Genomic DNA, 50,133 nt, shown 5'->3' with positions numbered 1-50,133 from the left:
ACAGGCGAAGACAGGACCGCCGGGAGAGAGTGTCAGCCCGCTCCCGGCGGCGAGGGTCGGATCGGAAGATCGCGGACCGTTTGACGGGTCGAGCTTGAGTGTGATCGCCCTCGTCTTTCCCTTGAGGCCTGAATGGATACCCGCAGTTCGGCTGCGGACGACAAGCACAGGACAAGCGAAAGATGACCAACAATACCATCGGTGTCGATATCTCGAAAGACCATCTGGATGCCCACCGCATGAGCGACGGCGCAGCGCGACGCTTCGCCAATGACAGGCACGGCCACCAAGCCTTGCTGACATGGGTGGGTGAGAACACCGGCCCGCGCATCGTCTACGAACCGACGGGACCCTATCACCGGGCCTTCGAACGGAAGCTGGCAAAGACGGGTTGCGCCATGGTCAAGGTCAATCCACGCCAGGCAAGGCGGTTTGCGGAGGCCACCGGCACGTTCGCCAAGACCGACAGGCTGGATGCGGCCATGCTGGCGCGCATGGGCGCGCTGCTCGAACTCGAGCCGCGGCCGGCGCGCAGTCCGATGCTCAACGATCTCAAGGACCTGCACATGGCCCGCGAGGCGCTGGTGAAGAACCGAACGGCGGCCAGAAACAGGGCAAAGAACCTGAGCTTGTCCATCCTCAAGCGTCACAACACGGAGCAACTGCGGCAGATCGAGCGTCAGATGGCCGCGATCGAGAAAGAGATCATCACCTTGATCAAGGCCAACGCCGGCCTCTGCGAACGCTTCGACATCCTCGTGTCGATACCCGGTGTCTCGGCCATCACAGCCTTCGCGCTGATCATCGACATGCCCGAACTGGGCACCCTCGAAAACGGCCAGGCCGCATCGCTCGCTGGCCTGGCTCCCATCGCCCGGCAGTCCGGCCAGTGGACCGGCCGCGCTTTCATTCGCGGCGGCCGGGCCAATGTCCGTCAAGCGCTCTACATGCCCGCTCTCGTCGCCATGCGCTTCAATCCCGACCTAAAGGCAAAATACGAAAAACTCGTCGCGGTCGGAAAGCCACCCAAAAAGGCCATCACAGCCATCATGCGAAAGCTCATCGTCCTCGCAAACGCCCTGATCAGGGACAGCCGAAAATGGACGCCAAGGCTGGCTTGACCAAAACGGATACTCTAGGTGTCTGGTCCCACCATGTGATGGAATCAGTTTAGCTGATGCTGTTTGGAGGGATCAGGTATGGGCCAGGTACTTCACGGCAGCGCCACGACGACGCACGCCATCCGAGCTGCGATACAGCGATCGAAGGCTCCGCTCAAAGAGTTAGCGGTGCAGTATGGGCTCAACCAGAAGACCGTCGCCAAGTGGCGCAAGCGGGCCTTCGTCCACGATGCCCCGATGGGCCCGAAGGTCGTCCGCTCGACTGTGCTGACACCTGAGGAGGAAGCGGCGATTGTCGCCTTCCGGCGCCACACGCTGCTGCCGCTCGACGACTGTCTCTATGCCCTGCAAGCGACGATCCCGCATCTGACCCGCTCCTCGCTGCACCGGTGCCTGCAGCGCCACGGCATCAGTCGGCTGCCGGACGTGGAAGGCGACAAGCCCAAGAAGGCCTTCAGGCGCTATCCTATCGGCTACTTCCACATCGATATCGCCGAGGTCAGGACCGAGGAGGGCAAGCTCCACCTATTCGTGGCCATCGATAGAACCAGCAAGTTCGCCTTTGCCCAGCTGCATCGAGCCGCCAACGTCAAGACGGCCGCCGGCTTCCTACAAGCCTTGGCCGACGCCGTTCCCTACAAGATCCACACCGTACTCACCGACAACGGCATCCAGTTCGGCGACGCCACCCAGCATCGCTCAGGACCGACTGCCCGCTATCGCGTGCATATGTTCGACAGGGTCTGTCTGGAGCACGGCATCGAGCATCGCTTCACCAAGCCCAATCATCCTTGGACCAACGGCCAGGTTGAGAGGATGAACCGGACGCTCAAGGAGGCGACCGTCCGGCGTTATCACTACAGCACCCACCATCAATTGAGCGCTCACCTCGCCACGTTCCTCGACGCTTACAACTTCGCCAAACGGCTCAAGACCCTAAACGGCCTCACGCCCTACGAGGCCATTTGCAAGGCATGGGCATCAGAACCAGAGCGCTTTCTACGCGAGCCCACCCAGCTTATGTCGGGACTGAACACGCGACCAATTGGCCGATCGCGGTGTCTCGCTCGTTCATTCGACGCCGGAAGAGCTGAGCGCGTTCGTGAGCAACGAGATCGACCGGTGGATCGACGTGGCCGAACGGGCCGGCGTGTCGATCGAATAGGACAGGAGCGGAAAATGGAGAACCGGTCGGTCACGGTGATCGGCGGTGGCATCGTCGGACTTTGCACGGCTTTCCACCTCCAGAAGCGCGGCGCGCGGGTCACGGTGATCGACCGGTCCTTCTCGACGGACGGAGCATCATCCGGCAATGCGGGGTCGGTGAGCCCTGGCTCGGTGGTGCCCGTTGCGTACAAGGGAATGATCCGCGACATTCCGCGGATGCTCCTCGACCCGTCCGGGCCGCTGCGTGTGACCGTCGAGGGATTGCGCCATCACAGCCTCTGGCTTGCCCGCTTCCTCATGGAATCGTCGGAGCGCCGCATCAGGGCGAGCGCTGAAACGCTCTCGAAGCTGTTGGACGCGAGTCTGAGCGCGCATGTCGATCTGCTCGAGGCGATCGGCTCGCTCGACCTTCTGCAGCGGACCGGGCAACTGCATGTCTATCCGGATATCCGTGCCCGCGAACGGGACCGCTTCGGCTGGAACCTTCGCAGAGAGTATGGCGTGCAGGTCGAGGAACTGGACCGCGAGGGCATCCTCGAAATCGAACCGTCGATCGGGCCGCGCTACACGGCCGGCATGTTCCTTCCCGAACAGGGAATGATCGTCGACCCCGGCGCTTATGTCGGGCGTTTGTGCAGCGTGCTGCGGCAAGGCGGCGTGCGTCTTGTAACGGACGAGGTGAGGACGATCGAACTTGACGGGGATCGCGCCGTCCGCCTGGTGTGCAGCCAGCAGACCCGCGAATGCGAAGAGGTGGTTCTGTGCGGCGGGGCCTGGTCGCGGGACCTGCTCCGGAAGATCGGCGTCAAGCTTCCGCTTGCCAACCAGAGAGGCTTCCATGTCGAGTTCGAGGAATCGGGCATCGGCATCCGCAGGATCGTTGTTCTCGCCGACCGGAAGGTCTTCGTCACGCCGATGCGCCAGGGCGTCAGAGCTGCCGGGACGGTCGAGATCACGCCGCTTTCCAGTGCGGTGGACATGCGGCGGGCCGATGCTCTGGTCGGGCACGTCCGGCAGGCCTGGCCCGCACTGAAGGAGGAGCCGCACTCTCGGTGGTCCGGCGAAAGGCCCTGCCTTCCCGATTCTCTTCCCGTGATGGGCCAGACCCGAAGCAACCCGAACCTCTGGCTCAACTTCGGCCATGGCCACCTCGGCCTCACGCTGTCTGCGGTGGCGGGTGAAGAGATCGCGAAGTCGATGGCTGCACGACGACCGACGGAGCTCACCCGCCGGTTCGACTATAGCCGGTTCGGGTGAAGCCCCGGCCAACGGTTGTCGGCCGTCCGGTTGCGTCGGGCGGGGCAAAGATACGCGGCGGGCGCGGGGGGCCGCGCCCGCCGGTTTCGTGCGCCGGTCAGCGGTAGGGGTAGCCCGCCGCTTCCATCGTCGCGGCGTAGTCCTTGAACGCCTGCACCACCCGGCCGGCGCGTTCGGAGGAGGCGGCGATCTCGTCCCAGAACTCGGCCGCGTCGGCGACCACCTGCGCCCACTCCTCCGGCGGCAGCGAGGTGAGCTCCATCTTCTCGCCCTCGGTGCGCAGCTTGGCCTCGCCGCCCCAGTACCAGACCAGGCGGTAGTAGTGCGACTGGTCGATGGTGATCCTGAACAGCTCCTGCAGGTGCGGCGGCACCTTGTTCCAGCTCTCGGTGTTGGCGAAGTAGGAGCCGAACCAGGCGCCGGTGACGGAGTTGGTCAGCGCGTAGTTGCAGACATCGGCCCAGCCCACCTCGTAGGCCTCGGTGAAGCCGCACCAGGCGACGCCGTCGAGCTGGCCGGTCTGCAGCGCCACCTCGACGTCGTCCCACGGCACCGTCACCGGAATGAGCCCGTAGCGCGACAGGAAGCGGCCGGCCGTCGGCACGCCGAAGACGCGCTTGCCGCGCATGTCGGCGAGCGAGCGGATCGGCTCCTTGGTGAAGATGTGCAGCGGGTCCCAGGCGCCCGACGACAGCCAGGTGACGTTGTCGACCTCGTCATAGGCCTCCTGCCAGATCTCCTGCAGCCCGTAGTAGCGGAACAGCGAGGCGACATCGAGGCTGTAGCGGGTGGCGAAGGGGAAGTAGCCGCCGAACACCGAGATGTCGACGGGCGAGGCCATCGTCGCCTCGTCGGACTGCACGGCGTCGATCGTGCCGTTCTGCAGCGCGCGGAACAGCTCGCCGGTCGGCACGAGCTGGTCGGCGTAGTAGAGCTCGATCTCCATCTCGCCATTGGCCGCGGCGTTGAAGGCGTCGATCTGCGGCTTGATGACATGCGCGCCGAGCGGTGCCCCCGAATAGGTCTGCAGGCGCCACTTGATCGGCCCGTTCTGCGCGAGCACGGCCGGCGCGGCGAGCGACGAGGCCGCCGCCGCGGCGCCGCCGAGGCCCGCCTTCTTCAGGAAGCTGCGCCGGCTCGCCAGGATCGCCTGCGAGTGGGAGGGAGGCTTGATGCGGTCGGTCATGACTGGTCTCCTCTGCTGACCTGCCTGCGTCTGGCAACGCTCACCCGCGCACTGTTTCGGGCAGCCAGAGCGCGAGTTGCGGAAAGATCATCACCAGTGCGATCGTCGCGGCCATCATCGCCACGAAGGGCCAGATCGAGCGGTAGATGTCGATCAGGCTGATCTCACGCGGCGCGAGCGACCGCATGAGAAAGAGGTTGTAGCCGAAGGGCGGGGTTATGTAGGCGATCTGGCAGGTCATCGTGTACAGCACGCCGAACCAGACCAGGTCGAAGCCGAGGCTGTCGACGAGCGGAATGTAGAGCGGCGCGACGATGACCAGCATCGCGGTGTCGTCGAGGAACATGCCGAGCAGGATGAAGCTGACCTGCATCATCAGGATGACCTGCCAGGGCGTGAGCTCCCAGCGCGCCAGGAACAGCGATTCGATCGCGTTGACCGCGCCGATGCCGTCGAACACGGCGCCGAAGGCGAGCGCGGCCAGGATCAGCCACAGGAACATGCACGACACGGCGAGCGTCTTGCGCGCCGTCTCGTGGATGATGGCGAAGGTCAGCCGGCGCTTGACCAGCGCGGCGAGCGTCGCGGCCGAGGCGCCGACCGCCGAGCTCTCGACCAGGCTCGTGTAGCCGGTGACGAACAGGCCGGTCATGGCGAAGAAGATCAGGAACGGGATGATGCCGGCGCGCAGCAGCTTGAGCTTGTCGCGCAGGGGCATGGCCATCTCGTCGTCGGAGACGAGCGGCGCGAGCTCGGGATTGATGCGGCAGCGCACGACGATGTAGATGCCGAACATCGTCGCCATCAGCAGGCCGGGCACCACCCCGGCCAGCCACAGCGCGCTGACCGGCTCGCGCGCGATCATGCCGTAAAGCACCATGACGACGCTCGGCGGCACCAGGATGCCGAGCGACGAGCCGCCCTGGATCACCCCGGTGATCAGCACCTTGTCGTAGCCGCGCCGCAGCATCTCGGGCAGCGCGATCGTCGCGCCGATCGCCATGCCGGCGACCGACAGGCCGTTCATCGCCGAGATGATGACCATCAGCACGATCGTGCCGATCGCCAGCCCGCCGCGGAAGCGCCCGAACCACACGTGCAGCATCCGGTAGAGGTCTTCGGCGATGCCCGATTCGGCCAGCACGTAGCCCATGTAGATGAACAGGGGCAGCGTCAGCATCGGGAACCAGTTGAACAGCTTGAAAGCCTGGCTGAACGGCATCTCGACGCCGCCGGTGCCGTAGAGCAGCAGCGCCGCGCCGGCGGCCACGAAGCCGATCGCGGCGAACACGCGCTGGCCGGTCAGCAGCAGCACCATCATCGACGAGAACATCAAGATGGCGATCAGTTCGTAGCTCATGGCGCCTTGCTCTCGCGCAGCGTGGCGATGTGCTTGAAGACGAGCGACACGGTCTGCAGGATCATCAGCACGATGCAGGCCGCCATCAGCGCCTTGATCGGAATCATCGACGGATTCCACATCGAGAAGCGCCGCTCGTTGGTCTCGATGGCGTATTGCAGGCTCGAGATGGAGCCGAACAGCATCACCCCGAGATAGAACAGCAGGCAGACCATGGTGACCAGGTCGACCTTCGCCTTGCCGCGCACCGACAGCCGGTCGTAGAACAGGTCCATGCGCACATGGTCGTTGTTCTTCAGCGTCATCGCGCCGCCCATGAAGTAGTAGGCGGCGAGCGCGAACTGCGTCGCCTCGATGCCCCAGTGGATCGGGAAGCCGATGACGTTGTTCCAGATCGCGTCCAGAAGCAGGATGCCGATCATCAGGAAGATCAGGTACATGGCGACGATGCCGACATAGTCGGACAGCCGGTCGACCCACCGGACATAGGCCCTGGCCGCGCGGGTCACGGCCGCCGGCATCGGCTGCCCGCCGTCACGGCGGCCTCCCCCGACGGCTGTGCCGCAGCGCCGCTCATCTCACCTCCACGCGGGCCGCCGCCAGCGCCCTTGCGAAGGCGCCGCCAGGCGGCCTGTCGGACACGAAGACGTCGATCTCGTCGAGCCGGCAGACGCGGAACGCCGCCGTCCGCCCGGCCTTGCCCGCCGTCGCCACGACGATCGTGTTGCGCGCATGCCGGCGCATGCCGCGCGCGATCTGCGCCTCCTCGAAGCTGGCGTCCATCGCGCCGATCTCGGCGCTGATCGCCGACACGGTGAGGATCGCGTGGTCGGCCTGGAAGGCGCCGATCTGCTCGATCGCCATCGGTCCGACCGTCTGCGCGTTGCCGGTGCTGAACTGGCCGCCGAGCAGATAGGCGATCGTGCTCGTCCGGGCGGCCTCGAACGTCTCGGCGATGTGCACGGAATTGGTGATGACGGTGAACGGCCCGCGCGTCGCCAGCGCCTTGGCGCAGGCCAGCGTGGTCGAGCCGGTGTCGATCAAGAAGGTGTCGCCGGGCTCGAGCAGCGCGGCCAGCTTGCGGCCGATCACCAGCTTCGCCTCGGCGTCCTCGCCCATGCGGTCGGCGAAGGAGGCCTCGGTGGAAAGCCGCGCCCGCTTGGCGCCGCCATGCACCTTCTGCAGCCGGCCCTCCTCGCTGAGGAAGGTCAGATCGCGGCGGATCGTCTCGGCGGAAACCTGAAACCTGTGGGCGAGCTGCTCGACGCTCACCCGGCCGTGCCGGTTGACGGCGTCGACGATGTCTCCATGGCGCTGCTTCAGTTTCACCATGTGCCCTCCCGCAGCCGATTAAGCGGGAGTGCCATGCCCGTGTCAACACGGATAGTCCAGAAAAATGGCATTCCGGGCATGTTTCGGGAAGATTATTGACCGAACGGGCATCGCGTGCAAATCTTCGCTCGGGGGGAATGACCGATGCGCGCAGGCCCTGGGCGACATGTCCGCTGACCAAGCCGTTGCGAACGGAACGCTCGACGTCGCGGTGATCGGCGGCGGCGTCGTCGGTTGCGCCATCGTGCGGCGGCTGGCGCTGGCCGGCTGGCGTGCCTGCCTTCTGGAGAAGGCGCCCGACATCCTCGACGGCGCCTCCAAGGGCAACAGCGCCATCCTGCACACCGGGTTCGACGCGCCGCCGGGGTCGCTCGAGGCGCGCTGCATCGCCGAGGGCTACGCCGAGTTCCGCGCCATCCATGCCCGGCTCGGCCTGCCGCTGATCGAGACCGGCGCGCTGGTGCTCGCCTGGGACGACGCGCAGGAGGCGCGGCTCGACGACCTGATGGCCAAGGCCCGCCGGAACGGCGTCGACGACGTCGAGCCGCTGTCGGCGCGGGCGCTGCGCGCGCTCGAGCCGGAGCTCGCGCCGTCGGTGAAGGCCGGCTTCCGGGTGCCGGGCGAGCACGTCATCGACCCGTGGTCGACGCCCTATGCCTACCTGCTGCAGGCGGTCGAGAACGGCGCGCTGTTCCTGCCGCGCTGCGCGGTGACCGGCGGCGCGTTCGACGGCGCGCGCTGGACGCTGCGCACGAGCCGCGGGCAGATCCGCGCCCGGCTGGTCGTCAACGCCGCCGGGCTACACGGCGACCGGGTCGAGCGGCTGCTGACCGGCGAGAGCGGCTTCACGATCCGGCCGCGCAAGGGCCAGTTCGTCGTCTTCGACAAGCCGGCCGCCGGGCTCTGCCGCCACATCCTGCTGCCGGTGCCGAGCGAGACGACGAAGGGCATCGTCGTCTGCCGCACGGCCTACGGCAATCTTCTGGTCGGGCCGACGGCCGAGGAGCAGGACGACCGCGAACGCGCCGCGGTGGACCGGGCGACGCTCGAGCGGCTGCGCGCGGCGGGCGAGGCGATCCTGCCGGCGCTCGCCGGCCAGGAGGTCAACGCGGTCTATGCCGGCCTGCGGCCGGCCACCGAACGCAAGGACTACCGCATCGCGGCGCGCGACGGGCTCAACTACGTCGCCGTCGGCGGCATCCGCTCGACCGGGCTGAGCGCCGCGCTCGGCATCGCCCGCCACGTGCTCGGGCTGTGCGAGGGGCTGGCGGGCGGCGCCGCCACGCCGCCCGAGAGGCCGGTCTGGCCGGCGCTGCGCAACATCGCCGAGGGCCGGCCGCGCGACTGGCAGGCACCCGGCAACGGCGGCATCGTGTGCCACTGCGAGCTGGTCACCCGACGCGAGATCGAGGAGGCGCTTCGCGGCCCCTTGCGCGCGCAGAGCCTGGCCGGCCTCAAGCGCCGCACGCGCGTCACCATGGGGCGCTGCCAGGGCTTCTACTGCACGGCCGAACTGGCGGCGATCACCGCCGGCCGCTTCGCGCGGCCGATCGCCGGCGCGCCCGCCCGCGACGCGGCGGCCGGCGAACCGGCGGAGCGCGCGCATGCCGGCTGACCTGCCGGCCACGGCCGACGTGGCGATCATCGGCGCCGGTCCGGCCGGCCTCGCCGCGGCGGTCCGGCTGCGCGAGCGCGGGATCGGGCATGTCGTCGTGCTCGACCGCGAGGCCGAGCCGGGCGGCATCCCCCGCCATTGCGGGCACTATCCCTACGGCGTCCGCGAGTACGGCCGGCTGATGAAGGGGCCGGCCTATGCGCGGCGCAACGTCGAGGCGGCGCGCCGGGCCGGCGTCGCGATCTTCCCCCGCACGACGGTCGTCAGGCTCGACGCCGGGCCGCTGCTCACCGTCTCGCGCGACGACGGCGTGTCGCAGATCGCGGCCGGTCGCGTGCTCCTGTCGACCGGCGTGCGCGAGGCGACCCGGGCGCAGCGGCTGATCGGCGGCACCAAGCCGGGCGGCGTGCTGTCGACCGGCGCGCTGCAGGGGCTGGTCTACCTGGAGGGGCTCAGGCCGTTCGAACGGCCGGTGGTGCTCGGCACCGAGCTGGTGGCGTTCTCCGCGCTGATGACCTGCGGCCATCTCGGCATCCGCCCGGTGGCGATGATCGAGCCGGGCGCGGCGACGACGGCGCGCTGGCCGGCCGGTCTGTACCCGCGGCTGCGCGGCATCCCGCTGCTGCTCGGCACGCGGATCGAGGAGATCGTCGGCCGCGAGCGGGTCGAGGCCGTGGTCGTCCGCGGCCCCGACGGCGCGCGCCGGACGATCGGCACCGACGGCGTGATCGTGTCCGGCGGCTTCCGCCCCGAGGCCACCCTGCTCGATGCCAGCCACCTGGTGCGCGACCCGCGCACCGGCGGACCGGAGGTCGACCAGTTCGGCCGCTGCTCCGATCCGGCCTTTTTCGCGGCCGGCAACATGCTGCATCCGGTCGAGACAGCGGGCTGGTGCTGGCGCGAAGGGCGGGCGGTGGCCGACGCGATCGCCGACAGCCTGGCCGGCCTGCTGCCGGCCCGCGATGCGGTGGTGCGCCTCGAGACGTCGGGCGACATGCTGAAATACGTGCTGCCGCAGGTGCTGGTGCCGGACCGCCGGGCAGCCCCGCTCGGCCGCCTGCAGCTTCGCCTGTCGCGCCCGGCGCACGGCACGCTCACGCTGCGCCAGGGCACGGACGCCAGAGCGCTGGCCAGGATCGACAGCCGGCCGGAGCGGCGCATCACCGTGCCGCTCGACCGGCTGCCGCCGCTGGTGTCCGGCCAGGCGCAGCTCGCCCTGCAGGACGGGCCGCGATGAGCTTTCTCGCCATCGATCAGGGCACGACGAGCACGCGCGGCATCGTCTTCGAGCCGGACGGCCGGGCGGAGGTCGTCTTCCAGGCCGCGCACGAGCAGTATTATCCGCAGCCGGGCTGGGTCGAGCACGATCCCGAGCAGCTTCTGGCCAATGTGCGCGGCTGCTTCGAGGCGGCGGCCGCGCGCGGCCCGCTCGCCGCCGCCGGCATCGCCAACCAGGGCGAAAGCTGCCTCGCCTGGGACGCGCGCACCGGCGAGGCGCTTGCGCCGGTGATCGTCTGGCAGGACGACCGCACGGCGGCCGACACGGCGCGGCTGAAGGCGCAGGGCGCCGAGGCGCTGACGCTCGAGCGCTCCGGCCTGCCGCTCGACCCCTATTTCTCGGCCTCCAAGCTCGGCTGGATCCTGTCGCACGTGCCGCGTGCCCGGGCGCTCGCCGAGGCCGGCCGGCTGCGGCTCGGCACAACCGACGCCTTCTTCCGCGACCGCCTGACCGGCCGCTTCGCCACCGACGTTTCGACCGCCTCGCGCACCGCCTTGATGGCGCTGGACGACTGCCGCTGGGACGCCGAGCTGTGCGCGCTGTTCGGCGTGCCGCTCGGGGCGCTGCCCGAGATCGGCGACACGCTCGGCGATCTCGGCGCCGTGCCGGCCGGCGGCCAGACCGTGCCGCTGACGGCGAGCGTCGTCGACCAGCAGGCCTCGCTCTACGGCCATGGCTGCCGGCGGCCGGGCGACCTCAAGATCACCTTCGGCACCGGCGCCTTCGCGCTGACGCTGACCGGCCACGAACGGCCGCCGACCGGCGACGGCCTGCTGCCCACCGTGGCCTGGCGCAAGCCCGGCGAGGCGGCGGCCTATGCGCTCGACGGCGGCGTCTACACCGTGTCGGCGGCGGCCAACTGGGCGCGCTCGCTCGGCCTGTTCGACGCCTTCGAGGACGTCGCGGCCTTCGACGGTCCGCCGGCCGCCGCGCGCGGCCTCTATTTCGTGCCGGCGCTGGCCGGGCTCGCCTGTCCGCACTGGGACCGCACCGCGCGCGCGAGCTGGCTCGGCCTCACCCTCGACACGCACAAGCGCGACATGGTGCGCGCCGTCTTCGAGGGCATCGCCTTCCGCACGGCAGAGGTCGTCGGCGCGATCGAGGCGGTGCAGCCGGTCGCGCCACCGGTTTCCATCGACGGCGGCATGAGCGCCAACCCGCATTTCGTCCGCTTTCTCGCCGACACGCTCGGCCGGCCGCTGCGCGTGTCCGACAATCCCGAGCTGTCGGCGCTCGGCACGGCGATGCTGGCCGCCGAGGGCGCGGGCAGGCAGATCGCGCGGCCGCCCGGCGGCACGCTGGTCGAGCCGCGCGGCCAGCCCGAGGCCTATCGGAAGGGGTTCGAGGCGGCGCGTCGGGCCGTCCAGGCGTTCGGCGCGGCCATGGCGGGCGGGGCCGCCCGGCGATGAGCGATGCGCCCGCCAGGCCGCGATTGGCAGAGCCAGCGGCCTGCGCTATGCCCGGCGTTCGGGAGGGAAAATCCGTGCCAGCCGCCCTCAGCGATCAGCCCGTGGATGGGCCGGTGCGTGTCGTCAACCGGGATGGCGCCTCGCCCGTCGTGCTGGTTTGCGAGCATGCGTCGAACCGCATTCCCGCCGTCTATGGCGACCTCGGCCTCGACGCCGAGGCGCGCGCCAGCCATGCCGCCTACGATCCCGGCGCGCTGCCGGTGGCCGAGCGGCTGAGCGCGCTGTTCGACGCGCCGCTGGTCGCCGGCACGGTGTCGCGCCTCGTCTACGACCTGAACCGCCCGCCCGAGGCGCCATCGGCGATGCCGGCGCGGTCCGAGCGGTTCGAGATAGCCGGCAACCGCGGCCTCGCGCCGGCCGAGCGGGCGGCGCGCGTCGCGTGCGTCTACCGGCCGTTCGAGCGCGCGCTCGCCGGGCTGCTCGAGGCGCGCGGCAGCGGCGTGCTCGTCACCGTGCACAGCTTCACCCCGGTCTTTCACGGCCGGCCGCGCAGCACCGAGATCGGCATCCTGCACGACGCCGACGCGCGGCTGGCCGACCGCATGCTCGCCCTGGCGCCGGCGGTGCCCGGCCTGCGCGCGGAGCGCAACCGGCCCTACGGTCCGCAGGACGGCGTCACCCACACGCTCGTCCGCCACGCGCTTCCGCGCGGCTGGCCGAACGTCATGCTCGAGATCCGCAACGACCTGATCGCCAGCGCGGCCGACCAGGACGAGATGGCCCGCCGGCTGCATGCCCTGATCGAACGCGCCATGGCACAATTGCCGACCGACAACGACCGGAGAGACCGCCCATGACGACCGACACACCGCCCGCCATGACCTTCGAGGAGCTCTCGGAGCTCGCCGGATCGGGCGTGATCGACACGGTGCTGGTGTGCCTGGTCGACATGCAGGGCCGGCTGATGGGCAAGCGCTTCCACGCCCGGCACTTCGTCGCCTCCGGCTACAAGGAGACGCACTGCTGCGACTACCTGCTGGCCACCGATCTCGAGATGGCGACGCCGCCCGGCTATGCGGCGACGAGCTGGGAGAAGGGCTATGGCGACTATGCGATGAAACCCGACCTTGCCACGCTGCGCCCGGTGCCGTGGCTCGACGGCACGGCCATGGTGCTGTGCGACGTGCTCGACCACCGCACGCACGAGCCGGTGCCGCACGATCCGCGCGCGGTGCTCAAGCGGCAGATCGAGCGGCTGGCCGCGCTCGGCTACGACGCGATGGCGGCCACCGAGCTGGAGTTCTTCCTCTTCGAGGACAGCTACGACACGCTGCGCAAGCGCGGCTACCGGCCGCTGCTGCCGATCTCCGGCTACAACGAGGACTACAACATCTTCCAGACCACCAAGGAAGAAGCGGTGATGCGGCCGGTGCGCAACCACCTCTTCGCCGCCGGCATCCCGGTGGAGAACTCCAAGGGCGAGGCCGAGGCCGGTCAGGAGGAGCTCAACATCCGCTACGCCACCGCGCTGCTGTGCGCCGACTACCACACGATCGCCAAGCACGCGGTCAAGGAGATCGCCTGGCAGAACGGCGTCGCCGCGACGTTCATGCCGAAATGGGACCACCGCCGCGTCGGCAGCGCCTCGCACATCCACCAGTCGCTGTGGCAGGACGGCGCGCCGGCCTTCTTCGAGCCCGATGCGGCGCTCGGCATGTCGGCGGCGATGAAAGCCTACCTCGCCGGCGTGATCCGCTACGCGCGCGACTACACCGTCTTCCTCGCGCCCTACGTCAACAGCTACAAGCGCTTCGTCAGGGGCACCTTCGCGCCGACCCGCATCGCCTGGTCGGTCGACAACCGCACGGCCGGCTTCCGGCTGTGCGGCGAGGGCACGCCGGCGGTGCGGCTGGAATGCCGGATCGGCGGGTCGGACCTCAACCCCTACCTGGCGCAGGCGGCTATGATGGCGGCCGGCATCGCCGGCCTCGAGGAGGGGCTCGCGCTCGAGCCGCCCTCGACGGGCGACCTCTACGGCGACGACAGCGCGCCGGAGATCCCCGCGACGCTGCGCGAGGCGACCGAGGCGCTGCGCGGGTCGGCCATGCTGCGCGCGGCGATGGGCGACGCGGTGGTCGAGCACTACACGCGCTGCGCCGAATGGGAGCAGGAAGAGTTCGATCGCGTGGTCACCGACTGGGAGATCGCGCGCGGTTTCGAGAGGTCTTGAACATGCCCACCCAGTTGCAGTGCATCTCCCCGATCGACGGGTCGGTCTACGCGACCCGCACGGCGCTCACCGCCGACGCCGCGCGCGCCGCGGCGGCGCGCGCGCGCGCGGCGCAGCCGGCCTGGGCGGCGCGGCCGCTGGCCGAGCGCGTGGCGCTGGTGCGCAGGGCGGTCGAGATCATCGGCGGCCAGACCGAGCGCATGGCGCGCGAGCTGGCGCACCAGATGGGCCGGCCGGTGCGCTACGGCGGCGAGTATGGCGGCTTCGCCGAACGGGCGCATCACATGGCCGACATCGCCGAACAGGCGCTCGCGCCGATCGTCGTCGAGGAGAGCGACGCCTTCGTGCGCAAGATCAAGCGCGAGCCGGTCGGCGTGGTGCTGATCGTGGCGCCGTGGAACTATCCCTACATGACGGCGATCAACACGCTGGCGCCGGCGCTGATTTCGGGCAGTGCGGTGGTCCTCAAGCACGCCACGCAGACCCTGCTGGTGGGCGAGCACCTGGCCGAGGCCTTCCATGCCGCCGGCGTGCCGGAGGCGGTGTTCCAGAACCTCGCCCTCGACCACGAGACCACCGCGACGCTGATCGGCGAGCGCGCCTTCGACCTGGTCAACTTCACCGGCTCGGTGGCCGGCGGCAAGGCGATGGAGCGGGCGGCGGCCGGCACCTTCACCGCCGTCAACACCGAGCTCGGCGGCAAGGATCCGGGCTATGTGCGGGCCGACGCCGACCTTGACGCGGCGGTCGCCGGGCTGATCGACGGCGCGATGTTCAATTCGGGCCAGTGCTGCTGCGGCATCGAGCGCATCTATGTGCACGAGAGCCTCTTCGACCGCTTCGTCGACGAGGCGGTGGCGCTCGTTGGCGGCCACCGGCTCGGCGATCCGCTCGATCCCGAAACGACGATCGGCCCGATGGCGCATGTGCGCTTCGCCAAGACCGTGCGCGCGCAGATCGACGCGGCGGTCAGGGCCGGCGCGACGGCGCACATCGCGCCGGCGCCCGCAGACGACGGCGCCGCCTATCTCACGCCGCAGGTGCTGACCGGGGTCGACCACCAGATGGCGGTGATGCGCGAGGAGAGCTTCGGCCCGGTGGTCGGCATCATGCCGGTGCGCGACGACGAGGAGGCCGTCGCGCTGATGAACGACAGCCATTACGGGCTCACCGCCTCGCTGTGGACGGCCGACGCCGCGGCGGCCGAGGCGATCGGCGCGCGCCTCGAGACCGGCACCGTGTTCATGAACCGCTGCGACTATCTCGACCCGGCGCTGTGCTGGACCGGCTGCAAGGACACCGGCCGCGGCGCCGGCCTGTCGGTGCTCGGCTATCACGGGCTGACGCGGCCCAAATCCTATCACCTGAAGAAGGCGTGAGCCGATGACGACCGCACCGACCGCGAACTGGTCCTACCCCACCGCGATCCGCTTCGGCGCGGGACGCATCGCCGAGATCGGCGCGGCCTGCGCGGCGGCCGGCATCGCACGGCCGCTGCTGGTGACCGACCGCGGGCTGGCCGGCCTGCCGATCACCGCGCGCACGCGCGACCTGATGGAGGCCGCCGGGCTCGGCCGCGCCGTCTTCGCCGAGGTCGACCCCAACCCGACCGAGGTCAACCTGGCGGCCGGCATCGCCGCCTTCCGGGCCGGCGGGCACGACGGCGTGATCGCCTTCGGCGGCGGTTCGGGCCTCGATCTCGGCAAGCTGGTCGCCTTCATGGCCGGCCAGACGCGGCCCGTGTGGGACTTCGAGGACATCGGCGACTGGTGGACGCGGGCCGACGCCGACGCCATCGCGCCGATCGTCGCCGTGCCGACGACCGCCGGCACCGGCTCCGAGGTCGGCCGCGCCGGCGTGCTCACCAATTCGCAGAGCCATGTGAAGAAGATCATCTTCCATCCGAAGGTGCTGCCGTCCGTCGTCATCTGCGACCCGGAGCTGACCGTCGGCATGCCGCCGGCGATCACCGCGGGCACCGGCATGGACGCCTTCGCCCACTGCCTGGAGGCCTACTGCTCGCCGCACTACCACCCGATGAGCCAGGGCATCGCGCTCGAGGGGATGCGGCTCGTGCTGACCCACCTGCCGACCGCCTTTGCCGACGGCGGCGACATCGCTGCGCGCGCCCACATGATGAGCGCGGCGGCGATGGGCGCCGTCGCCTTCCAGAAGGGGCTCGGCGCGATCCATGCGCTGAGCCACCCGGTCGGCGCGCTCTACAACACCCACCACGGCACGACCAACGCGGTGGTGATGCCGGCGGTGCTGCGCTTCAACCGGCCGGCGATCGAGCAGCGGATCGCACGGGCGGCGGCCTATCTGGAGATCGCCGGCGGCTTCGACGGCTTCCTCGCCCATGTCGAGGGCATGCTCGAGCGGTTCGCGATCCCCCGCCGCCTGTCGGCGCTGGGGGTGGCCGGCGACCGGATCGACGATCTGGTGACGATGGCGCTCGACGACCCGAGCTGCGGCGGCAACCCGGTGCCGCTGACGCGCGAGACCACGCGCGCGCTGTTCGACGCGGCGCTCTGAACGGCAACGGAAGAACGACGCCGCGCCTGCGGCGACGGGCGTTTGAACCGGTCGGACGCGCTCCTGCCGGAGATCCGTCCGTGGGCGGATCATAACGCGCGCGATAAAAGATGTATTGTGAATGCATCTTTTATCGGCTATCGTTTGTCTTGGCCGTGTGGCGGTGCCTCGCGGCCGTTGGACGCTCAGGGATTCGGGCCGTGATGCAGGATGCGACGCGTTGGCTCGGCGCGCGCCGGAGGGGCGAGCTGGAGGCGCTGATCGGCGCGGCCTATGCGCGCTGCCATCCCGGCGAGACGCTCGACGACCTGAAGCGGCGGGCCGTCTTCTCCAAGGAGGACAAGGGTCTGCTGCGGGACTGGCTGATGGCGGCGATGGCGTGGCAGCGGGCCTGCGCGCCGGCCCCCGCCGACCGCCCGGCCGCCGCGCAGCGGGCAGGGCGCGGCGAGGCAGCCGCAACGGCGCGGACGCGCTCGCCGGCATCGCCCGCCCATCCCGAAACCGGACCCCATGTCGAAACCGGACCCCATGTCGAAACTGGACCAAGGGAGCGCAGCCATGACGGAACGCAACGCGAGCATCGAGCGACCGGCTGACGGGGTGCGCGGCGAGGGCGAGGCGACGCTCCTGCCCATGCTGATCGGCGGCCTGCTCATGATCGTGATCGGCGCCGTCCTCGTGATGGCGTTCGTCTAAAGCGTTTCCAGGCGAAGTGGAAACCGGTTCGCCGTTCGGAAACGCGTGAAAACAATGAGTTAGAGCCGATCTGCGATTCCGTGAAACGCGGAACGGCTCTCAGGCGTTTCCGGGCGACGTGGAAAGCGGTTCGCCATCCGCAAACGCGTCAAGACAACGCGTTGCAGCCGATCCGCGAGTCCGTGGCGAGCAGAGCGGCTCTGGCTGTGCGCTTTCGGAAGGTTGTCCATTCGGAGCCGACCGGGAAGGCTGGCGTTGCCGCGCTTCAGATTCCCCGGAGGGTCCGGATGAACATTCATAGGAACGCCCGTCTCGCGCCGCTGCGCGGAGAGGAGACGGCGCTTGCGGCCATCGCGGGCAGCCGTTCTTAAGCCCGAGCGGCGCGGTCAAAGCCGGTCCGACGGTCCGAAAAAGCGGCTCGGGTCGCGGCGCTCGCGCGCCGGCACCGCCCGCGCGCGGCGCGGTCGGCCGAGCGAACGGCCTGCCGTGTCAGCGCAAGGCGCCCAGCGTGCCGAGCACCAGGGCGACGAAGTCGACCTGGCGGTTGGTGCCGGTCTTCTCGAACAGGTTGCGCAGGTGGAAGGCGACCGTCGTCTGGCTGACGTTGAGCGCCCGCGCGATGTCGGCGCTGCGCTGCCCGCTGACCAGCCCGTGCGCGATCTGCGCCTCGCTCGGCGTCAGGCCGAACAGCGCGCCGAGCACGTGCTCGGGCGGCACCGGGCGGCGCCGCGTGTCGGAGATGAAGACGGCCGCGCCCGGGCCGTCGTCGCCGGCCGGCGGCAGCGCGCAGATGACGAGCAGCAGCTCGCCGCCGGTCCCGTGCAGCGGCAGCGCCATGCCGCGCATCGCGTCGCCGCCTTCGGCCGCCGCGCCGGCGACCTCGGCGACATGGGCGAGAAGCTGCCGCGTCAGCTCGGGCGTCGCCGCGCGCAGCGCCTCCTGCACGAAGAGGCTCTGCGTGTCGCGGGCGAGCGCGCGCGCGAAGGCGTTGGCAAAACGCACGCCGCCGCGCGCATCGGCCAGCACGACGCCGAAGCCGAGGATGTCGAGCACGCCCGATGCCGCCGCGCTGCCGGGCCGGGCGGCATCGCCGGCGCGACCGCGTGCTGCGCCGGACGCGGCGTCGGACCGCCGGTAGTGCGCGCGCACGCGCCGGGCCTGCGCCAGGCGCGCCTCGATGCTGGCCAGCATCAGGTCGAAATCGACCGGCTTGACGAGATAGTCGTCGGCGCCGGCCCGCTTGCCGCAGATCACCGCCTCGCGGTCGTTGAGCGCGGTGAGGAAGACGAACGGCACGTCGGCCAGGTCGGCGCGTTCCCGGCGCACCGTCTCCATCAGGTCGTAGCCGTCCATTCCCGGCATCGAGATGTCGCACAGGATCAGGTCCGGCCGCACCGTCGCCAGCATCGCCAGCGCCGCGCGGCCGTCGCCGGCGCCGATCGCGGCGTGACCGCAGGCGCGCAGCTCCTCGACGATGTCGTCGCGGAACTCCGCCTCGTCCTCCACGCACAGGATCACGTGCCGCTCGCCGGCCGCCGGTGGTGGCTGTGTCATGTCGCATCTCCCGCAAGGCGGCCTATGGTGCCCGATCGGCAGGCCGCTCGGCAACGTCGTCGCCGTCGCAGGGCGGCCGCCCCCTCCGTTTGCAGGGGGGCGGGCGGGGCGAATTGCCCTACAGGCGGGCCATCCGAGCGGTAGTGTGGAGATTCGGCCATGTGGGACTTCTCGATCGGGCAGGCGCTCGGGCTGATGGCGCGCACCATGCCCTTCATCCTGCTGCGCATCGCCGTCTATTTCGGCGTCGCCATCGCCTATGTGCTGATGACCGGGGTCGGCGCCGGCGTCGGCTGGGGCATCGGCGGCTTCGGCGACGCCGGCTTCCGCGCCGGCGCCACCTTCTGGGGCGGCGTGGCCGGCTTCACCATCGTCGGCGCGGTGATGTACTTCCTGCGCGAATACACGCTCTACATCGTCAAGGCCGGCCATATCGCCGTGCTGGTCGAGCTGCTCGACGGCCGGCCGATGCCGCAGGGCCGCTCGCAGATCGCCCATGCGCGCCGCGAGGTCACCGAGCGCTTCGCCCAGACCAGCGTGCTGTTCGCCATCGACCAGCTCGTCAAGGGCGTCATCCGGGCGATCACCGGTCTGGTGCGCGGCGTGCTCACCGTGCTGCCGATCCCCGGCGCGCAGCAGCTCGTCGGCATCGTCCACGCCTTCCTGCGCGTCGCGGTCGGCTTCGTCGACGAGGTGATCCTGGCCTATGCCATGCGCACACGCGCGACCAACGCCTGGGACTCCGCGCGCACCGGGCTGGTGCTCTACGGGCAGAACTACAAGCCGATGCTGAAGAACGCCGCCTGGCTGGCGCTGATCGTCTACGGCCTCGCCTTCGTCGTCTTCCTGGTCATGCTCGCCCCGGCCGGGCTCGCCGTCTACCTGATCCCCGGCGCGTGGTCGGCCGGCGGCATGGTGTTCGCGCTGCTGTTCGCGTGGAGCGTCAAGGTGGCGCTGCTCGAGCCCTTCGCCATCACCTGCATGATGCAGGTCTACTTCAGGACCATCGAGGGCCAGACGCCGGACCCGGCCTGGGACGCCAAGCTGGAGAGCCTGTCGGGCAAGTTCCGCGAGCTCAAGCAGAAGGCGGCCGGAGCGGGATCGGCGGCGCCCTCCGGCCCGTCGCCGGTCGCCGGCACGGCGGGATGACGCTATCGTGAGCCGGCGGCCGCGGCCGGCCGGCCAAAGCCACATCGAAGGACGGGAAGGGGAACGACCCATGCGCAAGGCGAAAGCAATCGCGGCGGCCGCGGTCCTGGCGCTCGGCGCCGGGCCGGCGCTGGCGGCCGACGACGTGATGGTGGTGTTCGACGGATCGAACTCCATGTGGGGCCAGATCGACGGCACCGCGAAGATCGAGATCGCGCGCGAGGCGATCGGCGATCTGGTCGGCGGCTGGACCGAGGGCACCAATGTCGGCCTGATGGCCTACGGCCACCGCCGCGAGGGCGACTGCGGCGACATCGAGACGATGATCGCGCCGGGACCGTTCGACCGCGCCGGCTTCATGGCGCGCGTCGGCGGCATCTCGCCGAGGGGCAAGACGCCGCTGACGGCGGCCGTCGAGCAGGCGGCCGAGGCGCTCGCCTATCGCGACAGGCCGGCGACCGTGGTCGTCATCACCGACGGCATCGAGAGCTGCGGCCGCGACCCGTGCGCGCTGGCCGAGGAGCTGGAGCGCATGGGCGTCGGCTTCACCGCGCATGTCGTCGGCTTCGACCTGAAGGGCGAGGAGCAGGCGGCGGTCGCGTGCATGGCAGAGCGCACCGGCGGCCGCTTCGTCGCCGCCGGCAATGCCGACGAGCTGAGCGCGGCGCTCGGCGAGGTGGCGACGGCGGTGGCCGAGGCGCCCGAACCCGAGCCGGCGCCCGAGCCCGAAGCGGCGCCCGCGGTCGCGCTCTCCGCGCCCGACAGCGCCGTCGTCGGCGCGGCCTTCACGGTCTCGTGGGAGGCGGACGCGCAGGCGCCGCGCGACTATGTCACCATCGTGCCCGCGGGGGCGGCCGAGGGCGACTATGGCGACTATGCGCGCGTCGGCGACGACAGCGAGGCGAGCCTGCGCGCGCCGGCCGAGACCGGGCTCTACGAGGTGCGCTACGTGCGCGAGGAGGACGACGCGACGCGCGGCGCGACGACGATCGAGATCGTTGCGGCGCAGGCCACGCTGACGGCGCCGGAAACGGCGACGGCCGGCGCGCGCTTCGCCGTGTCCTGGTCGGGCGCGGTGCACCCGCGCGACTACGTCACCATCGTGCCGGCCGGCGCGGCCGACGGCGAGTACGGCGACTACCAGCGCGTCGGCAAGGACAGCGAGGCGAGCCTGCGCGCGCCCGCCGAGCCCGGCCTCTATGAGGTGCGCTACGTGCTCGACGAGGGCGGCCGGACGCTGGCGGCCGGCGACATCGAGATCGTCGCCGCCGAGGCCTCCGTCGAGGCGCCGGCAACGGCGACGGCCGGCGCGCGCTTCGCCGTCTCCTGGTCGCAGCCGGTGCATCCGCGCGACTACGTCACCATCGTGCCGGCCGGCGCGGCCGAGGGCGCGTACACCGACTACCAGCGCGTCGGCAACGACACGGAAGGCCGCTTGCAGGCGCCCGCCGAGCCCGGCCTCTACGAGGTGCGCTACGTGCTCGAGGAAGGCGGCCGCACGCTGGCCTCCGCCGACATCGAGATCGTCGCGGCGGAAGCCTCGGTGCAGGCGCCGCAAAGCGCGGTCATCGGCGCGTCGTTCCCGGTGCGGTGGTCGCGCGCCATTCACCCGCGCGACTACGTCACCATCGTGCCGATGGGCGCGGCGGAAGGCGAATCCGGCGACTATGCGCGCGTCGGCAACGCCAGCGAAGGCAGCCTGCGCGCGCCCGCCGAGCCCGGCCTCTACGAGGTGCGCTACGTGCTGCAGGAGGGCGACCGGACGCTCGCGGCCGCCACGGTCGAGGTGGTCGAGGCCGACATCGAGCTGTCGGGGCCAGACACCGTGCGCGCCGGCGCGCCGGTCGCCGTCACCTGGTCGGGCACGCCGCCGCATGCGCGCGACTACGTCACCCTGGTGCCGATGGGCGCGCCGGACGACGCCGACGGCGACTATGCGCGGATCGGCAACCGCGACGGGGCGGAGCTCGAGGCGCCGGCCGAGACCGGCCTCTACGAGGTGCGCTACGTGCTCGATGCGGGCAAGCGCGTGCTCGCCCGCCACACGCTCGAGGTGGTCGGCGAGACCGCCGCGCTCAACGACGGCGGCGCGCTGCAGGCGCCGGAGACGGGCGCGCCGGGCGCCACGGTCGAGGTGCGCTGGAGTGCCGACGGCGGCACGGGCGACCGGCGCGTCACGCTGGCCGGCGCCGACCAGGCCGACTTCACCTGGATCGAGGCGCAGAAGGCCGTCGAAGGGCCGCTCGCCTTCACGCTGCCCGAGGCGCCGGGCTTCTACGAGTTCCGGCTGCTCGACGTCGCCGGGCGCAAGGTGCTCAGCCGGGTGACGATCCGCGTCGAATGATGCGGCATCCGGCGGCCGGTGCGCCGGCCGCCGGGGCGCCCGGGCTACTCGAAGTGCCAGTCCGGGTGCTCGATGCGGATGATGCGCGGCTCGCCGTCCCGCAAGCGCAGCCGCAGAACGGCGCGCCGCGGCTCGCCGAAATTGCGGAAATCGGCGTTGACGGTGATCATGCCGCGCAGCATCGGCTGCTCGGCGTCGAGCGCGATCGCCAGCTCCGTGATGTCGGTGTCCTGCGCGTCGAACAGCGGGTCGGCCTGCAGCCCGTCGCGGGCGATCGCCTCGGCGATCGGCGCGATGAAGAAGTCGCCGGCGCGGCCGGGGTGCAGCGGACTGACGCCCTCGCCGCCGACCGCGTCCAGATGCTCGCGGTAGAGCCGCTCGACCAGCCGCTCGGCCGCCGCCGTCACGTCCTGCTCCGTGGCCGGCGTCGTCCCCGGCCCGGACCCGGCGGCGGGCGGACGCCCGGCGTCCCGGCCGCCCGCCTGCGCGCCGGCCGCGGCGGTGAGCGCGAGCGCCAGTGCCAGCGCGGCGATGCCGGCTCCGCGCCATCCTTGCATGCTGTTTCGTCGAGCGGTCATCGCGCATCTTTCCTTCTGTCGTCGTCTTTGCGACAGAAGGGCTAGCACGCGCCGCGCGCCGGCGGCCCCGTTCGAAGCAACGGGCAGGCCGCATGCCGCGACACGGCGCTCGGGAAAACGGTAAGGGGGCGACGGCATGACCGGAGATCGCCGGTGTCCATCACCTGTCGCGCGGGCCGGCCGCGCGGCGGGGCTCGCTCTGGCGCTGGCGGTGGCGAGCGCCGCCGCGGCCGTCGGCGAGGATCTGCGCCAGCCGGACGGGGCGGTGGTTCTCGAGGTCGCCGGGCGCATCGAACGCACCAACCGCGAGGGCGCGGCGGCGTTCGACCGGGCGATGCTGGAGGCCCTGCCGCCGGCGCGGCTGGAGACGACGACGGTGGTGACCGACGGCGTGCGCCGCTTCGACGGCTTCTACATGCGCGACCTGCTCGACCGGCTCGGCGCGCAGGGCGAGACGGTGCGGGCGAGCGCCCTCAACGACTACGCGATCGACATCCCGATCACGGATTTCATGCGCTTCGACGTGGTGGTGGCGACCCACATGGACGGCGAGCGGCTGGAGCCGCGCGGCAAGGGGCCGCTGTGGATCGTCTATCCGCGCGACGACCACGCCGAGCTGCAGGACCTGCGCTACGACTACCGCTGGGTGTGGCAGCTCGACCGGCTGGAGGTCCGATGAGCGGCCGGCGCGGCGTGCTGGCCTATCCCTTCAGCCTCGCCGCCATCCTCGCCTTCACCGGGCTGCTCGCCTTCGCGCTGTGGCGCCTGTCGGACACCGAGGCGGCGCTGCGCAACCAGGCGGGCGACAACATGCTGTGGGCGATCTCGCAGGCCCAGGTCGCCGCCCGGCAGCTCGACGCGACGCTTGGCCGGGCGCGGCTGGGCGAGGCCGACGCCGAGGCGCTGCGCCTGCGCTACGACGTGCTGTACAGCCGTCTCGACCTGCTCGAGGCGGGCCCGCAGCGCCGCTATCTCGCCGCGCTCGGCCATGACGCGCCGATCCGCGCGCTCGCCGCGCAGGTCTATGCGCGCGAAGGCGCGTTCCTTTCGGCCGGCGCGACCGGCGGCAGCGCGCTGCACGAGCTGCTGGCGCGGCTGGCGACCGAGCTCGGCCGGGCCGCCAACGGCGCCATGGTCGCGCAGTGGGACGAGACCGGCGCGCAGCTCGACCGGCAGCGCGGCGCGATCCTGCAGGTGATCGCCGCGGGCATCGTCGTCCTGGCGCTCGGCGCCTTCCTGTCGGTGCGCATGCTGGCCGCATTGCAGGCCGAACAGCGGGCGCAGATGTCGCTGCTGCGCGAGCAGGAGATCCGCGAGGCCTATCGCGGCTTCGTGGCGCTGGTCTCGCACCAGTTCCGCACGCCGCTGTCGGTGATCGACGCCTCGATGCAGCGTATCCAGCGCCGCGGCGAGGCGATGCCGCGCACCGAGATCGCCGAGCGCGCACGGCGCGTGCGCGACGCGGTCGGCCGGCTGACGGCGCTGATGCAGGCGACGCTCGATTCCATGAAGCTGGACGCCGGGCGCATCGAGATCGCCCTTGCCGACTGCGCCATCGCGGCCGAGCTCGAGGCGGCGCGCCAGCGCCAGCTCGAGGCATGGCCGGGCCGCACCGTCGCCATCGACATCGGCGACGCGGTGCCGGCCCGCTTCACCGCCGATCCGCTGCTGCTGCAGCAGATCCTCGGCAATCTGCTGGCCAACGCGCTCGCCCATTCGCCGAGGACCGAGCCGGTGACGCTCCGCGCCCGGGCGCGCGGCGGCCGGCTCTTGATCGCCGTCATCGACCGCGGCGTCGGCATTCCGGAGGCGGAGAAGGACAGCGTGTTCCAGCCCTATTTTCGCGCCAGCACGGCGGCCAGGGCGGACGGCGTGGGCATCGGGCTGCACCTGTCGCGCCGGCTCGCCCGCATGCTGGGCGGCGAGATCTCCTTCGAAAGCCGGCACGGCGTCGGCTCGACCTTCACCCTCGACCTGCCGCTGTAGCGGTCCGGACCGGCCGGGCGGCCGGCGGTGCGAGCGGAGCCGCCCTGCCTTCCGGCGACTTGCGGAGCGGCACCGACGCATCGTTGAAACGCGTTTGCGGGCGGCGAACCGGTCGCCGCTCCGGCCGGGACTTCTTCAACAGCCTGTTAAAGGTCGCAGTCCTTGGCGTAGGCGTCCTGGTGGTCTTCGAACGCCGTGCCCACCACCGCGTTCGTCAGCGTGCCGTCCTCGGCCTTGACCACCTGGCGGACATGGATGTCCTGGATCGGATGGTTGTTCGGGCCGAAGCGGAAGGCGCCGCGCGTCGATGCGAAGTCGGCTTCCCTGAGCGCGGCGCGGAAGGCGTCGGCATCGTCGACGGAGGCCTCGGCGGCGGCCGAGAGGATCAAATTGGCCGTGTCGTAGCCCTGGCTCGCGAAGATCGAGGGCAGGCGCCCGTACTTTTCCTTGAAGCTCTCGACGAAGGCCCGGTTCGCCTCGTTGTCGAGGTCGGGCGACCACTGGGCGGTGTTGTAGATGCCGAGCGCGGACTCGCCGACCGCGGCCAGAACGTCCTGATCGAGCGCGAAGCCGGGCGCCATGATCGGCAGCCCGACATTGGACTGGGCGTACTGCTTCATGAACGAGATGCCCATGCCGCCCGGCAGGAAGTAGTAGACGGCATCGGCCCCCGAAGCGCGGATCTGGGCGATCTCCGACGCGTAGTCGCCCTGCCCGAGCTTGGTGTAGAGCTCGCCCGCGAGCTCGCCTTCGTAGAAGCGCTTGAAGCCCGTCAGCGCATCGGAGCCGGCGGGATAGTTCGGCGCCATGATGAACACCTTCTCGTAGCCGGCGGTGTTGGCGTACGAGCCCATGGCCTCGTGCAGGTTGTCGTTCTGCCAGGCGGCGTTGAAGTAGTTCTCGTGGCATTGCGCGCCGGCGAGCGCGGACGGGCCGGCATTGAGCGAGACGTAGAACAGGCCCTGGTTGACCGCGGCCGGCACCACGGCCATGGCCAGGTTGGACCAGATGATGCCGGTCAGGATGTCGACCTTGTCGCTCTGGATCATCTTGTCGGCGATCTGCACCGCCAGCTCCGGCTTCATGGCATCGTCCTCGATGACCACCTCGACGTCCTTGTTGGCCGACTGCTCGATGGCCAGCATGAAGCCGTCGCGGGCGCCGATGCCGAGGCCGGCCCCGCCGCCCGACAGGGTGGTTATCAGGCCGATCTTCAACGGCTCCGCCTGGGCGCCGATCACGCCGAGGGACAGGGCCACAAGCGCGGCGATTCCGGTTTTCGTTGTCATGCCATTCCTCCCAAAATGGTTGTTGCGGGTCAGACGTGCTCGTTGCCGGCCCACTCCACCCGCGCGAGGAAGTCGTCCACGGGGGTATCGGCGAGGCGCGAGAAGTAATTGGACAGCGACTTCATGGCGACGCCGACCAGCAGCTCGGCGGCCTGCTCGCGGGTGAAGCCGGCGCCGGTGAAGGCGTCGAGATCGGCCTTGCCGACCTTGCCGCGCACCTCCAGCACGCGTTCGGTGAAGCGGCGCAGCGCCTCGAGACGCGCGTCGTCGGCCGGAGCGCCGTCGCGCACCGCCGCGATCGCCTGCTTGTCGAGCTTGGCCATGCGTCCGCCGGACGAATGCGCCGCCACGCAATAGCGGCAGCCGTTCCGGGCGCTGGCGGTCAGCAGGATGAGCTGCTGCTCGGCCGGGCTGAAGGACGACCGGGAGAGGATGTCGCTCAACGTCAGATAGGCTTCCAGGACGATCGGTGCCCCGGCCATCTGCCGGTAGAGATTGGGCAGGAGGCCGCCCATCTTCTCCCGAACGGCGGCGAGACGTTCGCCGGCATCGCCGGGAGCCCCTTCGGGCGCGAAGAGTTCGTACTGCATGCAATATCCTCTTTCTGGGTTCAGCTTCTGGCTTTCAGCATCTCGGCGAGCGCCCCGCGCATCACCTTGCGGGTCGGCGTCAGCGGCAGCTGCTCGAAGATCTCCAGCCGTTCCGGCCATTTGAACTTGGCGATGCCGCGCTCCTCGAGCATCGCGCACACCTCGTCCAGGCCGATCGCGGCGTCCGGCCGGGCCTCCACGCACAGGCACGCGCGCTCGCCGAGAACCGGATCGGGATAGGGCACGACCGCACATTGCAGGACCGCGGGATGGCCGAGGGCGACCAGCTCGACCTCGATCGGATTGTACTTCACGCCCCCGCGGTTGATGATCTCCTTGGTCCGGCCGGTCAGCGTCAGGAAACCCTCGGCGCTGATCCGCGCCAGATCGCCGGTGCGAAACCAGCCGTCGGAGCGGAAGGACGCCTCGCTCGCCTCGCGGTTTCCCAGATAGCCGGCAAAGACCGAGGGTCCGCGGACCTCGAGTTGCCCCTCCGCGCCGGGCGCGACCGGCTCCGCCGCATCGGTGACGACGCGCAGCTCCGTCCGGGGCGAGGCGCGCCCGGCCGTGGCGAGCCGCGTGTCGAGCGGGTCGTCCGGTCTGCCGAAGGTGCCGGCCTGCAACTCGCTCATGCCCCAGAGCTGGATGACGACGCCGTTCTCGAGCAAGCCGTCGAGCGCGCGGGCGAGCGACGGCGGCACCGTCGTTCCCGAAAGGCAGGCCACCTCGATCGTCCGCGTGTGCGCGGCCGTGAGGCCGCCGTCGGCGACGACGGGCGCGAAGTGGGCCGGCGCGGCGAAGACATGGGTGGGGCGCAGGCGCGCCAGATCGTCGGGCAGGGCGGGCGGCCGATAGGCCGGAAGCAGGCAGATCGTGGCTCCCGCGGCGAGCGCGAGATGAATGGTGAACAGGCCGTAGAGATGGGAGAAGGCGGCGAGAGACAGGATGCGCGAGTCCGCCGTGATGCCCAGCTCGGCCGCCGAACGGTGGGCATTGCCGAGGAACGCCTCGGCGCTGTGGGGAACGCCCTTCGGCTCCGCCGTCGTGCCGGAGGTGTAGAGAAGCAGATAGGTCGTCTGCGGATCGGCCGCCGGGAACCGGGTTTCCGGCGGGGTGTCGAACAACGCGTCATAGGAGGTCGCGCCGGCGACGGGAGCGCCGACGGCGATCACCGTGTCGAGGCTCGCCAGCGCGTCGCGCAGGCGCAGCATCTCGTGCACCGGGGCGTCTGCCGCGCCGGTCGAGACCGCGAAGACGGCCCTGGCGCCGGAGTGCTCGAGCAGATAGCGCAGCTCCTTCTGCCGGTAGGGCATGTGCAGCGTCTGGAACACCGCGCCGAGCGTCGCGCTGGCGAGGAAGGCGGTGACGAAGGCCCGCGTGTTGGCGAGCTGGGCGGCAACGACGTCGCCCTTGCCGATGCCCGCCCGCGCCAGGCCGGCCGCCAGCCGCTGCGTGTCGTCGGCCAGTTGCCGGTAGCTCACCGCTTCGCCGTCGCCGCACAGGGCGATGGCGTCGGCGCGCTCGCGCCGATGAAGCGCGAGCCATGCGGGCAGGGTGCCAAGTTCGGTCGTCGGCATCGCGGCGTCCTCCTCAGCCTGCCTGCGTCTGTTCGACGAGGTTGTGGCGGCCCGGCGCGGCCTTGGTCTGCAGCTCGAGCAGCCGCTCGCGGCTCTTCTCCTGCTCGCGAAAGGCCTGCATGGCGCCGGACAGGTACTGTTTCGGCCACATCGCCTCGTTGCGCGCGCCGTACCAGGCCGCCGCCTGATGACCGAAGAACGGGTTCCAGAGATGCGGCCGGCCGAGCGCCACCAGATCGGCGCGCCGCGTGTGCAGGATCGTGTTGATCTGGGCCGGCTCGGTGATCGCGCCGACCGCCATGGTGGCGATCTTCGGCACGTTGCGGATCGCTTCGGCCAGGTGGGTCTGGAACATCCGGCCGTAGACCGGCGCCTGGTCCGCCACCGTCTGCCCCGCCGACACGTCGATCAGGTCGCATCCGGCCGCGTGGAAGGCGCGGGCGATGGCCAAAAGGTCGTCCTCGCTCAGCCCGCCTTCCTTCCAGTCGGTGCCCGACAGGCGCACCGACATCGGGCGCTCGGACGGCCACGCCTCGCGCATGGCCGAAAACACCTCGAGGGGAAAGCGGACGCGGTTCTCCACCGAGCCGCCGTAGCCGTCGTCGCGCGTGTTGGTGAGCGGCGAGAGGAACGAGGCCAGGAGGTAGCCGTGCGCGCAGTGCAGCTCGAGCATGTCGAAGCCGGCGCGCGCCGCCCGCCGGGTGGCGGCGACGAAATCGTCGCGGATGCGGTCCATCCCCTGCCGGTCGAGCGCCGCGGGGATGGCGTTGACGCCCTCGACATAGGCGATCGGCGAGGCCGAGACGAGCGGCCAGTTGCGCTCAGGCCGGGCGATCGGAACGTCCGGTCTCTCCCAGCCGAGCTGGGTCGAGCCCTTGCGGCCGGCATGGCCGAGCTGCATGCAGAAGCGGGCGCCCGAATGCGCGTGCACGAAGTCGACGATCGCCTTCCACCGCCGCTCGTGCTCGTCGGTCCACAGGCCGGTGCAGCCCTCGGTGATCCGGGCGTCGGCGGACGGGCACGTCATCTCGGTGAAGATCAGCCCCATGCCGCCCATCGCGTGGGAGCCGTAGTGCACCTTGTGCCATTCGGTCGGGTTGCCGTCGGGATCGGCGCTGTACTGCGCCATCGGGCTCATCACCAGGCGGTTCGCCAGCTCCATGCCGCGCAGCCGGAACCGGCTGAACATCGGCGTCGGCCGGCTCTCGCGCAGGTCCTCGCCCGTCTCGCGCAGGTGCCGCTCGTACCAGGCGTCGTCGACGCGCCGCACGAAGGCGGGGTCGCGCAGAAGCAGATTGTCGTAGGTGACCGACTTGGCACGGCACATCACCACCATGGCGAACTGCAGCGGATCGAGATCCCAGGAGCGGTCCATGTGCTCGAACCAGGCGAGCGACACGTCCGCGTTGTGCTGAGTGACCTGGCACGGCGTGCGCCGGGCCGCGTCGTAGGCCTGGAAAGCCTTCTCGACGCTGTCCTCGCCATGCGCCACCAGCGCGTCGGAAAGCGCTATGGCGCACTCCATGGCGAGCTTTGTGCCCGAGCCGATCGAGAAATGCGCCGACGCCTTGGCGTCGCCGAGGATGACGACATTGCCGGTCCACCACTTCTCGCAGAAGACGCGGGGGAAGCGGCGCCAGAAGGACCGGTTGAGCAGCAGCGGATGGCCCTCCAGCTCGTCCGCGAAGATCGCCTCCAGCCGCCGCCTGGAATCCTCCTCGTCGTGTTCGCAGAAGCCGTGCCCCTGCCAGCACGCCTCGTCCATCTCGAACACCCAGGTCGAGCGGTCGGGCTGGTACTGGTAGCAGTGGGCGCAGATGATGCCGTGCTCGGTCTCGCGAAAGAAGTAGTTGAAGGCATCCATGGGCCGGGTGGAGCCCATCCAGCAGAACCGGTTCTGCTTGAGCTCCGTCCGGGGAAGGAAGCCGTCGTGGTTCGCCTCGCGGATGCGCGAGTTGATGCCGTCGCTGGCGACGATCACGTCGCTGTCGGCGAAGCGCGCGTGCAGCGCGTCGGGATCGATCGTCGCGCCGAAGGTGAGGGCGACGCCGAGCTCCGCGCAGCGCGTCTGCAGGATGTTGAGCAGCCGCTGGCGCGAGACGCCGCAGAAGCCGTTGCCGCCGACGCGGATCTCCTCGCCTTTGAAGTGGATGGCGATGTCCTGCCAGTAGGCGAGTTCTTGCCCCATCGCCTCGAAGACGGGCCTGTCGCGGCTGAGGAACTCGTCCAGCGTCTCGTCGGAAAAGACGACGCCGAACCCGAAGGTGTCGTCGCGTCCGTTCTGCTCGAACACCTCGACGGTCCAGTCGGGCCTGGCCTTCTTGGTCAGAAGCGCGAGATACAGCCCACCCGGGCCGCCGCCAATGACGGTGATCTTCATGAAAGAGCGTTCCCTCAAATTCGTTTTTGTTATTACGTGCTATTGCGCATATTCCGCACTCATTTGTCAACCACGCCGCGCGCGTGCTAGAGCGCTTGCAGGCGAAGCGGTCACCGGTTCGCCGGTCCGAAACGCGTTGAAAGCGATGCGCCGGAGCCGGTCTGCGGTTGCGCGAGAGGCGGACGGCTCCGGGGCGGGCTTCAGCGATCGAGGGTGACGGATATGACGCGTCAGACGGATGATGATGTCCTGGAGGCCGAGGCCGCGGCCTGCGTGCCACGGCTCGACGAGCCGCTGGTCGACGCCCCGGAATACCTGATCTCGTTCCTGCAGCGGCTCAACCGCGATCAGATGGAATCGGTTCTGCGCCGGTCCGGGCTCAAGCTGACGAGCTGGCGCATCCTGTCGTGCCTCGACGAGCGCGGGCCGATGTCGCTGCTCGATCTGGCCGAGCTCTCGGTGATCGAGCGCACGGTCACGAGCCGGCTGGTCGACAAGCTCTCGGCCGACGACCTCGTCCGCAAGGAGGCGTTCTCGCACGACAAGCGCGTGTCGATGGTGGCGATCACCGCACGCGGACGGGCGCTGCTGAAGTCCGCCGACATGGGCGTGCGGCGGCTGCGCCTGCAGCTCTTCCGCGACTTCTCCGAGGAGGAGTACCGCACCCTGTGCGGGCTGCTGCGGCGGCTCAGCGCGAACGCGCAGTCGATCCGCTGGTGAGGCCCGCGCCCGCCGGGCGATGACCGCACGCGATCGCGGATCGCCGGCCGATGCCGCGCCCGCGGTCCGGCGCCCGGAATGCGTGTTCCTTCGCTATCCCCGCCCGGGCGCCCGGTGCCTCACGGGCGCTGCAGCGGCGGCAGGTCGAGCGCGACACGATCGGCCAGACTGTCGATGCTGTCGTGCAGGAGCTGCAGCACATAGGTCGGGTTGTGCACGTAGCCGCCCGGGTCCTTGCTGGCGAGCTGGTAGTTGTAGGCCGCCTTGAGCAGGCGCGGCGTCCAGCTGCGGTAGCGGTTCGCCATCACCGCGTCCTCGCGCGCGATGGCGCCGTCGCCGTCGGCGTCGGTGAAGAAATAGGGGAAGGCGTCGGCATAGACGATCGGCGTGCCGGCAACCTCCGCCGCGTAGGCGCGGATCGCCCGGTCGAGCAGCGCCCGCAGGCCGGCGATCTCGCCGTGGATGCCGCCGGCGGCATTGCCGTCGCCGTCGAAGTCGGTGTGCCGGGTGCGGATTGCGCGCACGTCGTCGACGCCGCGGTGGCAGGCCATGCAGCCGTCGGTCGCCACCGTGGTCGCGTGCGGCTCGTGGCAGTCGGTGCAGGTGCTGGCGCTCGGCACGTGGCCGAAGCGGCCGGCATAGCTGCGACCGGGATAGTGGTAGCCGCCGCGCACCTGCGCGCCCTGGGTCACGGCGGCGGCCACGCCGTAATGCACGTTGATGAAGGCGAGATCGGCCGACACCGTGTCCTCGCCGAGGCCGTCGGTCGCCGCCGCGACCGCGTCGCCCGCGCTGCGGCCCTGGTGGCAGACGTTGCATGTCGCCGAGGCGCCGAGCCCGTCGACGGCGACGCCGGAAGGGAAGGTGACGCGGTCGAGCGCGTGCGCGGCGCCGGTGTGGCAGGCGGCACAGCCGATCGGCGCGTTGGTCGCCGCGGGCGCGTCGACGCGGCCGGCCGCGCTGCCGTCGGCGCCGAGGAAATCGACGAAGCCCGGCTGCGAGTGGCACGCCGCGCAGGCCTCCGGCACCTGGCCGTCGTCGTTCCAGTAGGTGAAGGACAGCGCGTGGTAGTCGCCGTGCGGCGATGCGAGCCACGCCTCGACCAGGGCGGCCAGCGGATCGTCCTCGGCCGCGGCCGCGGCCGCCGGCCAGGCCATGACCAGCACCGCGACAAGCATCCTGCGCAAGAACCCGCTGCCCCGCATGGCGTCGCCTCCCGTTTGCCGCCCGTTTCGCGACCGGACCGGCGGCCATGCTTTGCGCTGGGCCAGTCCGGCGCCATGATCTCGATCAAGACATGACCGCCGCAAGACGGGATTATGCAGGCGCGGAGGCGAGCGCGAAAGCCATGAGCGAACCGGGCGAGGAGACGAACGTGGAGGATGCGCGCGGGCGGCACGGCCGGCTGCGCCCGTCGGGCCGCGTGCTCGCCGTCGCCTATCTCGGCTTCGCCGGGGCGGCGCTGGCGCTGGCCGCCACCGCCGCGGTCGCGCCGCTCGCCACCTGGGAACGCGCCGGCGCCGCGCTCGGTCTCGTCGCGCTGGCGGCGATGGCGGTGCAGTTCGTCACCTCGGGCCGCTTCCAGACCGTCTCCGGCCGGCTCGGCATCGACCGCATCATGGCGTTCCACAAGATCGCCGCCTGGTGGGTGCTCGTCGGGCTGGTGCTGCATCCGCTCTTCTACGTGCTGCCGACCTGGGCCGACGACGCCGCGCTCGGGCGCGAGCGGCTGGTCGCCTATCTCACCCTGCCGCACTACCGCAGCGGCGTGGCGGCGCTGGCGGCGCTGGCGCTGCTGGTGGCGAGCTCGGCGCTGCGCGAGCGGCTGCCGTGGCGCTACGAGGCGTGGCGGGCGAGCCATGTGGCGCTCGCGCTGGTCGCGGTCGGCGGCGGGCTGCACCACGCGGCGACCGTCGGCCGCTTCAGCGCCGACGGGCCGCTGCTCGGCTTGTGGTGGGCGGTGGGGCTCGGCGTCGCCCTCGTCGTCGCCGTGCTCTATGGCTGGCGCTGGTTGAGGCTGCACCGCCGGCCGTGGCGGCTCGCGCGCACCGTCAGGCTGGCCGACCGCATGTGGGAGCTCGACATCCAGCCGGCGCCCGGCACGCCGCCGTGGCGCTACCGCGCCGGCCAGTTCGTCTGGATGACCGAGGGGCGGCGGCGCATGCCGCTGTTCGACCATCCCTTCTCGATCGCCGACAGCCCGCGGCGGCCGGGCCTCAGCCTGATCGTCAAGGAGGCGGGCGACTTCACCCGCACGGTCGGCACGCTGGCGCCGGGCACGCCGATCGGCATCGACGGGCCCTATGGCGAGTTCACGCTCGAGGCGCATGACGGCGACGCCGTGCTGCTGCTGGCCGGCGGCGTCGGCATCGCGCCGATCATGGGGCTGCTGCGCGACATGGTGGCGAGAGGCGAGCGGCGGCCGGTGCGGCTCGGCTATGCGGCGGGCCGGCCGCAGAACTTCGCCTGCCTGGCGGAGATCGAGGCGGCGGGCGCCGTTCTCGACATCCAGACGACGCTCGCCAGCGAGGAAGCGGCGGCCGGCTGGCAGGGCGTCGTCGGCCGGCTCGACCGGGCGCGGCTGGAGGCCATGCTCGACGGGCTCGACCCCGCCCGCACCGTCTGCTTCATCTGCGGCCCCGGGCCGATGGTGACGGCGGTCTGCGACACGCTGCTCGCGCTCGGCGTGCCGGCCGCGCACGTCGTCTACGAGCGCTTCGACTATGCCGCCGGCGCGGCCTCGCGGCTCGACCGGCAGCGCACGCTCGGCTTCCTGGCGATCGGCGCCGGGCTGGCGGCGCTGGCCGGCGTGTTCACCGCTGCCGGCTAGCGCTCTTCATATTTCGTTCTTTGCTCCTGTGGGGTCTCCGGCGCACGGCGCCGGACCGGCGACCGCGCACGCGGCGCGGCGATGCGAGAGCGAAAAAATTATTGGGATAATATTTTTTATTACATTATAAAAAGATGCCCGTCGCACGGGCGCGCAACAACGGGAGAACAGCATGGATCAGGGCATTCGCGAGGGCATCGACTGGGAGCAGCCGTTTCCCGACGAGGAGTATGCGGAGCGCCGGGCGCGGGTGCAGCGCGCGCTGGAGCGCGCCGGCTATGACGGCATGCTGGTGACGGCGCCGCGCGACTACCACTACCTGACGGGGCACGATCACATCTGGCAGTACCGCCATGCGGTGATCGGGCTTTATTTCGACACCGCCAGCGGCGGCTTCGTGTTCTTCGACAACACCAGCCACAAGGTGCTGATCTCCAACACGCCGCAGATCACCGACATCCTCTACCATTCGCGCAGCATCCCGGCGGCCGAGCAGGCGGTCGAGCTGGCCGACAAGATCCTGGCGCGCGGCTGGGGCCGCGGCCGGGTGGCGATCCAGACCTGGGGCTATGGCTGCCATCCCGACCACGTGCGCTCGATCGGCCGGCGCTTCGCGGCGGCCGGGGCGGAGATCGTCGAGGATTCCGACCTGATCGAGGACGTGCGGCTCTACAAGAGCCCGCGCGAGGTGGCGGTGATCCGCGAGGCGGCGGCGATCTCGGTTGCGGCGATGCAGGCGGCGCGCGACTTCATGCGGCCGGGCGTGGCCGAAACCGAGATCGACGCCGTGGTGTGCTACGAGCTGATGAAGCGCGGCTGCGGCCACCCCGGCATCCGCAACATGTTCGGCAGCGGGCCGCGCTCGGGCTGCCACCACAGCCCGGCGACGCACCGCCGGCTGCGCCAGGGCGACGTCGTGCATGTCGACTTCTCGGCCAGCCTGCACCGCTACCACGCCAACATCTCGCGCAGCTTCGCCGTCGGCGAGATCGACCGGCGCTGGCACGACCTGTTCGACCGTTCGGCCGACTGCAGCCGGGCGATCGTCGAGGGCGTCGGGCCGGGCGACCCGTTCAGCCGGGTGCAGAAGGCGGCCGACGCCTTCATCGCCGAATCGGGCGTCGACCGGGCGCGCTACGAGTGGTTCATCGGCGGCTACACGCTGGGCATCGCCTTCCCGCCGGACTGGGTGCACCGCCACCGGCCCGAGCCCTTCGAGCCGGCCGACGATCCGGCGATGAAGCCCGGCATGGTGTTCAACTTCGAGGTCCAGTACGACGTCTTCGACGGCTGGCCCGGCGGCTCCGGCGGTGGCTGGATCGATTCCTACCTGATGACCGAGTCCGGCCTCGAGATCCTCACCGAGATGCCGCGCAACCTGGTGGCCGTCGGCGGCTGAGCCGGCGCCACAGCTCCTCCCGAGCCGGAACGGCCGGCAGCCTTGCGCTGCCGGCCGTTTTCGTTCGGCTTTCGGAGATTGCGGGACGGTTCTCGACCGGCCGCCGGCCGGGTGCGTCAGCCGCCGCCGCGGCGAGCCTGATGCAGCAGGAAGAGGGCGCGCACGATCACCACGAGGATGGTCAGCGACATCAGCAGCACCGCGGTCGCCGCGATCACCGGATCGACGTTGTAGCGCAGCCCGTCCCAGATCCGCTTGGGCAGCGTGACGACGTTGATGCCGCTGATGAACAGCGTCACCACGATCTCCTCCCACGACAGGATGAAGGCGAGGAAGGCGGCGCTGACGATGCCGAGCCGGATGTTGGGGATGATGACGAACAGAACCGTCTGCCAGGTGCCGGCGCCGAGACCGCGCGAGGCGAGCACCATCGAGCGGTCGAGCCGCACGGTCGAGACGTAGACGGCGAGCACGCTGTAGGGCACCGCCATCACCGTGTGGGCGAGCACCAGGCCGGCGAAGCTGTCGATCAGTCCGAGCCGGCCTTCGAGGAAGAACAGGATCACCGAGGAGACGATCTGCGGCGCCAGCATGGGCAGCAGCACGACGGCGAACAGGAGCTTGTTCCAGCGGCTCTCGTCGAGCCAGCTTCCCACCACGAAGGCGGTGGCAAGCACCGTGCAGATGACGGCGGTGGCGAGCGCGATCGTCAGGCTCGACCCGGTCGAGCCGAGCCAGGCGGGGTCGGTGAAGAAGCTCTCGTAGTGGCGCAGCGACCACGCGCCCTCGGGCATCGACAGATAGCGGTTGGGCGTGAAGGAGACCGGAAAGACGAGCAGCAGCGGCGCCGTCAGGAAGCCGAGGACGGCGACCAGCAGGACGCGCATGTAGGGCGACGAACGCAGCACCATGATCTAGCGCTCCTGCGGCAGGGCGGTGCCGCCCAGCCGGTTGAGAAGCCACAGCAGCACCGCGACGACGGCGACGATGACGACGGCGAGCGCGGCGGCGAGCCCCCAGTCGGAGAGCTGGAAGAGCTGCTGGTAGATGTATTCGGCGATCATCACCACGCGGCCGCCGCCGAGAATGGCCGGCGTGACGAAGAAGCCGAGCGACAGCACGAACACCATCACCGTCGAGCCGATCGTGCCCGGCAGCGTCAGCGGGAACAGCACCTGCCAGAAGGTGCGCAGCCGGCCGGCGCCGAGCCCGCGCGAGGCGAGCAGCAGCCGGGTGTCGAGCTGCGAGAAGCTCGACATGATGGGAAACAGCGCATAGGGCACCATGAAGTGCACCATGCCGATGACGACGCCGAGCTCGTTGCGCACCAGCGGCAGCGGCGCGTCGATCAGGCCGGCGTCCATCAGCCAGTTGTTGAGCACGCCGTCGCCGCGCAGCACCAGGATCCAGGCGAAGGCGCGGATCAGCGGCGACACCCAGAACGGGATCAGCACGAACACTTCGATCAGGATGCGGCCGGTGCGCGAGGCGAACGCCCAGCCGGTGGCGATGACATAGGCCATGACGACCGACAGCGCGGTGGTGATGGCGCAGATGCGGAAGGTGTCGAGCAGGATGCCCTGGACATGGCCGTCCTGGGCGATCCGCACATAGTTGGCGAGGCCGGGGTCCGGCCGGCTCACGCTCCAGTAGACCACGCCGAGGAAGGGTAGGGCGTAGACCGCGAGAAGCAGCCCCGGCAGCGACCATTTGAGCGTCGTCTTCACGATGTGTGCTGCGCCTTGCGGCGTCCCCTGGTTGCCGTCGTCGAGGCGGCCGGCCCGGCCGCCGTGCGCCCGCGGCGGGCGCACGGCGGGAGCGGGCCTAGCCGGCGATCAGCGCGGTGTAGCGGTCGAGCGCGGCGCCGTAGTGCTCGGCGTACCAGCGGTTGTCCGTCATCACCTGGCGGTCGATGTTCTGCGGATCGGCGGGGTTGAGGCGGGCCAGCTCGGGCGGCAGCGAGGCCGTCGCCTCCGGATTGACCGGGCCGTAGCGGTAGTGCTCCATCAGCAGGCGCTGCGGCTCCGGGGCGAGCGAGGCGTTGATGAACGTCATCGCGTTCTCGCGGCCGGCCGGGTTGTTCTTCGGCACCGACCAGTTCGACAGGTTGAGCAGCCCCTGGTCGTAGGTGAAGCGGGCACGGCCGCCGGTGTCCTCCTCCAGAAGGATGGCGCGGGTGTGCCAGATCTGCACCATCGAGACCTCGCGGTCGCGCAGAAGCTGCTGCGATTCGGCGGCGCTGCCCCAGTGGGTGAGGATGTGCGGCTTGAGCTCCTCGATCTTGGCCAGCGCCCGGTCGACGTCGAGCGGGTAGAGGTCTTCCGGCGCCACGCCGTCGGCCAGCAGCGCGGCCTCCAGGTTGCCCGACATCCACTTGTAGAGCGAGCGCTTGCCCGGATACTTCTCGACGTTCCAGAAGTCGGCCCAGGACTTCGGCGGGTCGTCGCCGAAACGCTCGTGGTCGTAGGCGATCACGGTGCTGTAGTAGGCGTAGGGCACCGCATGGTCGAAGGTGTCGGGCTGGATGCGCGCCTTGTCGACGATGTCGTAGTCGATCGGCTGCAGGTAGTCGCCGGCGAGCCGGAAGGCGGAGTAAAGCTCGGTGTCGCAGACGTCCCAGCGCACCGCGCCGCTTTCCACCTGCGCCTTGATGGTGCCCTCGAGCGGACCGCTGCCGTCGATCTGCAGCGGCAGGCCGGTGGCCTCGCGGCAGGCCTCGGCGAAGGCGCGGTCGTAGGCGTCGACGGCGTCGCCGCCCCAGTTGGCGAGAACGAGGCGCTCGGCGGCGCGCGCCGGCCGCACGGGCAGGCCGGCCGCTGCCGCGGCGAGCGAGCCGGCGCCGGCAAGGAAGAGGCGACGGTTGACATGCGGGGCGGCGAGCGCGCCGCCGGGGCCGTGAGGTCTGCGTATGGTCATGGTGTCATTCTCCCTCGGGGTTGTCCTTGTTCATGCATCGTGCAGCGGCACCCCGGCCCCCACGGGCCAGGAGACCCAGCACGCTTCGCCGCGACCGGTGACGGCAAGCAGTGCCTCGTCGTCGGCGCGCACGCGGCCGATCAGCGGCAGGCCGGCCGGCCCGGCCAGCGAGAGCTGCACCTGGCTGCCCTGGAACAGCCGTTCGCTGACGGTCGCGGGAAGTGACACGACGCCCTCTCCCGGGGGCGTCGCCGAGACGGTGACGAGCTCCGGCCGCACCGACACCAGGCCGCCGGGGCGCAGCCCCGCGACGGCGGCGCCGTGCTCGGCCAGGAGATCGGCCGGCAGCAGGTTGGTCTCGCCGAGGAAGGTGGCGACGAACTGGTTGGTCGGCCGGTTGTAGATCACCTCCGGCGCGTCGACCTGCTCCAGCCGGCCCTTGTTGAAGATCGCGATGCGATCCGACAGGGCGAGCGCCTCCTCCTGGTCGTGCGTGACGAAGATGAAGGTCTTGCCGACGTCACGGTGCAGCTTCTTGAGCTCGGACTGGAGCTGCTTGCGCAGGTTCTTGTCGAGCGCGGCGAGCGGCTCGTCGAGCAAAAGCACGTCGGGGTCGAACACCAGCGCGCGGGCGAGCGCCACGCGCTGCTGCTGGCCGCCGGAAAGCTGGCTCGGCTTTCGGTCGGCGAAATCGGTCAGGTCGACCTGCGCGAGGACGCGCTCGATCGCCGCCTCGCGCCGGGCCTTCGGCCAGCGGCGGATCTTCAGCGGATAGGCGATGTTGCCGCGCACGGTCATGTGCGGAAACAGCGCATAGCCCTGGAAGACCATGCCGAAATTGCGCTTTTCCGGCGGCAGCGCGGAGATGTCGACGCCGTCGCGGCGGATGCGGCCGGCCGACGGCTCGACGAAGCCGGCGATCGTCATCAGCGTCGTCGTCTTGCCGCTGCCCGAGGGGCCGAGCAGCGTGACGAACTCGCCGCGGCCGATCTCGAAACCGACGTCGGCCAGGGCGGTGACCTGTCCGTAGCGCTTGCCGATGCCCTCCAGGGCGAGGAAGCGCTGGCGATCGGCGCTGTCCGGGGCCTTCGTCGCGGCCATGCTATGCGATGACGGTGAGATCGTAGGGGACGCCGGACAGAAGCCGGCCCTCCTGCTCGGTGAACAGGAACGACTCGATCATGAAGTAGAGCCCCTCGTGGCGCGGCAGGAAGAACTGGTTCTCGTAGTTGACCGCGGTGCCGGGTTCGAACACGCGGTCCTGGTTGATCTCCGACAACGGGTCGAAGACGAAGTTGCCGACCCAGTCGGGCGGGAAGGCGATGCCCATCTCGTAGCCGCCGATCCAGCCGCGCCGGTCCCACAGGCCGGCGTCCTCGTAATAGGCGACGAGCGCCTCGTTGAGCGCGCGCACCGGCAGGTTGGGGCGCAGCATGTCGCGCACCAGGTCCATCGAGCCGGCGGCCTTGCGGCAGACCTCGGCGGTGTCGGGCGACGGCTCGCCGATCGAATAGGTGCGCGCCTGGTTGATGTGGTAGCGGTTGTAGACGCCGCACACGTCGACGGTGACGATCTCGCCGGGCCGGATCTTGCGGCGGCCGGCCAGGGCGTGCGTGCAGTTGGCCTTGCCGCCGGACAGGACCGGCATGGTGATGCCCGGGTTCTCGCCGCCGGCGGCGGCCATGGCGCAGACCACCTCGCCATAGACCTCGAGCTCGCTGATGCCGGGGCGCAGCACCTCGCGCGCCCGCTGCTGGCCGATGTCGGCGATGCGGGCGGCCTCGAGCAGGCAGTCGATCTCGGCCGGCGACTTCACCCAGCGCACGGTGCGCAGGATGTCGCTGCCGTCGACGACCTCGGCACCGGCCGCCCCGAAGGCGGCCTCGAAGCGTGCGCTGACGGCGCGGTTCGGCCGGTGGCTCCAGAACTCCAGGCCGATGTTGCGGCCGAGCCAGCCTTCGCTCTTCAGCGTCTCGGCGATGAAGGCGATGCCGTCGCGGTAGGAATCGCGGGGAAAGAAGCGCGTGTCGTCGGAGATCGTGTAGATGCGGGTGAGAACCGCCTCGCGCTCGCCCTCGAACAGGATGAAGCGGTCGTGGTCGACATGCACCGCGACGCCGGAGCACGGCGGCCACTGCTTCGGGCTCTCGGCCTGGTACCACTCGGCCTGATAGCCCGTCAGATAGTACATGCTCTCCGGCGAGGTCAGGTAGAGGCAGTCGATGCCGCGCTCGGCCATCAGGGCGCGCACGCGCTGCAGCCGCCCGCGATACTCCTCGCGGGTGAACGCGATCTCCTGCTCCGGCCGGGCGGAGAAATAGACCTCGTCGCGATACGCGGTCGCGGACGCGCCGTCCGCCTGCGTTTGCCGTTGCACGTTGGCTCCCCCCGTCCGTCAGGCGGCAAAGGACGCTGCCCGGCGCCCGGCGCGGATCGGCCGGAGACCGGCCGCCTGCCGCGGCTCCCATTCGCAATAACTTATATTCCATAAAAAACTTTATGACAATAAAAAATTGTTCCCTTGGCCGGCGTGAGCCGCTAGAAGAGGGGCAGGGGCGGCGCCCGCCCGGCGGCGGCCGCGACCGGCAACGAATTGCGAGGGACAGGCATGATCGCGTACAAGCCCGGCGGCTCGAAGGTCGCTCTGACACCGCTTTCGGTGAAACCGCAGATCCTCGAGGGCGATCCGGTCGAGGCGAGCGCGCGCGTCGTCGACGCGGCGGGCGGCGGACCGATCCGCAGCGGCGTCTACGAGGTGACGAAGGGGCGCTTTACCATCACCTTCGCCTTCCACGAGCTCGCCACCGTGCTGGAGGGCGAGGTCGAGCTGGTCGACGAGGCCGGCAACGCGGTCACCTACGGGCCGGGCGATTCCTGGTTTTGCGAGAAGGGCGAGACGGTTATCTGGAACGTCCGCAGCGAGCGGCTGAGAAAGTGCTTCATGGCGGTCGATCCCGACCACCTGCGGCGCGACGGCGCGACGCTCGAGGCGCTGACCTACAAGGGGCCGCAGACGGACGGGGGCATTCCGGTCCTCGGCTGAGGCGGCTGCAACGCGCGGGGGAGCATGCGATGGCGGAGAAGGCGTTTCAGGACCGGCTGATCGAGGAATCGCTGTGGGTGCGCACGGCGGGCGCCGCACCGCACTTCGCCGCGCTCGCCGGCGAGGTGCGCTGCGACGTGGCGGTGATCGGCGCCGGGCTGCTCGGCCTGTCGACGGCGCTGCATCTGGCCGAAGGCGGCGCCTCGGTCGTCGTGCTGGAGGCGGCCGAGCCGGGCTGGGGCAGCGGCGGCCGCAACGGCGGGCAGGTCAATCCCGGCCTCAAGATCGACCCGCAGGACACCGTCCGCCGCTTCGGCGCGGCGCGCGGCGAGGCGCTGGTCGCCTTCGCCGGCTCGGTCGCCGACGAGACCTTCGCCACGATCCGCCGGCACGGCATCGACTGCGACGCCAGCCAGGCGGGCTGGCTGCAGCTCGCCCACACGGCGCGCGCATTGCCGGGGCTCGAGCGCCGGGCCGAGGAATGGCGCGCCCGCGGCGTGGCGGTCGAGACGCTGACGGCCGGCCGCGCGGCCGAGATCGCCGGCAGCGAGGCCTATGTCGGCGGCATCCTCAACCCGCATGGCGGCGCCGTGCAGCCGCTCAAGCTGGTGCGCGGCCTGGCCGCGGCGGCGGCGGCGCAGGGCGCTGCGATCCATGCCCGCTCGCCGGTCGAGCGGCTCGAGCGCGACGGCACGCAGACCGTTCTGGTGACGCCGCAAGGCCGCGTGACGGCCGGCCGCGTCCTGGTCGCCACCAACGCCTATACCGGCCCGCAGGTGCCGGGCCTGCGGCGCGACCTGCTGCCGGTCAGCACCTTCCAGGTGGCGAGCGAGCCGCTGCCGCCGCACCTCGCCGCCACCGTGCTGCCGGGCGGCCATCACGTGTCCGACACGCACCGCTCGCTCTACTATTTCCGCAAGGACGCCGAGGGCCGCTTCGTGATCGGCGGGCGCGGCGCCTATGGCGCGCGCGGCATGGAGGGCGCCTATGCGGAGCTGCGGCGCGTCGCGCAGCGCATCTTTCCCGGGCTCGCCGAGGTGCGCTGGGAGCACCGCTGGGGCGGCATGGTCGGCGTCACGGAGGACCACCTGCCGCACATCGCCGAGCCGGCGCCGGGGGTGCTGGCGGCGGTCGGCTTCAACGGCCGCGGCGTGGCGCTCAGCGTCGCGCTCGGCCCGCATCTGGCGCGGCGGCTGAGCGGCGGGCCGGAAGAGGCCATGCCGCTGCCCGTCGGGCCGCTGGCGCCGATCCGGCTGCACGGCACGAAGGTGGCGGTGCTGCCGTGGGCGGCCGGCTTCTACGGCCTGCTCGACCGTCTGGACGGCGGCCGGGTCGTCTGAGCGGCGGCCGTCGCGGCGCTCGGCTGGTCCGTTCGGCTTTTCATCGGTTATAGGTTTCGACCGACGATTCCTTCGGCTTGGGGTGACGAGTGGCCGGCCTGCGCGCAAGACAGAAGACGATGCGGCGTCAGAAGATCCGCGACGCCGCCTTCGCGCTGTTCGTCGAGAAGGGCTACGCCGAAAGCAGCCTGCAGGAGATCGCCGAGCGCGCCGAGGTGACGATCCCGACGATCTACAACTACTTCGGCTCCAAAAGCAGCCTGCTGCTCGAGATCGCCGTCGAGAAGCAGGAGGGCATGGAGGAAAAGCTCGACCGCTTCATCGCCACCAAGATCCGCGACGACCCGGTGCGCGCCACCAGCGGCTGGATCAAGCTGGTCACCGAGGGCGCGCTGGAGGCGCTCGACCGCGAGGTCTGGCGCTCGATCTACCAGACCGGGCTGGGCGACGACAATCTCGGCCCTTTCCTCGACCGGCTGCAGGTGTTCTACCTGCGCAAGGCGGTCGAGTTCCTGCAGGCGCTCAAGGCGCGCGGGCTGATCGACCCCGAGGTCAACGTCAAGGCGCAGGCCAAGATCCTCGATTCCATCTGCGAGCACTATTTCCGCCGGCTGATCTTCGGCGACGGCCGCGTGCGGGCGCGCTACGTGGCCGAGGTGCCGGCGCTGGTCACCGAGCTGTTCCGCGGCATGGTGCGCAAGGACGCCGGCTGAGGGCGCGGCGCCTCACCCGTCGTCCCGCGCGACCCGCCGGCCGACGGCGGATCGTCCGCCGAGCACCCGGCGCAGGCCGAGCGGCGTCAGGACGGTGGTGACGACCGCCATGATGACGAGCGCGGAGAACAGGTTTTCCACCAGCGGGTCATCGAGCGCGAACAGCCCGGCCTCCAGCGCGATGCTGGCGATGATCAGCTCGACGGCGCCGCGGCCGCTCATGCCGATGCCGACGGCGAGCGACTCGCGGCGCGACAGGCCGGCCAGCCGCGCCGGCAGCCCGGCGCCGAGCAGCTTGCCGATCACCGCCACGGCGATCAGCGCGGCGAGGAAGGTCGGGATCGCGGCGAAGGCGCCGAGCTCCACGCGAACGCCGATCGAGGCGAAGAAGAGCGGCGCCAGCAGGCCGTCCGTCACGTCGCCGACGCTCTTCTTGATGCGCTCGTAGGCCTTGCGGCCGACGGTCTCGGGCGAGAAGAACAGCCCGGCGATGAAGGGGCCGAGGATGAAGTCCATGCCCAGCGCCTCGGCGAGCGCGGCGAAGCCGAGCGACAGCGCGATCAGCGCGCTGAAATGCGGCGCCGGCACCCGCATGCGCGCCACCAGGGCGGAGATCCGCCGGTAGACGAACAGGCCGATCGTGACGGTGATGGCGAAGAACAGCGCCACCTTGGCGAGCAGCATCGCCATCGCCGCGGGGCCCGGCATCGCGCCGGTCTGGATCACGCCGGTCAGCACGGCGAGCAGGATCAGGCCGATCACGTCGTCGAAGATCGCCGCCGAGACCACCGTCTGGCCGACGCGGGTGTGCAGCAGGCCGAGCTCCATGAAGATGCCGACGGCGACCGGCACGGCCGAGATCGACAGGGCGACGCCGATCAGCAGCGCCTGGGCGAACTTCAGCGGGCTTTCCGGCAGCGCGATCCAGGCGAGCGCGAAGCCGAGCGCCAGCGGCACGAGAACGCCGCCGAGCGCGACGGCGAGCGAGGTGCCGGAATGGTCGGCGATCTCCTTCGGCCGCATCTCGATGCCGGCGAGCAGCAGCAGGAAGAAGATGCCGAACTCCGCCGCGACGCCGAGAAAGGGGCTGTCGGCCAGATCGGCGAGCAGCGGCACGGGCAGCGCGCTGGCGGCGACGAGCGCCAGCGCGACGCCGGCGAGGATCTCGCCGATCGCCGCCGGCTGGCGCAGGCGCTCGAGCAACTCGCCGAACAGGCGCGTGACGACGAGCAGCGCGAAGAGATGCAGGGCGTGTTCCATCGGCGTGCGGCCTCCCGGCGTCGTCGCGGGGCATCCGCCGCGACCGGCGGAGATGCGTGCGCAGCAGGCGCCGCAGCATAAAGCATGCGGCAGCCAAGGGAAGCCACCCGGCGCCGCAGACATGCGGGAAATCAAGCACATAGACCCTGATCGCGCTGGCGGGCCGGGGGCTGCTTCTCCGCGGCGCGGCGCGCGCGGTCGCCCGGTCGTCGGGCCGCCTGTCGAAAGCGGGCGCCGGCCGGCGGTGCGGGCCGCACGGAACGGCCGCGACCGCCGGGTTGCAGCGTTCCCGACCAGTCGATCCACAGGCGGTCCGCGGCGGCGGGAAGCGGCGCGCAAGTGACCGCCGGCCGGACGGCGGAACCGGCAGGACGAACGCGCTTCCGCCGGGCCTTGCAGCCCGTTGCGGCACAGCGTTCGCCGCCGCTCGATTGCGCGGCCTGCAGGCGCGTCTGGACAATTGTTGACAATTATTTGTTGACAGGATGCCGAGGCCGATGGTCTGCTGATGGCGACTTTCAACGGCGGCAAGGACGACGCATGCGCGACAAGGGGAGTGTTTCCAGTCTCGGGGTGGAGCGGCGCAGCCTGGCCGACCGCGCCGCCGACGCCATCCGCGAGCGCATCGTCACCGGCGTCTGCGCGCCGGGCAGCCGCATCACGGAGCAGCAGTTCGCCGAGGAGCTCGGGCTCAGCCGCGGCACCATCCGCACCGCGCTGCGCGAGCTCTCCCACGAGGGCCTGACGGAAGTGCGCCCCTACAGCGGCTGGTCGGTCGTCACGCTGACGGCCGAGGACGCGGCCGAGCTGGCCGCCCTGCGCGGCGCGCTGGAGGGGCTCGCCGCCCGGCTGGCCGCCGAGGCGATGACCGAGGAAGCCGCCGCCGTGCTCGACGGCGCCTATGACGCGCTCAAGCGGGCCGCCGCCGACGGCGACCACAAGGTGCTCGTCGCCAGCGATCTGGCGCTGCACAAGACGATCTTCCAGCTCGCCGGCAACAGCCGGCTGACCGCCCACTATCTCAGCATCGAGCCGGCGCTGCGCATGTATGTCGCGCTCGCCGACCGCGGCGACAACGCCCCGCAGGACATCGCCGACTGGCACGACGGGCTGGTCGCTGCGATCCGCGCCGGCGATGGCGAGCGCGCCGAGGCGATCGCCAAGGCCAACGCCCGGGCGACCGGCGCCGAGCTGCAGGCGATTCTGTCGGCCTCGGCCGCACGGCAGGCCGGCGGCGAAGCCGGCTGCTGACACCAGGTTCGCGACGTCCGGTCGCGGCGGGCCCATCCGGGCCGACATCCATCCGCAACGCACCCGAACGGAGGGACCATGCATCTTTTCAGAACCGTGACGGCTGCCGCCGTGCTGGCGGCCTCGTCGACCTTCGCGCTCGACCGCGCCGAGGCGCTCGAATGCTCCAACGTCGAGCTGATCTCGGCCTGGGGCGCCGGCGGCGGCACCGACACCTTCCTGCGCAACATCGCCAAGCCGCTGAGCGCGGAACTCGGCGTGCCGGTCAAGGTCATCAACATGGAAGGCTCGATGGGCGAGATCGCCCGCCAGCAGCTCATCTCGCGGCCGGCCGACGGCTGCTCGCTGGTCTCCGTCGATCCCGACACGATCACCACCGCCGTCGACGGCACCACCTCGATCACCCTCAAGGAGCATCTCGTGCCGGTGTTCCGCGGCCATGTCGACATCGGCTTCCTGCATGCCAGGGCCGGCGCGTTCGGCTCGTGGGACGAGATGGTGGCCTGGGCCAAGGAGAACCCCGGCAAGCTGAAGGTCGGCGGCGCCGGCGCCGTCGGCACCGACCGCACGGCGCTGGAGACGACGCTCGCCGAGGCCGGCGTCAGCGACTTCATCTACGTGCCCTACAACTCGACCGGCGAGATGCACGCCGACCTGCTCGGCGGCCGGCTCGACGGCATGTATGACGAGATGGGCTCGGTGATGGCGATGGTCGAGGGCGAGAAGATCGAGCCGCTGATCGTCTTCAACGAGACGCGCATCGAGCAGTTTCCCGACGTGCCGGCTGCCGGCGAGCTCGGCTACGAGATCACGCCGTCCAACTGGCGCGGCCTGGCCGCCCATGCCGACACGCCCGACGCGATCGTGCAGGAGCTGAGCGACGCGCTGATGGCGGCCTCGAAGGACGAGGACTACGCCCGCTACGAGAACGAGCGGCTGCTCGACCTGAAGGCCGACGGCAAGCTCGGCGCGGCCGCCTTCGCCGAGGCGATCGCCGAGGAGCGCGCGCTCAAGGAAGCCCAGCACGCCGCGCAGGGCGGCTGACGGGCACGGCCGGAGAGCGCGCATGATCAGGACCATCGCCCCGCCCGGCGGCATGATCGCCGCCTGCGGCTTCCTGCTCTGGCAGACGGCCGACATGACGTCGGCCTACGCGGCCAGCGCGCTCTTCGGTCCGGCCTTCTTTCCGCGCCTCGTGCTCGGCGGGCTGATCCTCGTCAGCCTGCTGCAGATCGTCGACGCGGTGCGCCGCCACCGCGCCGGCACGGTGCCGGGCGGAGCGGCGGCCGGCCGGCCCGACGTCGCCGGCTTCCTGGTGGCGCTCGCCGCCACCGCGCTCTACGTCGTGGCGATGCGCTTCGTCGGCTTCCTGCCGGCGACGCTGGTCTTCCAGGCGGCGCTGTTCGCGCTCGTTTTCGGCATGCGCGACCGGCGCGGCCTGGTCTACCTGCCGGCGCTGCTGACGGCGCTCTACTACGTCATCTTCCTCAGGCTGCTCGAGCTGCCGCTGCCGCAGGGCCGCGGCGTGTTCCGCGAGCTCAGCCGGTTCCTCTACTACTGAGCGGCGGCCATGGAACTCATCGAAGGCTGGCAGACCCTTCTTCAGGTCGACATCCTGCTCGTGCTCGCCCTCGGCGTGCTCGTCGGGCTGATGCTCGGCGCGCTGCCGGGCCTCGACGCCACGGTGGGCATCTCGCTGCTCTTGCCGATCACCTATGCGCTGAGCCCGCTCAACGCGCTGGTCTTCTTCACCGCGCTTTATTCGGCGGCGGTGTTCGGCGGCTCGATCACCGCCATCCTGTTCCGCATTCCCGGCTCCACCGAGGCCATCATGACGGCCGTCGAGGGGCATCACTTCACCGCCCGCGGCGAGGCCGCCCAGGCGCTCGGCATCGCCGTCCTGTCGTCGGCGATCGGTGGCCTGGTCGCCTGCGTCGGCCTCTACCTGGCCACGCCGATCCTGGCCGAGGCGGCGCTGCGGTTCGGCCCGGCGGAGTATTTCGCGCTCGGCGTTCTGGGGCTGAGCTGCATCTCCAGCATCTCCGGCGGCAGCCAGCTCAAGGGGCTGGCCGCCGGCCTCATCGGCCTGCTGCTCGGCACGGTTGGGCTCGATTCGCTGACCGGCGCCAAGCGCTTCGACTTCGGCACCACGGTGCTGCTCAACGGCATCCCGCTGGTGCCGGCCTCGATCGGCCTGTTCGCCGCCTCGGAGGTGCTGCGCCGGGTCCTGCAGCGCGACACCGACCTGGTGCGCACGGCGCCGGGCGCGCCGCAGCGGCGCATCGTGCTGGCGCTGCCGCGCATCGCCGATTTCCTGCGGCTGCGCTGGGTGGTGCTGCGCTCCAGCGTCGTCGGCCTGTTCATCGGCATCCTGCCGGGCGCCGGCGCGACGACGGCCGGTATCCTGTCCTACAGCCTGCAGAGCAAGCTGTCGCGCGACCCGGCCGGCTTCGGCAAGGGCAAGGACGAGGGGCTGGCCGCGCCGGAGGCGGCCAACAACGCCGCCGCCGTCGGCGCGATGATCCCGCTTCTGTCGCTCGGCATTCCCGGCAGCGCGACGACCGCCGTGCTGATCGGCGCCTTCATGATCCACAACCTGCAGCCCGGGCCGATGCTGTTCGTGCGCGAGCCGGAGCTGGTCTACGGCCTGTTCGCCGGCATGACGGTGGTCAACGTCGTCATCATCGCGCTCGCCTTCCTGCTGGTGCGGCTGTTCGCGCGGCTGGCGCTGCTGCCCTATCCGGTGCTGGCGACCGGCATCCTGTCGGTCTGCGTCATCGGCTCGCTCGCCTATGGCGACGCCGACGCGGCGATGGTGATGCTGGTCTTCGCCTGCATCGGCCTGGCGCTCGAGGCCGGCGGCTACCCGCTGGCGCCGGTCATCCTTGGCCTGGTGCTGGCGCCGATCATCGAGGTGTCGCTGCGCCGGGCGCTGATCATGGAGGATTTCGACATCGTGGCGGTGGTCTCGCAGCCGCTCGCCGCGACCATCCTGTTCGCCGCGCTCGCGCTTCTCGTCGGCCCGTGGATCAGCCGCGCCGTTCTGGCGCTGCGCGCCGGCCGCCGCGGCGACACCCGACCCGCCTCGAACCAGGGAGACTGAGATGGACGGAGCGATCCGCCTCGAACGCGACGGCGCCGTCGCGACGGTGACGATGGACCGGCCGGCCAAGCACAACGCGCTGACGCTCGCCATGTACGAGGCGCTCGGCGCGGCCATGCGCGAGCTGTCGGACGACGACACGGTGCGCTGCGTGATCCTGCGCGGCGCCGGCGAGCGCGCCTTCTGCGCGGGCAGCGACATCGGCGATTTCGACGACACGCGCAGCGGCGTCGCGCAGGCCAAGGAGTACGCCCGGCGGTCGAACGCGGCGATCCGCACGATTCGCGACTGCCCGCATCCGGTGGTCGCCGCGATCGGCGGCATCTGCATCGGCGGCGGCATGGAGATCGCCAGCATGTGCGACCTGCGCATCGCCTCCGACGACAGCCGCTTCGGCCTGCCGGCCGCCCGGCTCGGCCTGACCGTCGACTATGACGAGCTCGCCATGCTGGTCGATCTCGCCGGCCGCCGCGGCGCGCTCGAGATCCTGCTCGAGGGCCACATCTTCGGCGCCGAGGAGGCGCTGCGCCACCGTCTCGTCACGCGCATCGTGCCGCGGGCGGAGCTCGCGGCGGCCGTCGCCGCGACGGTCGAGCGCGTGACGGCGGGGGCGCCGCGCGTCAACCGCTGGCACAAGGCCTTCGTGCGGCGGCTGGAAGACCCCGCGCCGCTCGATGCAGCGGAGCGCGACGAGGCCTTCGCCTGCTACGACACCGAAGACTACCGCGAGGGATCGAGAGCCTTCGCGGAGAAACGCCGCCCGGATTTCAAGGGCCGCTGACGAAAGCAAGAGGACATGCAATGAGTGCGGACGGTTCGCACGGCCCGCTGGCCGGGGTGAAGGTGATCGAGCTCGCCCATGTGATGGCGGGACCGACCTGCGGGCGCATGCTCGCCGACATGGGCGCGGAGGTCGTCAAGGTG

At 70.8% G+C, this 50,133-nt stretch carries 44 protein-coding genes and 1 pseudogene (1 of these 45 cut by a window edge); 28 read left to right on the top strand and 17 right to left on the bottom strand.

Annotation, left to right across the window (positions count from 1 at the left end; translation table 11 throughout):
* Nucleotides 1-182 precede the first annotated feature (182 nt).
* The 3 genes and pseudogenes from N1F89_RS05320 to N1F89_RS05310 all read left to right on the top strand — a co-directional run bounded on the left by N1F89_RS05320 (nucleotide 183) and on the right by N1F89_RS05310 (nucleotide 3,545).
* Nucleotides 183-1,121 (top strand): transposase, encoded by a 939-nt coding sequence (locus tag N1F89_RS05320; protein WP_290082267.1) that lies wholly within the window; start codon nucleotides 183-185, stop codon nucleotides 1,119-1,121.
* A 78-nt stretch (nucleotides 1,122-1,199) separates the two neighbouring features.
* Nucleotides 1,200-2,123, top strand: a pseudogene (locus tag N1F89_RS05315) (IS481 family transposase); the annotation flags it as partial.
* A gap of 18 nt (nucleotides 2,124-2,141) precedes the next feature.
* The gene (locus tag N1F89_RS05310; RefSeq protein ID WP_354670306.1) at nucleotides 2,142-3,545 is read left to right on the top strand and encodes an FAD-binding oxidoreductase; all 1,404 of its coding nucleotides are present in this window, start codon (nucleotides 2,142-2,144) and stop codon (nucleotides 3,543-3,545) included.
* A 97-nt stretch (nucleotides 3,546-3,642) separates the two neighbouring features.
* Here N1F89_RS05310 and dctP read toward each other — a convergent pair whose 3' ends face one another.
* Genes dctP through N1F89_RS05290 form a run of 4 tightly spaced genes read right to left on the bottom strand, consistent with a single transcriptional unit; the run spans nucleotide 3,643 to nucleotide 7,423 of the window.
* Complete coding sequence (dctP, locus tag N1F89_RS05305; protein ID WP_290082266.1) at nucleotides 3,643-4,731, bottom strand: TRAP transporter substrate-binding protein DctP; 1,089 nt, start codon at nucleotides 4,729-4,731, stop codon at nucleotides 3,643-3,645.
* 40 nt (nucleotides 4,732-4,771) lie between these two features.
* Complete coding sequence (locus tag N1F89_RS05300; protein WP_290082264.1) at nucleotides 4,772-6,091, bottom strand: TRAP transporter large permease subunit; 1,320 nt, start codon at nucleotides 6,089-6,091, stop codon at nucleotides 4,772-4,774.
* Nucleotides 6,088-6,612: a TRAP transporter small permease subunit gene (locus tag N1F89_RS05295; RefSeq protein WP_290082261.1), complete on the bottom strand. Its 525-nt coding sequence runs from the start codon at nucleotides 6,610-6,612 to the stop codon at nucleotides 6,088-6,090. Before N1F89_RS05295 ends, N1F89_RS05300 begins: the two co-directional genes overlap by 4 nt.
* A gap of 52 nt (nucleotides 6,613-6,664) precedes the next feature.
* Entirely contained in the window at nucleotides 6,665-7,423 is a 759-nt protein-coding gene (locus tag N1F89_RS05290) for a DeoR/GlpR family DNA-binding transcription regulator (protein ID WP_290082257.1), read from the bottom strand.
* Nucleotides 7,424-7,589: 166 nt separating this feature from the next.
* Here N1F89_RS05290 and N1F89_RS05285 point away from each other — a divergent pair, with 166 nt between their 5' ends.
* From N1F89_RS05285 to N1F89_RS05245, 9 genes are all read left to right on the top strand, one after another.
* Nucleotides 7,590-9,038: an NAD(P)/FAD-dependent oxidoreductase gene (locus N1F89_RS05285; protein WP_290082254.1), complete on the top strand. Its 1,449-nt coding sequence runs from the start codon at nucleotides 7,590-7,592 to the stop codon at nucleotides 9,036-9,038.
* Nucleotides 9,028-10,275, top strand: coding sequence for an FAD-dependent oxidoreductase (locus tag N1F89_RS05280; RefSeq protein WP_290082252.1), 1,248 nt, complete (start codon nucleotides 9,028-9,030; stop codon nucleotides 10,273-10,275). Before N1F89_RS05285 ends, N1F89_RS05280 begins: the two co-directional genes overlap by 11 nt.
* A complete protein-coding gene (locus tag N1F89_RS05275; RefSeq protein WP_290082250.1) occupies nucleotides 10,272-11,726 on the top strand; it encodes an FGGY family carbohydrate kinase in 1,455 nt (484 codons plus the stop codon). Before N1F89_RS05280 ends, N1F89_RS05275 begins: the two co-directional genes overlap by 4 nt.
* Nucleotides 11,727-11,839: 113 nt before the next feature.
* On the top strand, nucleotides 11,840-12,583 hold the full coding sequence (locus N1F89_RS05270; protein ID WP_290082247.1) for an N-formylglutamate amidohydrolase: 744 nt from the start codon (nucleotides 11,840-11,842) through the stop codon (nucleotides 12,581-12,583).
* Entirely contained in the window at nucleotides 12,580-13,956 is a 1,377-nt protein-coding gene (locus tag N1F89_RS05265) for a glutamine synthetase family protein (RefSeq protein WP_290082244.1), read from the top strand. Before N1F89_RS05270 ends, N1F89_RS05265 begins: the two co-directional genes overlap by 4 nt.
* 2 nt (nucleotides 13,957-13,958) lie before the next feature.
* Nucleotides 13,959-15,335 carry an aldehyde dehydrogenase family protein gene (locus tag N1F89_RS05260; protein ID WP_290082242.1) on the top strand — a complete coding sequence of 459 codons (1,377 nt, stop codon included), beginning with the start codon at nucleotides 13,959-13,961 and terminating at the stop codon, nucleotides 15,333-15,335.
* 4 nt (nucleotides 15,336-15,339) lie between these two features.
* Complete coding sequence (locus N1F89_RS05255) at nucleotides 15,340-16,491, top strand: iron-containing alcohol dehydrogenase (protein ID WP_290082240.1); 1,152 nt, start codon at nucleotides 15,340-15,342, stop codon at nucleotides 16,489-16,491.
* 203 nt (nucleotides 16,492-16,694) lie between these two features.
* On the top strand, nucleotides 16,695-17,087 hold the full coding sequence (locus N1F89_RS05250; RefSeq protein ID WP_290082237.1) for a hypothetical protein: 393 nt from the start codon (nucleotides 16,695-16,697) through the stop codon (nucleotides 17,085-17,087).
* On the top strand, nucleotides 17,050-17,187 hold the full coding sequence (locus N1F89_RS05245) for a hypothetical protein (RefSeq protein ID WP_290082234.1): 138 nt from the start codon (nucleotides 17,050-17,052) through the stop codon (nucleotides 17,185-17,187). Before N1F89_RS05250 ends, N1F89_RS05245 begins: the two co-directional genes overlap by 38 nt.
* Nucleotides 17,188-17,676: 489 nt before the next feature.
* Here the strand turns inward: N1F89_RS05245 and N1F89_RS05240 are convergent, their stop codons facing one another.
* Nucleotides 17,677-18,741 carry a response regulator gene (locus N1F89_RS05240; RefSeq protein WP_290082231.1) on the bottom strand — a complete coding sequence of 355 codons (1,065 nt, stop codon included), beginning with the start codon at nucleotides 18,739-18,741 and terminating at the stop codon, nucleotides 17,677-17,679.
* Between the two features lie 159 nt (nucleotides 18,742-18,900).
* Between N1F89_RS05240 and N1F89_RS05235 the strand changes: the two genes are divergently transcribed.
* Together N1F89_RS05235 and N1F89_RS05230 are read left to right on the top strand one after the other, a co-directional pair.
* Nucleotides 18,901-19,890, top strand: a complete 990-nt coding sequence (locus tag N1F89_RS05235; RefSeq protein ID WP_290082228.1) for a hypothetical protein — start codon at nucleotides 18,901-18,903, stop codon at nucleotides 19,888-19,890.
* Nucleotides 19,891-19,960: 70 nt separating this feature from the next.
* Nucleotides 19,961-22,234 (top strand): VWA domain-containing protein, encoded by a 2,274-nt coding sequence (locus tag N1F89_RS05230; protein ID WP_290082227.1) that lies wholly within the window; start codon nucleotides 19,961-19,963, stop codon nucleotides 22,232-22,234.
* A 44-nt stretch (nucleotides 22,235-22,278) separates the two neighbouring features.
* Here N1F89_RS05230 and N1F89_RS05225 read toward each other — a convergent pair whose 3' ends face one another.
* Nucleotides 22,279-22,791: a hypothetical protein gene (locus tag N1F89_RS05225; protein ID WP_290082224.1), complete on the bottom strand. Its 513-nt coding sequence runs from the start codon at nucleotides 22,789-22,791 to the stop codon at nucleotides 22,279-22,281.
* 157 nt (nucleotides 22,792-22,948) lie between these two features.
* Between N1F89_RS05225 and N1F89_RS05220 the strand changes: the two genes are divergently transcribed.
* Both N1F89_RS05220 and N1F89_RS05215 read left to right on the top strand, forming a co-directional pair.
* Nucleotides 22,949-23,491 carry a molybdopterin-dependent oxidoreductase gene (locus N1F89_RS05220; RefSeq protein ID WP_290082221.1) on the top strand — a complete coding sequence of 181 codons (543 nt, stop codon included), beginning with the start codon at nucleotides 22,949-22,951 and terminating at the stop codon, nucleotides 23,489-23,491.
* Entirely contained in the window at nucleotides 23,488-24,798 is a 1,311-nt protein-coding gene (locus tag N1F89_RS05215; protein WP_290082218.1) for a HAMP domain-containing sensor histidine kinase, read from the top strand. Before N1F89_RS05220 ends, N1F89_RS05215 begins: the two co-directional genes overlap by 4 nt.
* A 146-nt stretch (nucleotides 24,799-24,944) precedes the next feature.
* Here N1F89_RS05215 and N1F89_RS05210 read toward each other — a convergent pair whose 3' ends face one another.
* From N1F89_RS05210 to N1F89_RS05195, 4 genes are read right to left on the bottom strand one after another with little or no spacing between them, the layout of a single operon-like run.
* On the bottom strand, nucleotides 24,945-26,087 hold the full coding sequence (locus N1F89_RS05210; RefSeq protein WP_290082216.1) for an ABC transporter substrate-binding protein: 1,143 nt from the start codon (nucleotides 26,085-26,087) through the stop codon (nucleotides 24,945-24,947).
* Between the two features lie 29 nt (nucleotides 26,088-26,116).
* Entirely contained in the window at nucleotides 26,117-26,677 is a 561-nt protein-coding gene (locus N1F89_RS05205; protein ID WP_290082212.1) for a carboxymuconolactone decarboxylase family protein, read from the bottom strand.
* Between the two features lie 20 nt (nucleotides 26,678-26,697).
* Nucleotides 26,698-28,254 (bottom strand): class I adenylate-forming enzyme family protein, encoded by a 1,557-nt coding sequence (locus N1F89_RS05200; RefSeq protein WP_290082210.1) that lies wholly within the window; start codon nucleotides 28,252-28,254, stop codon nucleotides 26,698-26,700.
* 13 nt (nucleotides 28,255-28,267) lie between these two features.
* Nucleotides 28,268-30,634: an FAD-dependent monooxygenase gene (locus N1F89_RS05195; protein ID WP_290082208.1), complete on the bottom strand. Its 2,367-nt coding sequence runs from the start codon at nucleotides 30,632-30,634 to the stop codon at nucleotides 28,268-28,270.
* A gap of 222 nt (nucleotides 30,635-30,856) precedes the next feature.
* Between N1F89_RS05195 and N1F89_RS05190 the strand changes: the two genes are divergently transcribed.
* Complete coding sequence (locus N1F89_RS05190) at nucleotides 30,857-31,354, top strand: MarR family transcriptional regulator (RefSeq protein WP_290082205.1); 498 nt, start codon at nucleotides 30,857-30,859, stop codon at nucleotides 31,352-31,354.
* Between the two features lie 119 nt (nucleotides 31,355-31,473).
* Here N1F89_RS05190 and N1F89_RS05185 read toward each other — a convergent pair whose 3' ends face one another.
* Nucleotides 31,474-32,532 carry a cytochrome c3 family protein gene (locus tag N1F89_RS05185; RefSeq protein ID WP_290082275.1) on the bottom strand — a complete coding sequence of 353 codons (1,059 nt, stop codon included), beginning with the start codon at nucleotides 32,530-32,532 and terminating at the stop codon, nucleotides 31,474-31,476.
* 170 nt (nucleotides 32,533-32,702) lie between these two features.
* Between N1F89_RS05185 and N1F89_RS05180 the strand changes: the two genes are divergently transcribed.
* The gene (locus N1F89_RS05180; protein WP_290082202.1) at nucleotides 32,703-34,184 is read left to right on the top strand and encodes a ferric reductase-like transmembrane domain-containing protein; all 1,482 of its coding nucleotides are present in this window, start codon (nucleotides 32,703-32,705) and stop codon (nucleotides 34,182-34,184) included.
* A 172-nt stretch (nucleotides 34,185-34,356) separates the two neighbouring features.
* Nucleotides 34,357-35,583 carry a Xaa-Pro peptidase family protein gene (locus N1F89_RS05175; RefSeq protein ID WP_290082198.1) on the top strand — a complete coding sequence of 409 codons (1,227 nt, stop codon included), beginning with the start codon at nucleotides 34,357-34,359 and terminating at the stop codon, nucleotides 35,581-35,583.
* A 116-nt stretch (nucleotides 35,584-35,699) separates the two neighbouring features.
* On the opposite strand, the gene N1F89_RS05170 is transcribed toward N1F89_RS05175, so the two are convergent.
* From N1F89_RS05170 to N1F89_RS05150, 5 genes are all read right to left on the bottom strand, one after another.
* A complete protein-coding gene (locus tag N1F89_RS05170) occupies nucleotides 35,700-36,494 on the bottom strand; it encodes an ABC transporter permease (RefSeq protein WP_290082197.1) in 795 nt (264 codons plus the stop codon).
* A 3-nt stretch (nucleotides 36,495-36,497) separates the two neighbouring features.
* The gene (locus N1F89_RS05165) at nucleotides 36,498-37,310 is read right to left on the bottom strand and encodes an ABC transporter permease (RefSeq protein ID WP_290082195.1); all 813 of its coding nucleotides are present in this window, start codon (nucleotides 37,308-37,310) and stop codon (nucleotides 36,498-36,500) included.
* Nucleotides 37,311-37,407: 97 nt separating this feature from the next.
* Nucleotides 37,408-38,499 (bottom strand): ABC transporter substrate-binding protein, encoded by a 1,092-nt coding sequence (locus N1F89_RS05160; RefSeq protein ID WP_290082192.1) that lies wholly within the window; start codon nucleotides 38,497-38,499, stop codon nucleotides 37,408-37,410.
* A 30-nt stretch (nucleotides 38,500-38,529) separates the two neighbouring features.
* Nucleotides 38,530-39,600 carry an ABC transporter ATP-binding protein gene (locus N1F89_RS05155; protein ID WP_290082189.1) on the bottom strand — a complete coding sequence of 357 codons (1,071 nt, stop codon included), beginning with the start codon at nucleotides 39,598-39,600 and terminating at the stop codon, nucleotides 38,530-38,532.
* Between the two features lies 1 nt (nucleotide 39,601).
* Nucleotides 39,602-40,876, bottom strand: coding sequence for a Xaa-Pro peptidase family protein (locus tag N1F89_RS05150; protein ID WP_290082187.1), 1,275 nt, complete (start codon nucleotides 40,874-40,876; stop codon nucleotides 39,602-39,604).
* A 231-nt stretch (nucleotides 40,877-41,107) separates the two neighbouring features.
* On the opposite strand from N1F89_RS05150, the gene N1F89_RS05145 reads away from it, so the two are divergent.
* From N1F89_RS05145 to N1F89_RS05135, 3 genes are all read left to right on the top strand, one after another.
* Entirely contained in the window at nucleotides 41,108-41,542 is a 435-nt protein-coding gene (locus N1F89_RS05145) for a cupin domain-containing protein (protein ID WP_290082184.1), read from the top strand.
* A gap of 29 nt (nucleotides 41,543-41,571) precedes the next feature.
* The gene (locus N1F89_RS05140) at nucleotides 41,572-42,882 is read left to right on the top strand and encodes an FAD-binding oxidoreductase (RefSeq protein WP_290082182.1); all 1,311 of its coding nucleotides are present in this window, start codon (nucleotides 41,572-41,574) and stop codon (nucleotides 42,880-42,882) included.
* Between the two features lie 119 nt (nucleotides 42,883-43,001).
* Entirely contained in the window at nucleotides 43,002-43,595 is a 594-nt protein-coding gene (locus tag N1F89_RS05135; RefSeq protein ID WP_290082179.1) for a TetR/AcrR family transcriptional regulator, read from the top strand.
* A gap of 12 nt (nucleotides 43,596-43,607) precedes the next feature.
* Here the strand turns inward: N1F89_RS05135 and N1F89_RS05130 are convergent, their stop codons facing one another.
* On the bottom strand, nucleotides 43,608-44,855 hold the full coding sequence (locus N1F89_RS05130; RefSeq protein WP_290082176.1) for a cation:proton antiporter: 1,248 nt from the start codon (nucleotides 44,853-44,855) through the stop codon (nucleotides 43,608-43,610).
* A gap of 540 nt (nucleotides 44,856-45,395) precedes the next feature.
* Between N1F89_RS05130 and N1F89_RS05125 the strand changes: the two genes are divergently transcribed.
* The 6 genes from N1F89_RS05125 to N1F89_RS05100 form a co-directional block, all read left to right on the top strand.
* Nucleotides 45,396-46,106, top strand: coding sequence for a GntR family transcriptional regulator (locus N1F89_RS05125; protein ID WP_290082172.1), 711 nt, complete (start codon nucleotides 45,396-45,398; stop codon nucleotides 46,104-46,106).
* A 78-nt stretch (nucleotides 46,107-46,184) separates the two neighbouring features.
* On the top strand, nucleotides 46,185-47,150 hold the full coding sequence (locus N1F89_RS05120; RefSeq protein ID WP_290082170.1) for a tripartite tricarboxylate transporter substrate binding protein: 966 nt from the start codon (nucleotides 46,185-46,187) through the stop codon (nucleotides 47,148-47,150).
* Nucleotides 47,151-47,172: 22 nt separating this feature from the next.
* On the top strand, nucleotides 47,173-47,667 hold the full coding sequence (locus N1F89_RS05115) for a tripartite tricarboxylate transporter TctB family protein (RefSeq protein WP_290082166.1): 495 nt from the start codon (nucleotides 47,173-47,175) through the stop codon (nucleotides 47,665-47,667).
* A 9-nt stretch (nucleotides 47,668-47,676) separates the two neighbouring features.
* Nucleotides 47,677-49,209 (top strand): tripartite tricarboxylate transporter permease, encoded by a 1,533-nt coding sequence (locus N1F89_RS05110; RefSeq protein WP_290082162.1) that lies wholly within the window; start codon nucleotides 47,677-47,679, stop codon nucleotides 49,207-49,209.
* 1 nt (nucleotide 49,210) lies between these two features.
* A complete protein-coding gene (locus N1F89_RS05105) occupies nucleotides 49,211-49,990 on the top strand; it encodes an enoyl-CoA hydratase-related protein (protein ID WP_290082160.1) in 780 nt (259 codons plus the stop codon).
* Nucleotides 49,991-50,010: 20 nt separating this feature from the next.
* A protein-coding gene (locus N1F89_RS05100; RefSeq protein WP_290082157.1) for a CoA transferase crosses the window boundary here: on the top strand, nucleotides 50,011-50,133 show its 5' end (the start). 1,143 nt of this gene lie beyond the right edge of the window; only the first 123 of its 1,266 coding nucleotides appear in the window; the start codon lies at nucleotides 50,011-50,013; the stop codon falls past the right edge of the window.

Source organism: Aquibium sp. A9E412, assembly GCF_030398335.1.
GTDB lineage: Bacteria > Pseudomonadota > Alphaproteobacteria > Rhizobiales > Rhizobiaceae > A9E412.
Note: the sequence above shows the minus strand (reverse complement) of the source record. Positions and strands in the feature narration are given on the sequence as shown.

Coding starts and splice junctions, on each gene's coding strand:
- N1F89_RS05265 (WP_290082244.1), top strand. CDS start 12,580: ATGACGACCGACACACCGCCCGCCATGACCTTCGAGGAGCTCTCGGAG.
- N1F89_RS05185 (WP_290082275.1), bottom strand. CDS start 32,532: ATGCTTGTCGCGGTGCTGGTCATGGCCTGGCCGGCGGCCGCGGCCGCG.
- N1F89_RS05205 (WP_290082212.1), bottom strand. CDS start 26,677: ATGCAGTACGAACTCTTCGCGCCCGAAGGGGCTCCCGGCGATGCCGGC.
- N1F89_RS05310 (WP_354670306.1), top strand. CDS start 2,142: ATGTCGGGACTGAACACGCGACCAATTGGCCGATCGCGGTGTCTCGCT.
- N1F89_RS05275 (WP_290082250.1), top strand. CDS start 10,272: ATGAGCTTTCTCGCCATCGATCAGGGCACGACGAGCACGCGCGGCATC.
- N1F89_RS05320 (WP_290082267.1), top strand. CDS start 183: ATGACCAACAATACCATCGGTGTCGATATCTCGAAAGACCATCTGGAT.
- N1F89_RS05240 (WP_290082231.1), bottom strand. CDS start 18,741: ATGACACAGCCACCACCGGCGGCCGGCGAGCGGCACGTGATCCTGTGC.
- N1F89_RS05170 (WP_290082197.1), bottom strand. CDS start 36,494: ATGGTGCTGCGTTCGTCGCCCTACATGCGCGTCCTGCTGGTCGCCGTC.
- N1F89_RS05180 (WP_290082202.1), top strand. CDS start 32,703: ATGAGCGAACCGGGCGAGGAGACGAACGTGGAGGATGCGCGCGGGCGG.
- N1F89_RS05300 (WP_290082264.1), bottom strand. CDS start 6,091: ATGAGCTACGAACTGATCGCCATCTTGATGTTCTCGTCGATGATGGTG.
- N1F89_RS05200 (WP_290082210.1), bottom strand. CDS start 28,254: ATGCCGACGACCGAACTTGGCACCCTGCCCGCATGGCTCGCGCTTCAT.
- N1F89_RS05140 (WP_290082182.1), top strand. CDS start 41,572: ATGGCGGAGAAGGCGTTTCAGGACCGGCTGATCGAGGAATCGCTGTGG.
- dctP (WP_290082266.1), bottom strand. CDS start 4,731: ATGACCGACCGCATCAAGCCTCCCTCCCACTCGCAGGCGATCCTGGCG.
- N1F89_RS05215 (WP_290082218.1), top strand. CDS start 23,488: ATGAGCGGCCGGCGCGGCGTGCTGGCCTATCCCTTCAGCCTCGCCGCC.
- N1F89_RS05160 (WP_290082192.1), bottom strand. CDS start 38,499: ATGACCATACGCAGACCTCACGGCCCCGGCGGCGCGCTCGCCGCCCCG.
- N1F89_RS05235 (WP_290082228.1), top strand. CDS start 18,901: ATGTGGGACTTCTCGATCGGGCAGGCGCTCGGGCTGATGGCGCGCACC.
- N1F89_RS05145 (WP_290082184.1), top strand. CDS start 41,108: ATGATCGCGTACAAGCCCGGCGGCTCGAAGGTCGCTCTGACACCGCTT.
- N1F89_RS05105 (WP_290082160.1), top strand. CDS start 49,211: ATGGACGGAGCGATCCGCCTCGAACGCGACGGCGCCGTCGCGACGGTG.
- N1F89_RS05110 (WP_290082162.1), top strand. CDS start 47,677: ATGGAACTCATCGAAGGCTGGCAGACCCTTCTTCAGGTCGACATCCTG.
- N1F89_RS05245 (WP_290082234.1), top strand. CDS start 17,050: ATGACGGAACGCAACGCGAGCATCGAGCGACCGGCTGACGGGGTGCGC.
- N1F89_RS05220 (WP_290082221.1), top strand. CDS start 22,949: ATGACCGGAGATCGCCGGTGTCCATCACCTGTCGCGCGGGCCGGCCGC.
- N1F89_RS05190 (WP_290082205.1), top strand. CDS start 30,857: ATGACGCGTCAGACGGATGATGATGTCCTGGAGGCCGAGGCCGCGGCC.
- N1F89_RS05210 (WP_290082216.1), bottom strand. CDS start 26,087: ATGACAACGAAAACCGGAATCGCCGCGCTTGTGGCCCTGTCCCTCGGC.
- N1F89_RS05285 (WP_290082254.1), top strand. CDS start 7,590: ATGTCCGCTGACCAAGCCGTTGCGAACGGAACGCTCGACGTCGCGGTG.
- N1F89_RS05195 (WP_290082208.1), bottom strand. CDS start 30,634: ATGAAGATCACCGTCATTGGCGGCGGCCCGGGTGGGCTGTATCTCGCG.
- N1F89_RS05250 (WP_290082237.1), top strand. CDS start 16,695: ATGCAGGATGCGACGCGTTGGCTCGGCGCGCGCCGGAGGGGCGAGCTG.
- N1F89_RS05290 (WP_290082257.1), bottom strand. CDS start 7,423: ATGGTGAAACTGAAGCAGCGCCATGGAGACATCGTCGACGCCGTCAAC.
- N1F89_RS05120 (WP_290082170.1), top strand. CDS start 46,185: ATGCATCTTTTCAGAACCGTGACGGCTGCCGCCGTGCTGGCGGCCTCG.
- N1F89_RS05280 (WP_290082252.1), top strand. CDS start 9,028: ATGCCGGCTGACCTGCCGGCCACGGCCGACGTGGCGATCATCGGCGCC.
- N1F89_RS05225 (WP_290082224.1), bottom strand. CDS start 22,791: ATGCAAGGATGGCGCGGAGCCGGCATCGCCGCGCTGGCACTGGCGCTC.
- N1F89_RS05295 (WP_290082261.1), bottom strand. CDS start 6,612: ATGCCGGCGGCCGTGACCCGCGCGGCCAGGGCCTATGTCCGGTGGGTC.
- N1F89_RS05255 (WP_290082240.1), top strand. CDS start 15,340: ATGACGACCGCACCGACCGCGAACTGGTCCTACCCCACCGCGATCCGC.
- N1F89_RS05260 (WP_290082242.1), top strand. CDS start 13,959: ATGCCCACCCAGTTGCAGTGCATCTCCCCGATCGACGGGTCGGTCTAC.
- N1F89_RS05115 (WP_290082166.1), top strand. CDS start 47,173: ATGATCAGGACCATCGCCCCGCCCGGCGGCATGATCGCCGCCTGCGGC.
- N1F89_RS05230 (WP_290082227.1), top strand. CDS start 19,961: ATGCGCAAGGCGAAAGCAATCGCGGCGGCCGCGGTCCTGGCGCTCGGC.
- N1F89_RS05125 (WP_290082172.1), top strand. CDS start 45,396: ATGCGCGACAAGGGGAGTGTTTCCAGTCTCGGGGTGGAGCGGCGCAGC.
- N1F89_RS05155 (WP_290082189.1), bottom strand. CDS start 39,600: ATGGCCGCGACGAAGGCCCCGGACAGCGCCGATCGCCAGCGCTTCCTC.
- N1F89_RS05135 (WP_290082179.1), top strand. CDS start 43,002: ATGCGGCGTCAGAAGATCCGCGACGCCGCCTTCGCGCTGTTCGTCGAG.
- N1F89_RS05130 (WP_290082176.1), bottom strand. CDS start 44,855: ATGGAACACGCCCTGCATCTCTTCGCGCTGCTCGTCGTCACGCGCCTG.
- N1F89_RS05175 (WP_290082198.1), top strand. CDS start 34,357: ATGGATCAGGGCATTCGCGAGGGCATCGACTGGGAGCAGCCGTTTCCC.